The following is a 56,899-nucleotide window of genomic DNA, read 5'->3' as shown; positions in this document are numbered from 1 at the left end:
GGGAGCGGCTGCCTCGCCTGCTCGACCCGCTTCGGGAGCCGGCGCAGCCGGCCAATGTCGCGGCCACACTCCAGCCCGATGTCTGGATCCGGCCGGCGGTCGTAGTGGAGGTCGAGGCGCAGGAGTTTACCCGCTCGCCGATGCACACCGCCGCTGCCGAGGCACTCGGCGATGGGCGCGGCCTTGCCCTGCGTTTTCCCCGCTTCGTCCGCTACCGCGAAGACAAAGGGCCAACGGACGCGACGACGACCGAAGAGGCTCTGCGCTTGTTTCAGGCGTTGAGCGCAGTTCGGTAGCCCTCCGCGGCATCCGCTTGCTCTTTGCCCGCTGCCTCCGGCTACTCCGCGGAACGTCGGCAACCGAAGGGCGCGTGGCCGCTCGTTTGACGCTTCTCGCTGCGGCCGCGCTGATTTACAGTCTGGCAGCTCCCGCCTCCACCCTTGCCGGACGGCGAGGGGGAGGGGACACCTGGCCCGCGAGCCGCAGGGCAGGCGCCGTCCGGGACGTGCAATGGCGACGATCATTTGTCCGAGAAAACCTCGACCTCGCCGAGACGATCTGCCAGCAAACCGGCATGGCGCCGGAGCGGTACGCCGACACGGCCTCCGATGCCGTCGTGATCGCGGGACTAGCGGCAGAGGGGGCGGGCACTGCTGTTGAGCGCGCCGGCTCAGCGCCGCGATCCGCGAGGGTGCATCGTCCTGCTTCGGCGTTACGGGCCCAGGATCCTCGATGAGCAGGGCGACCGGATGGTGGGGCGGTATGAGTTCTGAGCCGCGGAAGCGCGCAGAGGCGACCTCGTTTGGACGATGGTCGCCCCTACGCCTTTGAGCCGGGCGCGCCCGGTGTCCTCGACCGCATCCGCCCCGCCGACGCCTGCGCCTGCCGGTCAACCCCCCCGTGCCGCCTAGTCCGGTGCGGTAGGGCTCCCTCCCGACTGCGAGATCCCGTTTTGCGCGGGCGCTCAGCGCGGCCGGAGCGTGAACAGGACGAAAATGATCCGCTGGTCGTGCTGCTGGATGTACAGCTCAGGCCGGATCTTGCGGTTGTGCGCCTCGGCAAAAGCAGCGAACTGCTGCCAGCGCGGGAAGACTGTGAAGCGCTCGTCGTGGAAGATGTAGAGCGTCCACGGGTCTTCTAGGTGGGGAAGCAGCCACTCTTCCCAGTTCGGAGGCGGGCTCGCGCCCGTGTAGCCGAACAGTTCCGGGGGGTTGACCTCCCCCTTGCTGAGATACTGCACCGACTTGGCGATGCCCCAATCCATCGCCACTGGCTTGTGTCCTTTCCATTCCAGGAGGTACTCGGTCAGGTCATAGATCGAATCCGAATGGGTAGCGACGCCCCCGGTGCGCGCAAGGATGGAGTGGTAGTCGCGGTCGGCGGCGAGATCGAAGGCGATCAGGACAGCGAGCGCGCCGGTCGTGAGGACGGCGGCGCCGACTGCGGCTGGCCGCCCCCATCGCGCTCCGGCGCGGACGGTCCAAACGGCAGCGAGAGCGAGAACCGCCTGGGGCAAGGGATAGAGGAGATAAAAATGGGTCGGGCCGAGACCTGAGACGGTCACCGTGCTCTGAACGAGGATGGCGCCGATCATAAGGAGCAAGAAGGCCGCCTGCCGCCAGCGCCGTCTTGCTGCGGGATCGACAAGCATCGCCCCGAGGAGCGCGCCGAGCGCTGCCACGAAGAGCGTCGGATAGGCGGGGTTGAGGAACTGCTGGCCGAAATACCAAAAATGCTCGCTTCGGAGGTAGACAAGGAAGGCATCGAGGCGGGTGAGAAGGTTTTGAAGAAAAGCGCGATTGTCGACGCCGTAGCTGGTGGTGACGGCGTTCTGCACGAGCACCTCGATAGTGCCCTGCGTCTGGATGTTGTAGAGGATGATGAAGCCGGCGCCGATGAGGAAGGCGGGAATGGCGAGCGTCGCCGCGGGAAGATCGCGCCAGCGGAGCAGCGGCTGGCGGCTGAGCAGAGGCGGACGGAGCACGAACGCGACAAGAGCGAGCGCCACCACGTACCACACGAACAGCAGCTTGATAGAGACCCCCAGCCCGAGAAGAAACGCCGCCGGGATAAGGCGCCAGCTGCCGCCGCCGCGCCACCAGCCAAGACCGAGCCACGTGGCTGCCACCGAGCAGACGGTCATCAACGACGAGACATGGACCCCTTGACGGGTCCAAAAGACGAATGAGGGATGGAGCGCCACCAGCCAGACGGCGATGACAGCAACGGTCCGCCCGAAAGCGGCGCGCAGCAACCCCCAAGAGAGCAGCAAGGTAACGGCGCCGCCGGCGATAGGAGCGGCACGCACCGCCTCCGGCGTTACGCCGAGCCAGAGGATCATCGGCACGATGGCGTATGTCGAAACGGCCCCCACATATTCCATCACCATGAGCGGCCAGACGCGTCCGAACAGTTCGATGCCCGCGCCGCGTGAGAGGTCGACGGGCTGCCCAAGCACGATCTGCATCGCGGGGACCGCGTCTGCCGCTTCGTCGTAGTACAGCCCCGGCAGGTGCAGCTGATGGGTTGCGAGAAGAAGAAAGGCGGTGAGAGCGCCGGCGACGAGCGCGATTTCGCCGAGAAGAAGCGCGCCTCGCCGAAGAGGAGAAGAGCGAGGATGCTCTTGCAGGTCAGAGGCGGAACGGCTGCTCCGAGGATCGGGGTCGGAAGGCGCGTCGGCGGGGAGGGCTGGGGGAGGGGTGACCGTCACTGCCGCGACCGCTGGAGAAATGAGCTGACAAGCCCCGCCAGACCGAGAAGGGCGAGCGCGATTTGAACGAAGAACGGCCACGTGCTGACGTGCGCTTGTCCGACTTCGATCGCGTCAAGCGCAACCTCTCCCGCTGACTCGCCCGTCCCGATCACCCGCAGCTGGAGCGTATGCGGTCCTGGGCCAAGTCCCGACGCGATCGGCACCGTCTCGTACTCTAGGGCCGAGGAACTGAAGTCCAGAACGGCACGTCGGCCCGGAGATGACCAGCCCGGCGGGTCGGCGCCGTTCAGCTTCACTTCGGCCAGTCCGCCCTGCGGGCTCCGGCGGACAATCAGGGACACCTCGCCGCCGTAGAACGAGAAGGTGAGAGAGCTCCCCGGGCGAGTTGAGACGATGTAGCCGCCCATGTCGGCGTCGAGGGCGCGCCGATACTGCCAGCTTCCGCGGACATCGACGCCGCTGCTGGTCTCTTGATGCCGGCCCGGAGGAGCGGTCAGCAGTCCGGCAGCGAGCTGCTTCAGTCCGTGATAGACCAACCGCGGTGTGAAGTCGACATCCACCACCCGGAAGTAGTAGTCCGCCCGCTCCGCTGGGGAGATGTCGCCGACTTGGCGAAAGTACCACAGATTGACGACGCCGGCCCAGTCCCAGCGGCGGGCGAGACGGATGGCTTCAACGATGTATTCCGCCTGCTTCTCCTCGGGGACCCGTCCCCAATGCAGACGCTCGCGGGGGAAGGTGTCGGGGGCAGCGTTCCACGCGACCTCGCTCAGCCAGACCGGCTTTTTGGCGTCGCCCCGCTCGACCATCTTCTCGCGCAGCAGGGTCACCCGTTGGAAGTTGAGCGCCTCGGGACGCGCCGGGTCGGTGGGCGGACGGTCGAAGCCGTAAGCGTTCGCGGAGAGGATATCGAACGCCGCCGCCGCGCCGGCGCGATACATCTCATCAAGGAAGTCGAGGTCGGGGATTGCGCGCTCGGAGCGTTCGGTCGTTTGGGCGAGGGGCGCGGTCAGGATTAGGGCATCGGGGTCGGCAGCGCGGATTGCGGCGGCGGCGGCCTTCAGCAGCTCGGTGTAGGCCGCCGCGTTAGGACGGAGCCCGCCCCACTCCGCGGCGAGATTCGGCTCGTTCCAGATTTGGTAATGCTGCACGCGCCCGCGATACCGTCTGGCGACCTCACCGACAAAGTTGGCGTAGTCGGCGATGGAGACAAGGGGCGTGCCGCGATCGCCGACTTGGCCGGGCGGCATCAGCGCCCACTCCGGCGGCTTATCAAGGCGGGCGATCAGCCGAAGGTTGTACCGCTCGAGCAGCGCGAGGATCTCGTCGTACTTCTCCCACGAACTTTTGCGGTACCGGTCGTCGTAGTAGCGTCCTTTGCGCGGTTCGATCTCCTGCCACGGGAACATCACCTTGGCCCAGCCCAGCCCCGCTTCCCGCGCCATCTTCACCGTCAGTTCGCGTTTCCACGCCTCGACCTCGCGCTCGAGGAAGAATGTCGCACCCAAAGGGTTGACATCGGTGCCCGGAATAGTCCGCAAGGGGGCAGAAGTGACAGGAGCAGCCGTCCACGGGCTTGGCGCCAGCATGATGCCGACGACGGCAGCAGCGGTCAGCCCAAGGCAGCTGAGACGGAAAAGCGCTCGGCGCGAAATGCGCACGCGTTGTTCCTACAGAGGCGTGAGGGTTGGCGGGTGCATTACCTGCAGCTTCGAGGCAGTATAGCAGCCGAGAGAACGGGGAACCATGTTCTCCAGAGCGCGCGGGGCGCTGACCGAAACGGCTGCCCGCAGCGAGAGGAGAGGGGCGGCGAGGCACGGAGGCGGAGCGGAGGGCATGAGGAGGATGACCGCTCCCCTGCGCAGACTGCATGAGGTATTCTCGCGGGCGTGCGAGTATTGCCGCACTGCGGGGAGGAGGAGACGCAATGCGCACACCGAATTGGGTCGGCCCAGCGGTCGAGATGCCCCAGAACGAGCGCGCTGTGCTCGATTTCATCCAAGAGATCAAGCGAACCGAAAGCAGTCACCGGGGAGCGCTGGTCTTGGAGGAGTATGCCGCGCGCGAAGCGCTCTGGGCAGCAGAGCGGGGCCGGAGGCCGGCGACGCTCGAGGAAGCAGGCGAGGTGATCGCGGGGTCAGTCGTCTGGAAGTTTGACCGCGCTCTCTGGAGATTTACCCAGGAATACATGTACAACCGCATCCGCGAGAACCTAGTCGAAAGGCAGGCGGAGCTTGCGGCGTTTCTCGACTCGCCCACGCCTGACGCGCCGGGCACGCTTCGCCTCGACCCCTCGCTCGAAATGCCGTGGTACTTCGCTGCCGATTTCCATGTCCAGCCGGGCGGGATGTGGAAGGACGCGTTGGTTCCCTTTGTCACTGTCATCAGCAACGACATCTTCTCGGGTGGACGCAACGTCAACTACGAGTTTCAGGCGAACGCTGCGCTCGCCATCCCCGAGGGCGAGTACGAGCGGATCCTCGATCTCGGCTGCGGCTTCAAGAGCACGTTCGCGCTGAAGGAGCGCTGGCCGGCGGCGGAGGTGCATGGGATCGACCTGTCGGCGCCGCTGCTGAAGTTTGCGCACAAGCTTGCCGCGAAGAAAGGGCTGGCGATCCATTTTTCCCAGCAGAACGCCGAGCAGACCACCTTCCCCGACGCCTTCTTCGATGTCGTCTACTCGACGATCCTGTTCCACGAACTCCCCGACGAGGCGGCGGTCAATGTCATTCGCGAAGCGTATCGGCTGCTCAAACCGGGCGGCTGGTTTGTGATGGATGACACCCCCACCTACGACCGCCTCGACCCATTCGCGGCGTATCTGAGCGATTGGAACACGGAGCACAACGTCGAGCCGTTCTGGCGGCAGGCGAGCCGGCGGGACTATCCGCGGCTGCTGCGGGAAGCTGGGTTCTCGTTTGTCTGGGACCCCCGAACGGGCAACGACGCCCCAGGGGCCCTCGGCCCGCGCATCAATAAGGCGCGCAAGTAGCCGCCTGCTCGCGCACCGCCGCGCGCTGCCACTGTATACTGTCCACATGGCATCTTCTTGTTCGGGCCTGCTGCCGCGATGAGCGCTAGTTCGCCCGGCCGGTGGCGCACCTTCGCGGCGCTCCGCGACCTCCGGTTCCGCTGGCTGCTCGTCGGCCTCGTCTGCTCCTTCCTCTCGCTGACGATGCAGAACCTAACGCGGGGCTATCTCGCCTACCAGCTGACCGGGTCGAGTGCGGCGATCGGGCTGGTGCTCGTGGCGTGGGGGATCCCCATGCTCGGCCTCGGCCTCGTCGCTGGTGTCGTCGCAGACCGCGTTCCGAAGCGGAACGTCCTCCTTGCCACGCAGTCCACCCTCGGGCTGAGTGCCCTGCTGACTGCGCTGCTCGTCCACGGCGGAGCGATCCAGTTCTGGCATCTTGTCCTTATCGGCGTTGTGCAGGGCGTCGCCTTCGGCTTCAACGTGCCGACGCGGCAGGCGATCGTCCCGGAAGTGGTCCCGAAAGAGCGGCTCGCCAATGCGGTCGCCCTCGTCAATGCTGCCTCAAGCCTTGCCAGCATCGCGGGCGCTCCGCTTGCCGGCGTGATCATCGCCATTCCCGCGCTCGGGGTGGCGGGGTCGCTCTACCTGAGCGCTGCCCTGTATCTCGTCGTGCTCCTGATGTACAGCCATCTCCCGGCACACTGGCCGACAAGCCGCTTCCGCAGTTCGATCGTGGGAGACCTCCTCTCGGGATTCCGGTATGTCGCGCGCTCGAGCCGGCTCCCGCTTCTGCTCGTCATGGGCTATGTGCCGTGGGTGGCGGCGCAGCCGTATCAGCAAGTGTTGCCGGCGTTCGCGGCAGGAGCGTTGGAAACCGGTTCGGAGGGGCTCGGATTGCTGATGGGGGCCACCGGCGTCGGCGCCCTCGTCGGCTCTCTCGTCGTGGCCACTGTCGCGACCTCTGCCAATAAGAGCCGCATCCAACTGGGCGCGGGGCTGCTGTTTGGGGTCGCCCTGCTCCTTTTTGGGCTGTCACCCTGGTTTTGGGTCTCGTTTGCGCTGCTCTTCATCACCGGCGGGGCTGCCAATGCCTATATGTCGCTCAACCAAACCCTGATTGCGGAACATACCGCTCCCGACTACTTCGGCCGCGTCCTCTCTGTCTCCAGTCTCTTCTCGGCGGTCGGGCCGATCGCTGTCCTGCCTTACGGCTGGCTGATGGACGTGATCGGAATGCGCCAGACCGTCGCCGGCAGCGGGATGGTCGTCCTGCTCTTTCTCCTTGCGGTCAGCGCGATCCATCCGGACTTGCGCCGCCACGAGCGCGGGGCGCTATCATCGACCGAACGAACGCCACGGCCGGCGGAGCTCCGCCGCTGACCGGGAAGGATGCCATGCCCTTTGGCCTGCTCAAACCCCGCCCCCCTACGCGCCGCAAAGTGACGTTCGCCGGCGGCGCCCAGCTCGCCGAGGGAGAGGCGCGCCGTGTCTATCTGGGCGGCCGGCTGCTGATCGTCGCCAAGGTGGGGGGACAGTTTTACGCCATTTCCGCCCTCTGCACCCACTGGCCCGAGATGATCGAGCCGCAGATTATCCGCGGCTGTGAGGTGCGCTGCCCTGTGCATTGGGCGACCTTTGATCTCCGAACCGGCAAAGCGACCGGCGGGCCGACCCGGAAAGGCGTTCCCGTCTTCCCCGTGACCGTAAGCGGCGACGACCTCCTGATTGAGCTTCCCGACTAGCACCCTCATCGCCCGGGGCGTTCTGCGGAAAACGCGCGGGGGTATTGGGCATGGTCGGCTGCGGACGCGCGCTTTGCTGCGGAAGGGAGGAATGATGGCAGACGACCTTTTGGTAGAGCGGAGAGCAGTCGAAGCTGGCGGCGAAACGATGATCATCACGCTCAACCGCCCGGAGCGCGTCAATGCCTTGACCGAGCGCATGCTGCAGGGGATCCATGCGGCGCTCGACGAGGCAGAGCACGATGACGCTGTCCGCGTCGTCGTCCTGCGCGGTGCGGGACCGAAAGGGTTCTGTTCCGGCCTTGACCGTGCCGAACTGGCGCGCCTTGCCGAAGCGGGGCGTCGGATGGATCTCTTCGTCGGACCTGCCGGGATCTATCCGACAGCAAAACGGGTCGACGCCTTTCCGAAGCCGGTCCTGTCGCTCATCCATGGGCACTGCATCGCCGCCGGCGTCCAGCTTGCGACCGCGGCCGACCTCATCATTGCCGCCGAAGGCGCCAAGCTCGTCGAGCCTGAGATGCGGATGACCGGCTTCAACGACGACAGCTGGGCGATGCGCCTCGGGCGAGTCCTAGGGCCTGTCCGCGCAAAACGGTATGTCCTCCTCGCCGAGCCGATCTCTGGGCGCGAGGCATACGAACTGGGGCTGGTCAGCCTTGTCGTTCCCGATGAGGAGCTGGCGGCGACTGGCGACCGGCTTGCGGCACAAATTGCGAGCTATCTGCCGCACGTTGTCTCGAAAACGCTCGCGCTTATTGACCGCGGCGCGGGCAGAGTCGAGTAGCCCCGCGGCCGCTCAACTGATGCGGCGGAAGGTGATCGTCACGATCTGCTTCGCTTGCGGCGACTCGCAGTCGTTATTCGTCTCGAAAGTGACGATATCGGAGACCCGGACGCCGCTGCCGTCGATCATCCAGGCGCGCCATCGGCCGATGACCATCCCGCGCCCGCTCAGGCTGGCATCGGTCCATCCCGGCTCGTAGCCGGCAGCTCCCGTCGGGTTGGTGATGATCATCGGCTGGTCGGGCAGGCGCCCGTCCCAATCGATCTGAATGCGTTCGCCGTTGATCGGCTGGCCGCCGGCGTCGACGACCGCGAGGCGAACGAGCGTGAAGCCGCACTGCGGCGCAAAGGCGATGCTGCTGCTGCGGTAGCGTTGTCCCGGCTCGAGCGGCTGCGCCGGCTCAAGCGCCAGTTCAACGCGCTCAATGGCGGGGTCGAGCAGCCCTGCCTGCGACTTGAAGTAGGTGACCCCCGGCGGGCAGCTGACGGGAACCCAGCTCGCGCTCCCGTCGCTCCACAGCGTGACATACTCCACGCACCCGTTGACGGTCAGCTGCGGGTAGCTCCGGCTGCTTCGGCTGAGTTCAACCGTAATCCCATCGCGAACGACGCGCTCGACGATCACGATCCCCGGCTCACAGCGGAAGGGCGTTGCCGAGTAGCTGCCGTCGGACCAGAGCGCGACATACCACTCGCACTGCGGCGTCAGCCGCTGAGGAAACCCGCGCACCCAGACGGCTTCACTCTGCGCCGCCGCGCTCGGCGGCGCCGCGGGGAAGAGGAGCGCCGCCAGCATGCTGAAGAGGATTGGCCATCGCATCAGCGAACACCTCATGGCAGAACAGTTGACCGGCGAGTCGTCGCCGGCCGCAAGAGCGTCTCCGCTCAAGCAGTATAACGAGCAAGCGCTCTTCTGGTCGCACGGCAGGAGCCGGGGCGCCGCCTCCTCCCGCGGCAGAAGAAATGTTGCATACCGGCATGGTGCGCGGCACAATGCGTTTCCAAGTGATGTGCCGCCATTCTGCCGCTATCACCGGCACGATTGGCCATCGCCGGCGGGGATACTGCGTTTTAGGGATGCGCCGACATCCTCGGGAGGGAGGCTGATGCGCGGTTCTTGTGGTCGTCTTCTCGCTCTTCCCCTGCTCCTTCTCACTGCGTGCGCCCCGGCGGCGCCGGTTTCACCTGCCACGGGCGGCACGACCGCGCCGGTGGAAGTCCGCGAAGAGAACCAGTCGCTGCGGGTGATTGCGGGTTCCTTGATCGGCAACCCGACGCCTCAGGCGTCGAACTCCAACGCCTACCAGTATTTCCCGCTCTACGACAGCCTCACCGTCTTCGGCGAAGACGCCAAGGTGCTGCCGTGGGTGGCGACGAAGTGGGAGTCCTCGCCCGACGGTTTGACGTGGACATTCACCATCCGCAACGACATGACGTTCTCGAACGGCGATAAGCTCACCGCCGAGGATGTGGCCTACACCATCCAGCAAGTCTTGACCAAGCGCTGGCCCCAGCTGACCTTTATTTCCACCGTCACGGAAGCCCGCGCGACCAGCCCCACGACGGTCGATCTCGTCACGCGCCAGATCGACGTCACCCTGCCGTCCGGCACGACCTATCTCTGGATTGTGCCGAAAGAGTACATGGAGCGGGTCGGATTTGAGGCGTTCGTTCAGAAGCCGGTCGGCTCTGGCCCCTATGAACTCGTCGATTTCCGTGTTGCCGACCGCATTCACTACCGGAAGCGTTCGACCCCTCACGCCTTCCGCAAGCCGATCCCCGACGAGATTCTCATCCGCGCCGTAGTCGATGGCAGCCAGCAGGTCAACGGTCTGCGGACCGGCGAGGCGCACATTGTTGCGGGCCCGACCTACCAAGCCGACGCAGCAGAGATCTTGAGGCGCGAGGGCTTCACCATCATCAACAAGCCGACTGGGATCAGCGCGATCCGGTTCGCGCAGAGTGTCTACGAAGCGAAGAACTCCCCCCTGAAGGATAAGCGCGTTCGGCAGGCGCTCAACTACGCCGTCGACCGGGTTACGCTGACCCGCGTGCTCTTTGGGAGCTATGGCCGGCCCGACAGCCAGTTCTCACTGCCAGGAAGCCAGTATTACGACCCGAGCGTCCCGATCTGGCCGTACGACGTTGCGAAAGCGAAGCAGCTGCTCGCCGAAGCGGGCTACCCGAACGGTTTTAAGGTCGAGATGGACTATTCGGTGTCGATGAGCAGCCCCACTTTGATCCAAGCCATTCAAGGCTATCTCCGCGAGATCGGCGTCGAGGTGAACGCCAATCCCTTTGAGCAGGGGGTGTTTGTCGATAAGGTGTATGCCCGCGCTGGGCAGACGATCAGCGAGATGAGCCCGGGCGGCAACGGCGATACGAACGGATTCAACTCGGGCACTCGCGTCTTCATCGGCTGCGGCCGGCCTTCGCCTCAGCAGTATTTCTACTGCAATCCCGAGTGGGACCGCTTGATGGACGCCGCCTATGCTGAGCGCGACGATGCCAAGCGTCGCCAGCTCTTTCTCGAAGCAAATCGGATCATGCGCGACGATGTGCCGATGATCTTTCTCTATACTGCCGACTCGCTGCTGAGCCACAGCCCGAAAGTGCGTGGCTGGCAGGTGCCGATGCCGCTCTCGTTCCGATTCGACGAGGTGTATCTCGTCAAATAATCCTCGGACGAGCGCAGGAGGAACGTGCGCGCGACCGACCTTGCCATCGATGCCTTCAGCCGCATTGAGGAAGATCTGACGCGGATTGTCGCCGGCCTGACGGTTGAGCAGCTGCGCTGGCAGCCCCGTCCGGACGCAAATCCCATCGGCTGGCTGGTCTGGCACCTGACGCGGGTGCAGGACGCCCAGATCTCTCACCTTGCCGGCCAAGAGCAAGCGTGGATCGCGGAGGGCTGGGCAGAGCGCTTCGGGCGCCCGCCCGCTCCGCGCGACCTTGGGTTCGGCGATACGCCGGAACAGGTTGCTGCATTCAACCCGGTCGATGGCGACACTTTGCTCGCCTACTACCGGGCGGTGTGGGCACGCACTCGCGCCTATCTCGAATCCTGCACCGATGAAGCGCTCGACCGGGTGCTGAACGAGCCGCGGTGGAACCCCATGCCGACGGTCGGCGTGCGCATCGTCAGCACGATCAACGACTGCACTCAGCACGTCGGTCAAGCAGCGTATGTGCGCGGCCTTCTCGAAGGGAGAGGGTGGCAGCGGTTTTGAGCCGGCCGCGAGCGCGAGGAAGCTGAAGAATGAGCGCGTGCGCCCCGTCGGCTGCGCTCGCTGCTGGCGCGCCGGCCTGACTGTCGCGGGCGGCCGTTCGCTTCACGCCTCGGCGTCGGGCGCATCGCTTCCCTCGCTCTCTGCGGAGAGCGCAGCAAGCGCTGCGGGGAGGTCGGTCAGCGCCCGCACCTCGGCGTGCGGGGGCGGCAGGTCGTCGGGAAATGGCGCCCCCTGGGGGTTGAACCAGACCGTCCAGAGCCCCACGCCCCGCGCAGCGGCGATATCGAGGAGAGGATGGTCTCCGACATACACCGCCTCGAGCGGAGAGAGGTCAGCGGCAGCGAGCGCAGCGGTAAAGATCCGCGGGTCAGGTTTCCGAGCGCCGGCTTGGTCGCTGCACATGACGATCTCCATGAAGCAGTCGAGACCAAGATGCCGCAGCTTGCCTCGCTGGAAGCGCTCCTCATCGTTTGAGATGATGCCGAGACGGTATCGTCGCGCCAGCCGGCGAACGGTGTCGCGCGCGCCAGGGGTGGGAACGATCGGCGCGTAGCAGGAGCGAAAGGTCTCGACGATTTCGGCGGCGAGCGCGGTGCCGGCAAGTCCGAGCCGAGCGAGCACGTGGTCGATGCCGCGGCGCGAGTGCTGCCCGTCCATTGCGGCGACGGCGTCGGCGACGAGCGCATCAAGGTCGAACCGCGGGTCGGCGCTGGCAAGGCGGGCGAGCGCGAAGCGGGCGCGGGCCGGCTGGCTGCCGACGGTATCGCAGAGCGTATCGTCTAGGTCGAAAAAGATCGCGCGGATCGACACCTCGCTATTGTCGCCGATCGTCTCGCGAGCAGGGTTGATTCCCGCGCGATGAGGGCCGAGAATCGGCGCGTGGATGATCGTGCCCGGCGGCTGCCGGCGTTCCTTGCGGCGCGGCCGAAGCCGTATCTGATGGCGCACCGCGGCGCCTCTGACCACGCTCCAGAAAACTCGCTTGCTGCCTTCCGGCTCGCTCTCGATGCCGGGGTCGAACTGATCGAAACCGATCTCTGGTTCACGGCGGACCGTCAGCTCGTCTGCCATCACGACGCCACGCTCGACCGGATGACAGGAACCGCCGGGCGAATTGACCAGCTGACGCTGGCCGAGATCCAGCGCCGGCCGATCCGCTCGCGCTTCGACGACCGCTTTCCGGACGAGCGTATCGTCTCCCTTGCCGAGCTGCTCGCCCTTGTTCCCCCCACGGTCATCCTCGTTCTCGAATTGAAGGACCCCCGGTTCGCCGACCCCGAGTGGGCCCGCCTCCTCACGCGTCAGCTCGACGACCGTCTCGCCGCGGCGAGTGTTATCGTCATCTCGTTCTCCTTGGAACGCGTCCTGACCGTGCGGTCCGTCGACGAGCGGACGCCCACCGGGCTGATCACCCTGCGCGACCCGCGGCCCGCTCAGCCGGTCGACGTTCTCGGGCCGTTTTGGCCGCTGCTCGTGATCAATCCGTTCTACGTGCGGCGAGCGCACGCGCTGGGAAAATGGGTCTGCCCGCTCGATCTGGCGCCGCAGCGCCGGCTCGGCTGGTATCGCCGTCTCGAGGTCGACGCGCTGCTGACGAACGATCCGGCGGCGCTGGCTCGGCTCCTTGGGCGGAACGAGCCGCCGGGATCCTCTCAGCCGCGAGGAGCGGCGGCGACGCCGAACTGAGCGAGCGCAGCTAGGCAGACGACGGGCACGGCGCCGCGCCAGAGCAGCACGCCGGCGGGTCAGGCGATCGCCGGCGGCTGATTGCCCGCCTCGCGGGCAGCGCGCCGGACATCGACGCGCGAGAGGATGAGAAGACCGAGCACAAAGAAGATGATCAGCGAGAGGATCGCTTGGCGGTAGCTCCCCGTGAACTGCAGGGTCAGACCGAAGAGGAGAGGGCCGATCCAGCTGGTGCCGCGCTCGCTCACTTCATAGATGCTGTAGTACTCTGCCTCCTGTCCGCGCGGGATCATCTGGGAGAACATCGATCGGCTGAGCGCTTGGCTCCCCCCGAGGATGAGACCGATCAGCACGGCCATCAGCCAGAACTCAAGTGTGGTCCGGAGAACCGCGTAGGCATAGACGACGACAAACGTCCAGAGAACGAGCGACCCCATCACGGTCCGCTTCGCGCCGAGACGGCTTGCGATCCAGCCCATGCCCATCGCCCCGAAGAAGGCGATGAACTGGAGCACGAGGATAACAGTTGTCAAAGTGGAGAGCGGGATCCCGAGCTCTTCTTGGCCGAACTGGGAAGAGAGGGCGATCACCGTCTGAATCCCGTCGTTGTAGAGCAGATAGCCGATAAGAAAAACGACCGTCTGCGGATAGCGCGGCAATTTGGAGGCGGTCTGCCACAGCTGCTTCAGGCCGACGCTCACCGGGTTCTCCCCGGGCGGGAGGTGCTTGATCGGCTGCCGCTGGCGGAGCGCGAGCAAGGGGATGACGGAGAAGATCGCCCACCAAATGCCCGCCGACCCGAGACTGATGCGCGCTGCGTCGCCTTGGCTGAGCCCAAGGGCACTGGCTTGGGAAAACAGCAGGAGATTGAGCGCGAGCAGGGTGCCGCCGCCGAGGTAGCCGAACGCCCAGCCTTGGGAGGAAACGCGGTCGCGCTCATCCGGGGTGGCGATCTCGGGGAGGAAGGCATTGTAGAAGACAATGGAAGCGCCGAAAGCGAGGTTGGCCACGAGAAAGAGCGCTCCGCCGAGCAGGTAGTTCGTTCCTTGGACGAAGTAGAGACCGGCCGTTGCGAGCGCCCCGAGGTAGGCGAAGACCCCCAGCATCAGCTTCTTGCGCCGCGAGTAGTCGGCGATTGCTCCCAGCATCGGCAGCACAAGAACTTGGAGAAGCACTGAGGCCGAAGTAAGGTAGGCGAAGAAGGAGCCGGCGAAGACAGGGATGCCGAAGGGGTAGACAAAGCCGCCGCTATCTGCGGCCGCTCGCGTCACCGTGGTCAGATAGGGGCCGAGAAAGACGGTCGTGACGGTGGTTGAAAAGGCGGAGTTCGCCCAGTCGTAGAAATACCAGCCGACCTGCTCCCGCCGCTGGACAGCCGCTTCTTGTTGGACCATCGCCGCGCCCCTTCTTTCGCCGGAGGCCAGTGTAGCAGGCGTCCGCGGCGAGCCGCCGGCCGCCGGTGCCGGTTTTCCCGTACGCTACTCTCATGCGGCTCGGGGTGCTTGGCGGGACATTTGATCCTGTCCATCTTGGCCACCTGATTGTGGCGGAGAGCGCGCGCGAGGCTGCGCAGCTTGACCGGGTGCTGTTCGTCCCCGCGGGGCAGCCGTGGCACCGGGGAGAGCGGCCCCACGCCAGTGCTGCCGACCGGCTGGCGATGGTCGAGCGCGCGATCGCGGGCAATCCCGCCTTTGCTGTCTCCCGCGTCGATATCGACCGCCCGGGGCCAACCTACACTGTCGACACCCTCGAGGCGCTGCGCCGGCAGTATCCGGACGCCGCGCTCATCCTACTGCTCGGCCAAGATGCCCTCGCGCAGTTCGCTAGCTGGCGTGAGCCCGCCCGGATTGCGCAGCTCGGGGAGATCGTGGCATTCGCGCGGCCGGGCGCTCCGCCGATCGACCTTGCCGCTCTCCATCCGGCTATTCCCGATGCTCCTCTCCGCGTCCGCTTCCTCGATTCGCCGCAGATCGGGATCAGCGCGACGATGATCCGGGCGCGCGTGCAGGCCGGACATTCCATCCGCTATCTCACTCCAGACCCCGTGGTCGCATACATCGCCCAGCGGCGCCTCTACCGTCGGGGCCAGTCGTGAGGAGCAGCGGCGGCACCCGGGCGCCGGTGCCCGGGGCCTCTCGCGGGAATGCGCTACGGAAGCGGCGAGGTCACTGCGCGCCAGCCGGGGGGCTTTGGCACGCTCTCACGCTCGAGGCGAGCGCAGGATGCTCTTGCGGCCGGCGGTGCGCTCCGCCTGCTGGTTCGCCTGCGCGATCGCATCCTCCGCCGACGGCGCAGGGTCCTCGAGGTGCCCGAGCACCTCACCGCGCTCGGAAAGGCGTCGGCGAACGAGGCCAGACGGTGAACCGGGCCGCTTTTAAACCGGCCTCCACTTCTATCGCCCCATCTCCGGACAGGCGAAGATGACCGCATCGCCGTTGCGAGGTTGCTGTGGATTCCTGCGCCGGTCGCTCGTCCCTGTCGGCGCTGACGAAGCGGGGGCGGAGAGGGCGCTCTGCTCGCCAGCGTCGACCGGCCGTGAAGAAGAGGCGGCCATCCGAGGAGTACCGCCTCAAGACGATGGCGGGATACTCGTCGACCCCCGCAAGCCGCGCGCCCGCTTCCCCGCAAGAAACTTAGCGGTCGCATCGGCGCTCACCGCGACGCTCACGCCTCATGCAGCCGCTCCGCTTCTTGGGGCTGCGTTGGCGCTCTGGCGGCAGGCGGGCGGGGCAGCAGCTGTCCGCGGGAGGCTGCCTGTTACTGGAGCCGTCTCAGCGCGGCAATGCGCCGGTAGAGCGCTCGCTCGGCCGGGCCAAGGCGGACACCGCGTCGGCTCATGGCGATCTCTGCCGTCTGGAGGAAGCGCTCAACCTCATACTCCTCCATCCCGGTTGCTCCTCCCCATGAAAACGGCGGAACCGCCTTTGGCAAGAGCCCCCCGCCGAAAAGATTGACCGCCGGCCCGACCACCGCTCCCGAGGTTAGGAGCGACCCGATCCCGAGCCGGACGTGGTCGCCGAGGAAGCAGCCGATCTTGCGTTCACCCGTGTCGCGTTCGCCGTCAGGGAGCGCAACCCGAACGGTGCCGTACGTATTCTTCAGGTCGCTCGTTGTCGTCAGCGCCCCCAGATTGCACCAAGCGCCGATGGCCGAGTGTCCGATGAAGCCGTCGTGGTATTTGTTGGTCCAACTGTGAAAGAGCGAGTGTTCGACCTCGCCGCCGACGCGGCAGCCGGGCCCGAGGCTGGTCCCCGCGCGCACGCGGGCGCCGGGCATCACTTCGGCTGACGGCCCGATCGCCGCTGGCCCTTGGACATAAGCGAGCGGATGGATAACGGCCCCTTCGCCGACGAGAACCGGGCCCTCGCGCGCGTCCAGCACTGCGCCGGCTTCCACCTTCGCCCCTGCCTCAATCCGGATGTTCTCTGGGCGGTAGAACGAGGCAGCCGAGGAGATCACGCCCGCTCGCTTCTGTCCCCCCAGCCGCTCCCAATCGGCGGCGATTTCGGCCGCATTCAGTTGGACGAGATCCCACGGCTGCTCGACCCACGTCCCCTCTTCTTCGCCGACGGGGATCCCCTCGATCGCCTCGAGCGGAGAGCGGCCTGCCCGGATCAGGCTGCCGAAGCGGCGAGCGCGCTCTTCCCCCAACAGGGCGACCATCACGCGGTCGCCGTCGCGCACGGCGTATTCGTCGTGCGCTGGCAGCTCGACAAGGTTTTCGACGACGCTCCGCCAAAATCGCGCTGCGTAGAGCGTGCGGCCATTGAGAAACCAGGTTGGGCCTTCGGCGAGCGGCTCGTTGACGGGAGGGGTGTCGCCTCGTTCTGCGACGACCGGCGCGAGGGCGTCGCTGACAAGAAGACCGATCCGGCCAGGCGCGATGACGGCGATCTTTTCCCAGAGGCGGAGCGCTCCCAGCCGCAGGTCGATGGCAGGGCGGGTGAGGGTGAAGGGGTAGATCGATTGGCTGTCGTCGAAAACCCGCAGCCGGCTCGGCGACATCATGCGCGCGCTTCCGCTGCGAGGCGGGTGAAGATCGCCCCAACTTTTGCAGCGTCGTGGCGGATCGTGTCTTCCTTCTGCCAAAGCGCTCGGGGCGGAGCGTCGTGTTCAACGAGATCGGCGGCGATGACGCGCACGCCCCGCCGCTCAAGCTCCTCGCGCTCCGCCGGCGAGAGCGAAAGGAGATGCCGACCAGCCGCCGCGTGCCGGGCGATGAGCGGGGCAGCGGGACGCCCCTCGTTCACGAGCACCGCGTCAATCGCGCCGCGGGCGGCCGCGATGACCCGCTCAATCTGGGCGACCAAGGGCATGCCGTCGCTTTGTCCCGGCTGAGTGGTGGTGTTCGCGATGTACATGCGGCGGGCCCGACTGGCGACCAGCGCCTCAACGATGCCGTCGACTGCTAGACAGGCAAGGACCGAGGTGAACAGGCTGCCTGGTCCGATGGTGATCAGATCGGCCTCGCGTATCGCTTGGAGCGCCGCTTCCGTTGCGGGCGCTGGCGGCATAACGAACAGGCGCCGGATGGGCGCCTTGCCCGGCCGGCGCACTTCAACTTCTCCCTGCACGAGAGCGCCATCCTCCAGTTCAGCGCAGAGCTCGGCGTTGGCGGTGGTGACCGGGATCACGCGGATGGGCACACCGCCCAGCCGTCCCGCGACGGCAACGGCCGTTTCGAGCGAGCCGGTCGTTTTGGTGAGCACCGCGAGGACAAGATTGCCGAAAGCGACCCCGCGCAGTTCGGCCAGTTCCGGCAGGTCGAGGCGGTAGTCGAACAGCTCGCGGAGGGCGGGCTCCGAGGCGAAGCTGGCGAGGACATTGCGGAGGTCGCCGGGCGCCGGCATGTTGAACCAACGGCGGACGCGCCCGGTGCTGCGGCCGTTGTCGGTCGTGGCAATCACTGTTGTCACGCGCATTCCTGCATCAAACAGCGCGCGCGCGATGAGGGCAACGCCGGTGCCTCCGCCGAGGCAGACGGCGTGAAACGGAAGGGTCGAGGAGGCCATCGGGCGCAAGGATATCAGACACTGCCCGCTGCTGGAGCCCTACAATAGCGTTGCCAAGGGAGATGCAGATGCCTTCTCGCTACTTTACGGTCGAGCAGGCGAACCGGCTGCTCCCCCAGTTGGTGCCGCTGCTCGAAGAATTGCGCGCTCTCAAGCGCCAGCTTGATCGCGTGGGGGGTGAGCACCTTCGCCTGCAAGAGAAGGCGCGCACCAACGGGTATAACCGCGCGGCCGAAATTGCCGATGTGGGGGGACAGCTCGAGCGGCTCATCAATGAGACGAATGACCGGATTGCTCGCCTCAACGCGCTTGGGGTGGAACTGAAGGATATTGAGATGGGCTTAGTCGACTTTCCCAGTCTGCGGCACAACCGGCGTATCTACCTGTGCTGGAAGCTCGGCGAACCTTCCGTGCAATACTGGCATACCGTCGAGGAGGGGTATGCCGGCCGCCAGCCGATCCCCGGGACAGAGACGTGAGCGGGAATGTGGCGGGGGAAGGCGAGCCGCGTGCCTGCCGAAGAGCGGCAGGCGCGGCTGTGAAAGCGCAAGATTGAGGCGTCAGCTCTCCGTGATGGTGACCCATTTTGTGGTCGTCGGAGGGCGGTAGGCCTGCATTTGGCGCAGCAGGCCAGCTATCGAAGAGTCCTCGAGGACAAGCTGCCGGTGCTCCGGCGCGATGAACCCGTGCTCGACCGCAGCGTCGAGGAACCGGATCAACGGGTCGTAGTAGCCGGCCACGTTCAACAGCCCGCAGGGCTTGCGGTGGATGCCGAGCTGCCCCCAGGTTACCACTTCGAAGAACTCTTCGAGCGTCCCGAAGCCGCCGGGGAGAGCGATAAACCCATCGGACAGTTCCATCATGAGCGCTTTGCGCTCGTGCATCGAACTGACGAGATGCAGTTCGGTCAATCCGGCGTGAGCCACTTCCTTGATCGCCAGCGGTTCGGGGATCACGCCGATCACTCGGCCGCCGCGCGCGAGGGCGGCGTCGGCAACGACGCCCATCAGCCCAATCTGGCCGCCCCCGTAGACGAGCGTGATGCCGAGGTCGGCGAGAGTGCTGCCCACCTCTTCGGCGGCAGCCCGATACGCCATGGCGTTTCCGACATTCGAGCCGCAAAAAACGCAGACAGCGTGCATGATGGCGCAACTCCACGGAGTGTCACCTTCAATGATCGCTGTCGAGGCGGCATGTCCGCCATTTACGCACTCAGGTAGTCGCGCAAGCCCGGAAGCTGCCGCTGCTGGCGCAGTTTGGCGAGCGCTTGCCCTTCGATCTGGCGGATCCGCTCGCGCGTCAGGCCGACTTCCCGCGCCACTTCTTCGAGGGTGCGCGAGCGATCATCGTCAAGCCCGAAGCGGAGGCGAAGGATGCGCTGCTCACGCTCTGTCAGCTGCGCCAGCATCGCGCTCACTTCAGCTCGGAGGATGTGATGAGAAGCAGCTTCCGCCGGCGAGACCGCGCTCTTATCCTCGACGAGCTCAAACAAGCGGCCGTCGTCTTCGTCGCCGATCCGCGCCTCGAGCGAGAGAGGACGCTGGGACGCTTTGATGATTTGGTGCACCTTGGCGACCGAGATCCCAAGTTCGCGCGCCAGCTCTTCCGGCAGCGCCTCGCGGCCGGTCTCCTGCTGGATTCGCCGCGCGACGCGCATCATCTTGTTGATCGCCTCGATCATGTGCACGGGTATCCGGATTGTGCGCGCTTGGTCGGCGATTGCGCGCAGGATCGACTGTCGAATCCACCACGTGGCGTAGGTCGAAAACTTGAAGCCGCGCTTGTAGTCGAACTTTTCGACCGCGCGCATCAGCCCAAGGTTCCCCTCTTGGATAAGGTCATCGAGGGACAGTCCGCGATTCAGAAATTTCTTCGCTTCGTTGACGACCAAGCGCAGATTCGCTTCGGTCAGGCGCCGTCGAGCTTCCTCCCCCACAGCAATGAGCGCCTCGGCCTCCGCGATCTCGATTGGATCGAGGTCGCCTTTCTGCAGCTCCGCTTTGGCGAGCTCGCCCTCTTCGATCGCTTTCGCAAGCGACTGTTCTTCCTCTTTCGTTAGCAGCTTTACTGGCCGAATATCGCGCAGATAGATCCCGATCGTGTTTGTGACTTCTTCCTCCTCGCTGGCGGGAGGATACAGGTCGGATTCCTCGGCCTCATCCTCCTCGTCGACGAGGTATTCCGCCGGCTCTGGCAGAAGGATCGTCTCCTCATCGAGGGGAAGGTCATCGGCAGGGACGCCGAAACTGAGTGGAACGACATCATCGTAGTGGGAGATGCCTCGGCCCATATCGTCTCTCACCTTGCGCGAAGTGCGGCAGGATGTCCGCTCAGGCATACATACGCAGGCGCAAAGAGCGCCGTTTCAGCGGCGCCGCACGCGCAAGACGCGGTCGTGCCCGGCAAGATCACGAACGATATCGACCGACGCTGTCGGGAACGCCCGCTGCGCGAGCGCGGCAGCGCGCTCCCCTTGGTCGTGCGCGATCTCGCAGAGCAGCGTTCCGCTTGGGGCAAGCCGCGAGACAGCCTGACTGACGAGCCGGGCGATGAGGCGCAGCCCGCCCGGGCCCCCGTCGAGCGCAAGGCGCGGCTCCCAGTCGCGCACTGACGGCGGCAGCGCGGCCCACTGGGAGGTGTCGATGTAGGGAAGATTGGCGACAATCAGGCCGATGGGGCCGCGGACACCGCGCAGCAGGTCAGCAAGCACGAGGTCGACCGCGAGCCCAAGGCGCTCTCGATTATGACGAGCAACGCGAAGCGCAGGCAGCGAGCAGTCGGTGGCGGCAATCCGCCAGCCCGGCGCTTCGTCGGCGAGCGCGAGGGCGATCGCCCCTGCGCCGGTGCCGACGTCGATGACGAGCGGCGGTTCTGGCCGCGTCTCGAGCGCGAGATCGACGATCAGTTCAGTCTCAGGCCGCGGGATCAGGACATCCGGGGTGACGACAAGGTCAAGACGACGGAACGGCTGCCTGCCGGTGAGGTAGGCGACTGGCTCGCCTGCTGCCCGGCGAGCGAGGAGAGCACGATAGGCATGATGCTGCTCTGGGGAGACGTGCGTCCGCGCCGCGGTGAGAAGTCCCGCTCGGGAGAGGCCGAGGACATGCATCAGCAATCGCTCCGCGGCGGGCGCCGCTTCTGGGTCGTGGGCTGCGGCGAGGGTCGCCGCCCCGTCGCGCAGCGCTTCCCAGACGGTGAGGCAGCGGTCAGGCGACGACGTGGGCCTCCAGCTTCCGGGTCCGGTCCGCGAGAGCAAGCGCGTCGATAACGGGGTCAAGCCCGCCGTCGAGGATCTCGGCCAGACCGTGAATGGTGAGGCCGATGCGATGGTCAGTCAGGCGATCTTGCGGGAAGTTGTAGGTCCGAATTTTCTCAGACCGCTCACCGCCTCCGACTTGCGCGCGCCGGTCGGCGGCGATCGCCTCTTCCCGCTTTCGCTGTTCCCGTTCGTACAGCCGGGCGCGGAGAACGGCCATCGCCTTCAGCCGGTTTTTCAATTGTGACCGTTCATCCTGACAGGTGACCACAATCCCGGTCGGTTTGTGAAGGAGGCGGACCGCGGTCGACACTTTGTTGACATTCTGGCCGCCCGCTCCTCCAGAGCGGTAGAACTCCATCTCGATATCCTCTTCGCGGATGTCGAAGTCGACCTCTTCGACTTCGGGAAGGACGGCGACCGTTGCGGTTGAGGTGTGGATCCGCCCCTGGGCTTCCGTGGCAGGCACCCGCTGAACGCGGTGAACGCCGCTCTCCCATTTCAGGCGGCTGTAGGCGCCCTTGCCCTGAACCTGGAAGACAATCTCCTTGAACCCCCCGGCCTCTGCTTCGCTCACATCGACGACCTCGACCTTCCAGCGGTGCCGCTCGGCGTAGCGGGCGTACATCCGGAAGAGATCGGCAGCAAACAGGGCGGCCTCTTCCCCGCCGACCCCGGCGCGGATCTCCATAAAGACGTTCTTGTCGTCGTTCGGGTCGCGCGGCAGGAGCGCCAGCTTCAGCTGTTCCTCGAGTTCGCGCAGGCTCGGCTCGAGGCGGGCCAGTTCGTCTTTCGCCATCGCGACCAGCTCCGGGTCGCTCTCTTCCTCGAGGATCTGCCGCGCCTCGCGGATCTGATCTTCTGTCTTGCGATATTCACGGTAGAGCTCGACGACAGGCTCGATCTCAGCGCGTTCGCGGTTCAGCTGGATCAGCCGCTCGTAGTCGCGTAGGGTCGCCGGGTCGGCGAGCTCGCTTGTCAGGGCTTCGTAACGACGCACGACGGCGTCGAGGCGGTGGTACATATTCGGGCACCTCGTGGGCGATGGGCAGTGGATGGCGCTAGGTGTCAGCGAGGAGAGCGTCGGCGACGTCCTCCAGCCGGAGAAGGCGGGGCTCGCCCCCGTGCAGCGGCTTGACTTGAGCCTCGCCCGCTGCCAGTTCATCGGGACCGAGAATGATGGCGTATCGCGCCCCAGAGGCGTTGGCGTGCCGCATCTGCCCTTTGAGGCCGCGCCCCCCCACCGGGCCTGCCGTCGCAATCCCGCGCCGCCGCAGCGCCGCCGCAAGAGCGACCGCTTCTGTGAGGGCCTCCTCATTGACCGCGACGAGATAGGCGCGCGGGGGCTCGGGCGGCGGCGCCTCCATGCCGGCCTTCTTCTGGTTGAGCACGATCCGCTCGAGCCCCGTCGCAAAACCGACCCCCGGGGTCGGCCGGCCACCAAGCTGCGCGATCAGCCCATCGTAGCGGCCTCCTCCGCCAATCGCGCTCTGGGCGCCGGCATCGGCCGGCTGGTACTCAAAGACCGTGCGCGTGTAGTAGTCGAGGCCGCGAACGAGCCGATGGTCGATCTGCCATCGCCGCCCGAGCCGATCGAGGTAGCGTGTCAGCGTCGCGAAATGGACGGCGCAAGCATCGCACAGCCAGTCGACGCTGCGGGGAGCGTCATCGCCGATCTGGCGGCAGGCGGGATGTTTGCAATCCAGCACCCGCAGCGGGTTCCGCCCCAATCGGCCGCGGCAGTCGGAGCACAGTTCGTCGAGATGCTGGCCGAAGAAGTCGCGCAGCGCCACGATATACCGCGGCCGGCAGGCGTCATCGCCAATGCTGTTGACGAGGAGATGCAGGCCTGACAGCCCCACTTCCTCATACAGCAGGCCGGCCATATCGATCACTTCCGCGTCGAGCGTCGGGTCTCCCTCGCCAATCGCCTCGACGTTGAATTGATGGAACTGGCGGTAGCGGCCTGCTTGCGGGCGGTCATAGCGGAAGAGGGGCCCGATGCTGTACAGCCGGACTGGCTGGGGCCAGGAGGCCATTCCATGCTCAAGGTAAGCACGGCAGATGGCGGCAGTAAACTCGGGACGAAGCGTCAGGGAGTTTGCCCCTTTGTCGAGAAAGGTGTACATCTCCTTCTCGACAACATCTGTCGTCTCGCCGACACCGCGCAGGAACACCTCGGTCGACTCGACGATCGGCGTATCGATCCGTCGATAGCCGTATCGTTGTGCAATGTCGACGCATCGTTCAATCAGCTGTTGCCAATAGGGCTGGTCATCGGGGAGGATGTCTTGCATGCCCCGCGGCGCGCGGTACACGGCTCGACCTCGCTTTCTTTGCCAGGATAGCTGATGGTGAAATCGCCCCGCAACCGCCTCACTTGCCGCAGCAGTGGATGGGTCATAGAATGATTGCGATGCCCGCCAGGAATGAGAAGGGGCCAACGTGATCAATCCATTCCGCCGCCAACCGCTCGACGACTCGATCAAGCAGCGGATCCCGCCAGGTCAGGTGCTGACCGAGAAATGGCCGGTGCTCCATTACGGGCCGGTGCCGAACATCGACCTCGCGACGTGGACGTTCCGCATTTGGGGCCGGGTAGCGCGTCCCGTTGAACTGAACTGGGAGCAGTTCATGCAGCTGCCCCAGATCGAGTCGACGTCCGATATCCACTGCGTGACGCGCTGGAGCCGGCTGAACAACCGCTGGAAAGGGGTGGCGGCGAAGGAAGTGCTGGCGCTCGCGCAGCCCCTGCCCGACGCGCGATTTGTCCTCATTCATGCCGAATACGGCTACACGGCGAACCTGCCGCTCGAGGCGCTCTACGACGATGACGTGCTCTTCGCATTCGAGCATGACGGCAAGCCGCTCACCCCAGAACACGGCTACCCGCTCCGGCTGGTTGTCCCGAAGCGGTACTTCTGGAAGAGCGCGAAGTGGGTGCGCGGTGTCGAAGTGCTGAAAGAAGACCGCCTCGGCTTCTGGGAGCAGCTGGGATACCACAACGACGCCGACCCGTGGCAGGAGCAGCGCTTCTGGGGCGATTAGCGCCTGTCCGCGGCTGAAGCCCAGTAAGAAGGAGGCGCACCGGCGTCGTTGGGCAGCCACGCCGGAGCGTGCCCCTGGAGCGCTCAGCTGCTCGCCGCCGTTTCGTACCCAGGCGGGGCAGTCCCCCGTCCTGCCAGCTCGTCCGCGATCTTCTCAGCAAGAGCGAGCACCGGCAGGTGGACAGCGGCCCGAGGAATGACCGGAATTAAGGAGGCGTCGGCGAGATAGAGATTGCGGAACCCGCGGACGCGGCCGTCAGCCTCCGCAACGGCGAGAGGATCGCTTGCCGGCCCGAGTTTGGCGGTTCCGCAGGCGTGATGGTACAGGTCGAGGTGGTCGGCCACCCACGCCCGGAGGGCGCTCTCGTCGAGGCGGGCGCCGGGCTCGGCTTCCTCTCCGATCCAAGAGCGAAGAGACTCCTCCCCGATGATCGCGCGCAGCCGCCTGACCCCCTGCGCGATTCGGGCGATATCTTCAGGATGGCCGATCCCGCCGCGGATGCGCGGCGGCGCAAGGGGGTCGCTCGAGGCGATCAGCACCTCGCCGCTTTCCGCCGGCACAAGCATCCAGAGCTGAGCGCCGAAGAAGCGCCCTTCACCCGGGATGGCAAGGTGGCTGTGGAAGACATGGAGGTCAAACCAGTCAAGCGCGGGGTCGCTTTTCAGCTTGACGACGAGAGCGGCAAAGGGCGTTCCGTCTGCCATCAGCCGCTCTCTCGCGCCGGGCGCAGGCTCCCAGCGGAGGAAAATACCAGGCTGCTCCCAGAGATTGCGGCCCACTCCGGGGAGATGATGAAGGGGGGCTCCTTCCTCAAGGAGAGGACGGAGTCGGTCGGCAGGCCCGATGCCGGAGCGCTGCAGGATCGCCGGCGTGCCGAAGCTGCCTGCGCAGAGCACGATCCGCTCGCCGGCGAGCCGGCTCCGCTGTCCGTCGCGGATGACCTCAACGGCGTCGGCGCGGTCGCCGCGCCAGACAATCCGGTCCGCGATGGTTTCGGAGAGAATGGTCAGGTTGGGGCGGTCGCGCGCTGGGTCGAGATACGCCTCGGCGAGATGGACTCGCCTCGCGCCGAGGACGTTTCGCGTCTCTCGGCCAAACCCTTCTCGCGCTTCCGGGTCGTTGAAGTCGGCGAGCCGGGGAACCCCGTGCCGCTCGTAGGCGCCGGCTAAATCGGCGATCAGCGCGGAGGAAGAGGTGCCGGTCGTGACGGGCAGCAGTCCATCGCGCCCATGGCCGGGCCATGCCCCATCGCGGTCGCGTTCAACGCGCTGCAAATAAGGAAGAAGCCCCGCCCACCCCCAGCCGGGATTGCCGAGCGCTTCCCACCGCTCGAGGTCCGCTCGCGTTGGCCACGTGATCCCTGCCGCATTGATCGTGGACGAGCCGCCGACCACCTTTCCGCGCCATTGGCGATAGGTGCGGCCGCGCGCCACCATCTGGTAGCCCCAGTCGTGCGACCCCGGCTGATAGCGCGCCGAGAGAAGCGGTTCCGGCCAGCGACCGGCTCCGACCGGACCGTAATCTGGTCCCGCCTCGACGAGGACAACGCGATGGTGACGATCCTCGCTCAGCCGGCTTGCGATAACACAGCCTGCCGAGCCGGCGCCAATCACGATCGTGTCGACGTTCTCCACAGTACCCTCCCCTGCCAGCAGGCGCGATGAGCATACCACGGCGCCGCCGAAAAGACGGCCCGAGCTGATGTGCTCCTCAAGCGGCACCCGAGGCGAGCGCCTCTGCTGCGCTGGGGAAGTGCGTCGTCGCCTCGTCCACTGGGCGAAGGGAGCCGCCAACCCGGAATGCGCCCTACGGACCAGTCCGCGGCCTGCAGGCAGTCCGCGGATCGAGCTGCCGCGGACGAACCCCGGCGGCGCACTGCGATCTGAGGGCACTCTCAGCACGAGAGAAAACTTGTCATAAATATTTGACAGTTTCTCGGAGCTGCTCGTATAGTTGGTTGCAGAGTGCGGTGGCTACTGGCAGGGCGGCGAGTCCGGACACGTGGCTGTCGATTGGGGAGAAAGGAGTCGTCCGATGACGGACATGACCGTAAAGGAAGCCGGCAAGAAGGGGGGCAAGACCGTCAAGGAGCGCTACGGACCGGCGTTCTTCTCCAGCATTGGGAAGAAGGGCGGACGCGTCGTGGCGACCGAGCGCGGCCCGGAGTTCTACGCTGAGATTGGTAAAAAGGGCGGCGAGGCGGTGAAGGAGAAGCACGGGACCGACTATTACGCGCGCATCGGGCGAAAGGGCGGCTATGCCGTCAAGGAGCGCCACGGTCCCGACTACTACTCGACCATCGGCAAGAAGGGCGGCGAGACCCTCAAGCGCAGCCGAGCGACGAAGCCGGCAGAGTCATAACGCCACGCCGCGGAGAGGAACGAGGGCGCGGCCTAGACGCGCCCTCGTCGTTTTTCCCGCGCAATACCTGCCCTGCTTCTCTTCAGGGCAACAAGCGGCTCGGCACAGCGCGCGCTCTGGGCCGATCGGAGACGGCCGAGAGGAGCAGTGCCCTGCCCTGCGCGTGGAGCGAGAATGCTGCTGAGAAGCGGTGCGACGGACGCCGCGGCTGACGCACGGGCGGGGTCGGCTTTTGGTCAGGGCGCTATCGCGAACTGCTGCCCCGTCGCTGGTCGAAGTCGCCAAGGTCGAGGCTGTTGATGAACTCTGCGAAGGGCCGCAGCTTCTCGAGCTCTTGCTGATCGATCGTCTCTGAGCGTTCGCTGGGCTTCGTCTGCTGGCCTTCCTCTTCGAGATAGATCCCCGCTTTTTCGAGGACAGTCTCCTCCGCGTAGATCGGCGCCTTCGCCCGGACTGCGAGCGCCAAGGCGTCGCTCGGTCGAGAGTCGAGCTCAACTTGGCGGCCGTCGACATCGAGGAGGATGCGCGCATAGAAGGTGTCGTTGTTCAGGTCGCTCACGACGATAGAGAGGACGCGCCCGCCCAGTTCGCCGATCGTCGCAAGCAGCAGGTCGTGCGTGAGCGGTCGAGCGACCGAGACGTCCTGCAGCTTGATGGCAATGGCGTCGGCCTCCGCCGGCCCGATCCAGATAGGCAGGTAGCGGTCCGACTCTTTTTCCTTCAGGATCACCACTCGTTGGTAGTTGAGCAGGCTCACCCGGATGCTCTCGATCACCATTTCGATCATCGCTCCGGCCTCCCGCGTCGGCATCCCTCGGCGGCTGCTCGGCAGCCCGCTCGCTGAATGCCGTGCAACTTCTAGGTCATTGTACGCCGATTAAATGAGGCGATCAACCGAGTCGGCCCGCCGAGCCAGCCGCTTCGCCTCATGATATACTGCGGACGACAGTTCGGCGTCCCCTCCCACGATCGCTTTCAAGGGACTGCGTGCAAGGTCACCCGGGCTCACTGCTCCAAACGGCGGTGGTCGCCGCCCTCCTGCACGATATCGGCGTGCTCGCTCAGCGCGCCGCTGATGCATCAGGGCCGACGACGGGCCATGCGCCGTTAGCGGCCGCTTTCGTTGCGGAGCGCGCTCCCGCTCCGTTTCGCGCCGCTTCGACCGCGATCCTCGCCCATCACCGGCCGGACGATCGCTTAAGCCGCCTTGTCGCCGCTGCGGACCGCCTCGCGGCCGGCGGGCCTGACGATGAGGAGAGCGGGCGGCCTCTCCTGCAGCGCCGTTCTCCTTTCCCCCTTCTTCCCCTCGGCCTTCCGGAGAACGCTCCCGCTCGCCCGCCGACCTTCTTCCCCGTCGGGCCGCTTCCGCACGACCTCGAGGGGCTGACCCCCCGCCCTGCTCCTATGGAGCGGGACGAGGTACGCCGCCGTCTCCTTGCCCTTGCGGAGATGGTCGCCACCGAGCATACCGTCGCTTCCAGTCCCGACTTCGCTGCCTATCTCAGCGGATTGCTCGACCTGATCTGGCGCACCTGCATCCTCGTGCCGGCGCCTGCGCGAGAACCGGCAAACGATATCTCGCTCGCCGCGCACCTTCACGTCACTGCCGCCCTCGCCGCCTGCCTCGCTGCGGATGAGGCTGCCGATGAGCGCCTTGAAGCACTGGCATCCGGCTCGAGCGCAGCGCTCGACGCCCCGGTCGCGCTCGCACTCGGGGTGCGGCTTCGCCGCTGCCTCAGCCATCCGAATGCGGGACTGACGTTCCGTGCCCTTCAGGCCCGCTCGCTGCTTGAGGCGGTTTTGACCGATGTTCTCGCCGATTGGCTGATCGAGTCGTTTCATGCCTCTCCAGTCGCGCGGCTTACGGTCGACCCCGGGCGTCTGCTCCTCCTCCTTCCGCTCTCGGCACAGGAACGCCTGCCGGCGGTCGCGCGGGAGCTCGACCGCCGCTTGCTCGACGGCGGCGCCGCGTTCATCGCCAGCATCGCCGCGACCCCCATCACGGGACGCGAAGTTGGCGGCGCTATCGGTGTCGCGATGGAGCGCTTGGAAGGCCTGCTCCAGCAAGCGGCAGCGCGCCCCTACGGCGCTCTCGGCGCTGTCGAACTGAACCGATTGTTCTCGGCGCGCGACCCCGATGAGGACGAGGAGGCCGCCAGTCTCGCCCACCTCGGCGATCAGCTCGAGAATGCTGCCTTTCTCCTTATTGAAGCGCTTCCCGATCCCGATGGCGTGCCGGCTTCTCCCGCCCAGCGGGCGCTGGCCGCATTCGGCCGGCGGCTCACGCTTCTTGCCGAGCCGCCGAGCGAAGACCTCGCGGAGCATGTCCGGTGGGCGCGGCTCGAGCGGCTCGGCGTCGTTGGTCCGCATGACCCAGCCGTCCGCGCGTGGGCAGTCCGCCAGCGGGCGCCGATCGCGATCGTCTCTCGTCCTCCTCTCCGCCCGAGCAACGGCACGGCCGACGTCGCCCTGCTGGAGATCGATCTCGATTTTTCGCGCCAGCTGCGGACGACGGGTCACGCTGCAGCGCCGCTCGCTCGCCTCGTTGATGGCGGCCGGCTCCTCCGCTATTTTCTCGATGCGGTCGGCGTGGAAGCTGCCGGTCGCTACGCCGCGAGCTCGGTCACGATCGTTCACTGGTCGGCCGACGGGATCACCTGTCTCGGGCGGCCGGATGAACTGCCGCGCATCGGCTTTGCGCTCGCCCAAGGGTTAAGTGCGCTGACGGGCGATCACCCGGCCATCCGCCTGTCGGCAGCGGTCGGCGACGGTCTCGGGAGCGCCGACACCCAGCACCGTGCCGTTGCCGCGGCGCTGGCGCGCGGCGCAAAGCGCCGCCAACGCGGCGGGGGCCCTGCGCGGGTCGGTCGGGATAAGAACGCGCTCACCTTCTTCGGCGCAACGCTCGGCTGGGACGAGTTTCGTCCGGTGTGGGAGCGGTTTAACCGCTTGACGGACCTTATCGTGAAGCGCGGGGTCTCCCCACGCCTCCTCCGCGTGGTGCGCGCAGGAGAAGGCGCACCCGGCCGCGGCCGCTGGACGTGGCGCGCCACTGCTGCGTTACGTCAATTTGCCGATCAGGGGCAGCTTCCGGAGGTCGATTTCGTGAATCTCACCAATGATGTCGCGCGGCCGGAGAGCGCCGCGCGGCTCGCGCTCGCCGCCCGCTGGGCGGAAGAGGCGCTGCGCAGGACGCAGGCGGAGGCACGCCATGACTGAAGCGCCCGAACGACGGAGCGGTCCCCCCCGCGGCGGGCCGCGGCCAAGCGCAGCTCCGCGCGGCGAAGGACGCCGTCCTGCCGAGCCGCTGCGCCCGATCGACCCGGCCGACCTCCGCGCCATCATTGTTGACGGCAATGCTGGGGTCATTGTTCAGGAGGCGCAGCGGGTCGCGCGCGTTCTTGCCGGTGAGCGGCTGGAGGCGCGCCAGGCCACAAGCGGCGCGCTGCGCGTTCTTTGGGGCGAGCTGCGGCGGATCGAGCTTGACTGGCCGACAGACGAAGGACGCGCGCTCCCTTTGGTGAAGCCGCGGCTCGCCTATCTCGCCGGGCGGGCGGCGGGTGTCGGGCGCGGCGTCACCGACCTCTACCAAACGCTGGCGCCGGCGGTCGACCTTGTCGGCAACGACCGCGACCGCTTCGACCATCTGGTCCACTTCGTGGAAGCGTTGATGGCATATTTCTATGCTGGCCCGCAATTCAGCGGGCGCTAGCCTAGGAGGAAGGTCATGGCCGACGGAGCGGTAACGACGCTCTACGGGCGCATCCTCGTTCGCGCGGCCGTTCAGCTCGAGAGCGGGCTCCATATCGGCGCAGGCACGAATGGGGCGATCCCTGGCCTCGAGTTCACGGTGGTGCGTGACCCGCTCTCAGGCCAGCCCTATCTCCCTGGCTCATCCCTGCGCGGGAAGATGCGCGCCGAAACGGAGCGGCTGCTCGGTCTGCTGCCCAACACTTCCGGCCGGGGCGGCGTGCAGGTCTATGTGCCGATGAGCCGCGAAGAGTATGACGCCAACCCCATCGGTCGGCTTTATGGCGTGCCCGGGACGCGCGCCTTCGCAGTTGACGGCGCTGCTCGCCTGATCGTGCGCGATGTCTTTCTTGCCCCAGAAAGCGCCGCAGCGCTGAAACGAGCTCGCACCGACCTCCCGTACACTGAAGTGAAGTCCGAGGCATCGGTCGACCGCGTGACAGCAGAGCCGGCCCCGCGCCAGATCGAGCGGCTGCCCGCCGGCGCCCGCCTTGCGCCGCTTGAGCTGGTGTACAGCGTCTACTCTGCGCGTGACCTCGCCGACTTCGGCTGGGTGGTCCGCGGTCTGCAGCTCGTCGAAGACAGCTATCTCGGCGGGCACGGCTCGCGCGGCAGCGGCAAGGTGCGGTTCGTCGACTTCGACATCACGGTTCGCTCGCGGGCCAGTTACCGCGGAGAGGTAGGCGCGGGCTTCTCGCCCCGCCGCTATCCTGATGTTGCTGCGCTCCTCGACAACCTCGAAGAACTGACCGACGCCATCCGGTCAGCCTTGGCGCTCCCGGCGTGAACGCAACGCTGTTTCGTCTCATTCCGCGCGGCCCGTTCCACTTCGGCCCCGATGCCAGCGGCGAGCCGTCTCCTGTCGTCGCCTCGGACACCCTCTTCAGCGCGCTCTGTCTCTCCCTGCGCGAATTGTTCGGGCCGGCGCGGCTTGCGAGCTTCCTCCGCATCATCCGGAGCGCGGGCGACGCTCCGCCGCTCCGCTTCTCGAGCGCGCTGCCCTTTGTCGGCGATACTCTCTTTTTCCCCGCGCCGGGGGGAACGGGCTGGGTGTCGCAGCGGCTGTTCGAGGCCATGGCGGCGGGAGAAGAGGGGGGCGAAATCCGCGAGCTTCAAGAGGGACGCTTGCGCGCCAGCAAGACCGAGCCGCTGCCGGAGGGGCCGGTCTGGGCGGTTGAAGAGGTCCGCCGCGCCCGCCTCGGCGCGGGAGGGGTCGAGCCCTTCGCCGACCGTCTCGTCCGCTTTGCCCCTGGCTGCGGTTTGGCGGTGATCGCGCAGATCGATGCGGGCTGGCGCGATGATGTCATCGCGGCGCTGCGCTCTCTCGGCGATACTGGTCTCGGCGGCCGGCGCAGCTGGGGAGCAGGCCAGTTTGACCTCGACGTCCGCTCAATCGAAATTCGTGAGCCATCCCAGCCGGCGCGCTACTGCACTCTTTCGCTCTATCTTCCCTCGGTCCGCGAGCTGGAGGGCGGCGTCCTTAATCCGCCGGCCCAGTATCAGCTTGAGGATCGAAGCGGCTGGACGGCGAGCGCGGCGGGAACGGTTCGTCATCGCACAGTCCGCATGATAGCAGCGGGAAGTGTCCTCGCCCCGGTAGACGGCCGTCCTCCCGTGGGGCGCATGGCTGATGTGACCCCCGCGGGCTTCCGGGAGCATGAAGTTCTCCGCGCTGGCTGGGCGCTTCCGATCGGCATGGCGGGGGCAGCGTGACCGGTCAGGCGCGCTCCTTTCGGGTTGTTGTTGACGTCGTCGCCCCGCTTGCTGTCGGCAGCGGGAGCCTTCCGCTGCTGCCGGAGTTGGATTATGTCGTTCATGACGGCGCGCTGCTCGTCTATGGCCCCGAGAGCGGACCGCGCGATGGCGCTGGGCGGCTGCTCGGCATGCCGGAGCCGCTCTATCGCCTCCCGTTCGGCGGAACAACCCCGCCCGGCCCGGTGCGCCCCGTCGCCAAGGATGCCTTCGGACAGCCGCTGCTGCCGGGCAGCGCGCTGAAGGGAGCCTTCCATACGCTGATTGCCGCCGCCCTGCTCGAGCGGGAGCGGGTGGCGGGGCGGCTGATCAAAAAGGACGAGCTTGCGCCGGCCGCCCGATTTGCTGCCCAGCCGCTTGAGCGGCGCCTGTTTGGGGCACAGCCGCGCGCGAGCGGGTTCCGCGCTCTCCGCGTTGCTGACGCGCGGCCGAGCGACGAAACCCGCCTGACGCTCGCAGCCGTTCGGACCTATGGGCTCGAGGCGCGAGCGCTGGTGCCGCTCTCGGACCGGCTTGCTGTCGAAGCGGTCGCCCCCGGGGGCCGCTTCGTCGGCTCCCTCGTCATCGACGAGGCTTGGCTCGCTCTTGAGCATCCGCGGCTCGAGTCTCCCCCAAACCGCGAGGCGATCGTCGAGGCAATCGCGTTAGCGCGCGAAGAAGGGGTGCGGCGCGCTCGCGCGGAGCGGGAGTATGCCGCCGCGGCGGGCGCAGGCGCGCTGGTCGCCTTCTACGACGCCCTCCTCGCCGCTGCCGAGAATGCTTCCGACCTCGTGATTCTCCTCCACCTCGGCTGGGGAGCAGGCTGGAACTCGAAGTCGCTTGGTCTCGCCTTGACCGCTAGCCCCGATTGGGCGCAAATCCGAGCCGACTATTTCGGAGAGCGCGACGATCGCCGGCGGCCAACCGAGCGCTCCCGCCCTGACCAGCGGGGGCAAGGGCGGGGACGCACCCAGCAGAGCGTCTTTCCGGCGACGCGCAAGCTGGTCGAGCGGCGGGGCGGTCCGGCGCTGCCGCTGGGGTGGACGCTCGTCACCCTCAGCCCGCTGGAAGCGCCGCTCCCGACCTCGAGGGCGATTGCGGTCGACTGGGAGGATGACGCCTTTGCCGTCGTCGAGCGTCCACCGGTGGCGGCCGCGGCGCCCCCGCGGGAACCGGCCCGCCCGGAGCCGGCAACGCCCTTTGCCGCGCTGCAGGCATTGCTCCGTCCCCCCTCTGCTGCCGCGCCGGAGCAGGCTGCTGCGCCTCCTCCGCCGATCCCGCGGCTGGCCGACCGCGCCATCAAAGTAGGGATGATCCTCGACGCGGAGATCATCGCGATCGAGCCGACGCGCTTAGTGGTGGATGTCGGCCGGAGCGAGCCGGCAGTGCTCGACGCCGCTACAGTCGGCGGCGGCAACCTCGCGGTCCGCTTTACCGTCGGCCAGCGCCTCCGCGTCCGGGTGCTGACGCTGCCGCCCTTCTTCCGCATCCGCCTTGCCTGATCACCGCGCCGCGCATCGTGGTACGCTTGACACACGCGATCACGACAGTGTTCTGGAGTGGCCATGCGCGAAGCACCGACGCTCGAGGTCCCGCTCTCCCCTGAGCAGCTGGCGGCGCTCGAATCGATCCAGCGCCGAGTGCTCTGGCTCGCGACCAATATCGTCCATCACGCCAATGCCGTCCGTCCCTCCTCGGACGGCACCAAAGTCGGGGGGCATCAGGCGTCTTCCGCCTCGATGGTGTCGATCCTCACTGCGCTCTACTTCGCGTTTCTTCGCGCCGGCGATCGCGTCTCCGTCAAGCCTCATGCCTCGCCAGCATTTCACGCGGTCCAATATCTTCTTGGCAACCTTGACCGCCGCTACCTGACGACGCTGCGGAGTTTCGGCGGACTGCAGGCCTATCCGAGCCGAACGAAGGACCCCGACCCGGTCGACTTCTCGACTGGGTCGGTCGGCCTCGGAGCGGCGGCGCCGGCCTTCGCGGCGCTCACCGACCGCTATGTCCAGCTGCATTTCGGCGGCCCTGCTGATCGGCGGTACATCGCGCTCGTCGGCGACGCCGAACTGGACGAGGGGAACGTGTGGGAAGCGGTGACGGAGGAGCATCTTCGCGATGTCGGCACGATCCTGTGGATTGTCGACCTGAATCGCCAGAGCCTCGATCGCGTGGTGCCGGGGATCCGCGCGCGCCAGCTCAAGGCGATCTTCCGCGACAGCGAATGGCATGTCGTTGAGGCGAAGTATGGGCGGCGGCTTCAAGCAGTGTTTGCTGGTCCAGGGGGCGCCGCGCTCCGCCAGCGGATCGACGACATGAGCAACGAAGAGTATCAGGCGGCGATCCGGCTGCCGGGAGCGATCTGCCGTGAGCGTTTCATTGTCGGCGCGGATGACCCAGCGGGCGTTGAGCGCGCGCTCTCGCCTTTTCCTGACGAGGAGATCCCTGCTCTCGTGAGCGATCTTGGCGGCCACGACATTGCCGAACTGCTGCGCGCTTTTCAGGAAGCGGCGGCAGTGCGCGACCGGCCGAGCGTGGTGTTCGCCTACACCATCAAGGGGTGGGGCCTCCCGATCGCCGGCCATCCCCTCAACCACTCGGCCCTTCTCACCGCCAAACAGATGCAAGAGTTGGCGGCGCGTCTCGGCATCCCGCCGGAGGACGAATGGGCCCGCTTTCCTCCTGGCAGCCCCGAGGCCGAGATCTGCCGCTTGGCGGCCGAGCGTCTCCGTGGGCCGGCGCTGCCCAGCCGTCCGCCTGCGCTTGCGCCGACGGATATCCCGCCAAGCATCGGCCATCAGCCGCTTGCGACCACGTCGACCCAAGAGACACTCGGCCGGCTGCTCGTTGAACTGTCGCGCGTGCCCGCCATCAGCCAGCGGATCGTGACGGTCGCCCCGGATGTCGCCGTCTCGACGAACCTCGGCGGCTGGATTAACCGGGTTGGGGTGTTCAGCGCTACTGCCGCCGACCGGTTTGAGCCTGCTCCCCAGCCCGTCCGTTGGCAACCTGGGCCTCAAGGGCAGCATATCGAACTCGGGATCTCCGAGATGAATCTCTTTCTCCTGCTGGGGCAGCTCGGCCTCTCGCAGGAGATGCAAGGGGAACTGCTGCTGCCGATCGGCACCGTCTATGACCCCTTCGTTCTTCGCGGGCTGGATGCGTTCATCTACGGTCTCTACTCTGAGTCGAAGTTCATCGTCGTCGGCACTCCATCCGGCATCTCGCTCAGCCCAGAGGGCGGGGCGCATCAGTCGACGGTCACCCCGTCGCTGGGGATCGAACTGCCGAACCTGATCAGCTACGAGCCGGCGTTTGCCCGCGAGGTCGAATGGATTTTGCTCGAGGGGCTCCGCCAGTGCACCGACCGCCGGAACGGCCGCGCAATGTATCTCCGATTGTCGACCAAGCCGGTGGACCAGCGGCTGCTTGAGCCGGCCCTCCAGCGGCTTGGCGCAGAGACGCTGCGGCAGCAGGTGTTGGCGGGCGGCTATCGGCTGCTCGAGGCGCGGGAAGAACTCGGCGAGGTCGACCCGAAGACAGTGGTCCAAATTGCGGTCGCGGGGGCGATGGTGCCCGAAGCGGTTGAGGCGGCGCGCCGGCTCCATCGGGAAGGGGTGGCTGCCAATCTCGTGGTCATCACCAGCGCCGACCGCCTCTCCGCCGAGTTGACCGATCAGCGCCGGCGGCAACGCGCCGGCGAGCGTGCTCGCTTTGGTCAGCTTGCAGCGCTCTTTCCTCCTGCCGAGCGGCGCGCCCCGATCGTGACCGTTGTCGACGGCGCTTCCCACGCGCTGACCTTCCTCGGGGGGGTGTTCGGTGCGCCGGTGGTCCCGCTCGGTGTCGATGCGTTTGGACAGTCGGGCTCGCGGGCCGATCTCTACCGCTACTACGGGATCGACGCCGACGCGATCGTCGCCGCCGCGTTCGCGGCGCTTGACCTCGTGGAGTGAACGCGCGGACCGGCCTGCGGGTGCAGCGGCTTCAGATCCAGCTGCAGGCAAGAGACGACGTCGATCTCGGCCGGAACCCGGGCTCAACGCTGCGGGGTGCGCTCGCCGCTGGGCTTTTCGCCCGCTGGTGCCATGGTGGACCGAGCAGCGCGCCCTGCCACTGGCGACACTGCCCAGCCTGTTTTTTGCTGCTGGCAGCGGACCCCCATCGGCATCGCGGCCAAGCGGTGCCCCGGCCGTACGCTCTTGAGCCGGGGCCGGCGCGGGTTGAAGCAGGCGCGCTCTGGTCGTTCAGCCTCACGCTGATCGGCCCCGCGATCGAACTGGGGGAAGCGGTGGTCGACGCGATCGCGTGGGCTGCCGGGCGCGGCTTCGGACGGGGACGGGGGCGATCAACGCTGCTCGCCTCGCGCCGAATACCGCCAATCAGCGGGGCAGCAGTCGGCGTTCTTGATGACGATGCAGTCAGTGCCTCGTGCGCGCCCGCGGCGAGGCTGACGGTCACATTCCGAACACCGCTCCGCCTCGTCCATCGCGGAGCGCTGGTGAAACGGCCGGACCTCGTAGTGTTGACCCACCGGCTCCTCGAGCGCTTGGAAGCGTTGAGCGCCTGCTACAGTGTCGCACCGCCGCTAGCATCGGTTTGGCGCGAGCGGCGCGCTGAAATCGCAGCAGTCGCGCGGGCCGCTCAGCTCGTTGAGGAGCGCACCCGCTGGGTTGAGGCGTGGAGCGGCTCGCGGCGGACCGGCACGCGCACCCCAACGGGAGGGATAGTCGGAGCGGCCGTCTGGCAGGGCGAACTCACGCCGCTTGTGCCGTGGCTGCGCTGGGGAGAAGCGGTCCATGTCGGCAAGAATGCCGTTAAGGGGGACGGCTGGATGGTGGTCCAGACCGCCTGATCGCTGCGGCGCGCTGCTCCTGTCGCTGCTCCGCTGGCTGCTGCGGCTGGCCGGTCGAGCGGCGGGCGCCGTCTGTGCTGTCAGCGCGAGCTTGCCGCTCGGGCGCAAAAAGCCCGACGCCTCCCGAGAAGGGAGGCGTCGGCGTGGTGGAGACGGGGGAGAATCGAACTCCCCGTCCAGAGCAGTTCAGCGCGCGATATGCTACGGGCGTAGTCGGCGTATTGGCGCTTCACCCAGCGGACTCCCACCGACGGGATTCCTTTGGGCTAGTCGAGTAGGCTTAGCGCCGTCCCCCTCGACCTGAGACGGCGAGCATCCCGGCTGCATGGCGCCTACTCCCCTCCCGCCGGGACGAGGCGAGGGTAGACGTCGCTGCTACTTAGGCAGCGAGAGCGTAAGCAGTGTTGCCAGTTATGGCGTGCCGAATCGTTTACGAGTGGATCGGCATCCTCGGCCCGCAATCGCGTCACCTCCCCCCCTGTCGAACCCTTGCGTCCCCAAAGGTGTTGAGGCGAGGAAGGTCTCGCCGCTGTTGCCGCGGTTACCGCGCTTTGAGTGCCCGCTCGATTTCGCGCCGGGCTTCTCGCTCCGCGATCGCTTCCCGCTTGTCGTGCTGCTTTTTGCCGCGCGCCAAGCCGATGGCGACCTTGGCAACATCGTTTTTGATATAGACCCGCAGCGGAACGATCGTCAACCCCTTCTCCTTCACCTTGGAGGTCAAGTAGTCGATCTCGCGCCGGTGAAGGAGCAGCTTGCGCGGTCGCCGCGGGTCATGGTTGTAAATGTTCCCCTGCTCATAGGGCGCAATGTGCACCCCGAGCAGCCACATCTCGCCGCCCTCAGGCCGAACATACCCATCGCGGAGGTTGATGTTCCCCTTGCGGACGGACTTGATTTCGGTGCCGCTGAGCGCTATTCCCGCTTCGAACGTCTCATCGATAAAATAGTCATGAAACGCCTTGCGGTTAACAGCGAGCGGCTCTGTCGGTTCCTTTGACACAGTACAGTATACCATGGCCAAGCAGCCTCCGCTGCCGCCGCTGCGGTACACTTGAAACGCTATGTTCTTCTTCCTTGCGGCCGGCCTCGCTATCGTCCCGCTCCACGATGGGCAGATTGGGCCGGATGAACTGCTCAGCTATGCCGTCGGGACTGCGGCCGCGCTCGGGTTCGCCTACCTCCTCTCGAAGTTCCTCGACCGGATTGGCGGGAGGAATGTCAAGAGACGGTAGGGGTTCTGTGGACGCCGCCGCGGCATTCTGCTAGCGTTCTGGCCGCCATTCCTCCATCATGCATTCCCGCCGGGCGCGGCAGCTTGCGCCCGAAATCCGAGACCGAGTCGCTCAATGATCGAACTGGCGCGTTCCATTCGCATTGCCACTCCTCCCGAGGAAGTCTTCCAGTACGTTGCCGACTATCGGAATGTTCTCCGCTTCATGCCTTATCTGACCGACTTTCGGCCTCAGTCGCGCCGGCCGTATGGTCTCGGCAGCCGCTTCACGTGGGAAGCGAACGTCCGCGGTTTTCCGCTGTGCGCCAGCTTCGAGGTCACCGAATTCGACCCCCCGCGCACCATGGCAGCACGCACCATCGATGGCCCTGAAAGCGCCTGCCGCTGGACGTTCGCGCCCTGTCCGGAAGGCGCGCTCGTCACGCTGGAAACGACGCTGGTCCTCCCCTCCCTGCCGCTCGTTCGCCTCATCGGGCGTCCCTTCTTCGAACGCGAAATCGCGGCGACGATGGAGAGGGCGCTGCGCGCGCTCCGCGAGTGTCTCGCGCCCGCCGCCGCGCTCTTGTCGCGCTGACCCCCCGGATGCATACTCCCGTGCGGCGCGCCGAGATGCTGGAGCTTCCAGAAAGAGAGCGGATGCGGACGCGACAAAAGACCCCGCTGGTCAGTGTCATTCTCGCCGTCGATCGGCAGCGCGAGCGCGGCGCACGAGCGCTTGCCAGCGTCCTTGCTCAGCCGCGGATAGACGAATGTGAAGTGCTCCTCTTCGACTTCGGTCGGGATCGTCATCCTCCGCTGCCGGGGAGCGACCATCCGGCCGTCGTTGCCGTCCCGCTGCGGCGCGGCTGGCCACTTGGCGCTTTCCGCGCCTATGCCGTCTCGCTTGCCGCTGCTCCCATTGTTGCCTTCCTGGAGGAACACGCCCGGGCCGGGGAGGGATGGCTCGACGCCTTGCAGCACAAATTTCCTCCGTTCGCCGTCGCGCTCGGCTCGTTCCCCGACTGCGCGAGCCCGCCGACCGAGAAGAGCGAGTTCATGCACCTTACGTCGTTTGCCAGTCTTCGGCTTCCCTCTGCGCCTAGCCTCGTCCCGCTTCTTCCCGGGCATAACACTGCCTTCCGGCGAGAGGCGCTCGTGGCGCTCGAGCCGAGGTTGCCTCACTTGCTCGCCGATGAAGCTCTGCTGCACCGAGCGCTTCGTGACCGTGGCGGAGGTCTCTTCGCCGAGCCATCGTTTCGATGGAGCCATCTGTCTGATAACCGGTATGCTGCCCGCATTCGGGCTCTATGGTGCCTCAATCGCTCGGCAGGCGACGCATTTCGCAAGTCGTTTCCGCTTTCGCCGCTCCGGCGCGCGTTGTGGCTCGGCCGACTGCCGCTGCAGCCCTTCGTGCGGACAGTGCGTCTGCTCATCGCGGTGTGGCCCAGCTCCCGTCAGCGGATGATTGTCCTGAGGCGGCTCCCGATCGTTCTCTGTTCCAACTGCCTGAACGCAATGGCGCAGTTCATTGGCTACTGTTTCGGAGCGGGGACCGCGGGGCAGCGATTCGCCGATTTCGAGATGAATGCTGAGCGTCTGGAGTAATTCCAGCGGGGAGGAATCGAGACCGCGAGTATCGATCGTCATCTCTGCCTATCTTTCGCACGCAACGATCGGAAGCACCCTCTCGGCGCTGCGGGCGCAAACGTTTTGCGATTTCGAGACGATCGTCGTCGACAGCAGCCCGGACGACCGAACGCGCCGGATTGCCGCCGCCTATCCCGGGGTGAAGGTGGTCGCATCCCCGACGCGGCTGACCCCGTGCTCGGCGCGCAATCGCGGCATCGCGCTCGCTCGCGGCGACCTCATCGTCTGCACCGACCCCGACGCTTACCCTGAGCCAACGTGGCTGTCGCGTCTCGTTGCCGAGCACGAACGAACTGGAGGGATCGTTGCGGGTGCCTGCCGCTGCTTCGGGGACCGCTGGCTCGATCACGGGATCCATTTCGTGAAATTTGCGGCCCTGCTTCCGCGTCGGTCGCGGCGCGCCGCCGTTGCAGGGACGGTGAACTGCCTCCTGCCGCGCTGGGTCTTTGAGGCGCTCGGCCCGTTCTCGGAGGAGGTTGCGCCGGCAGATGCGCTCTTCAGCTGGCGGGCAGCGCAGGCCGGTCTGTCGATCACGTTCGCTCCCGACGCCGTGGTATATCACCACCATCTTGACCATCTTCGCGCAATCGTCCAGAACCGCCTCCGCTGGGGGAACGACCTTGCGCGAGCGCGAACGGCGCACTTTAGGTGGAGCCGAGGACGAAGTCTTCTCTGGGCACTGCTCTCGTTCTTTCCCGTTCGCCTGATGTGGAGCGTTCTGCGCGACGCGCGGCGGGCTGCGGAGGCACGGCTCTTGCGTCGCTATCTTGTCACGCTTCCCGTCTATCTTGCAGGAACGTATGCCACGCTCGTGGGCGAGGCATGCAGCTACTTTCGGCACGCGGTCCGGCTGTGATGCGCATCGCGATGCTGTGTTCGCAGATCGCGGGAGAAACAGGGGAGTTTGCGCGCGCTGCTGCTCTGGCCAAGCATCTCGGCCGGCGCGGCCATGAGGTAACAGTCGTCGCCGCGAGCACGACGCGGCACGTTGGGGGGCGTCACGTTCTGCGCGAGGGGGTTTCTTGCTGGGAAGCCGGCGGTCTTGGGCCGCGCAAGCTGCGCCAAACCGGCGTTGACCCGACGGAGATCGCCACCCGTCTGCTCGTGTCCGACCGCGCGTTTGACGTTGTCCACGCTTTCTCGCCTCGCCCAACCGCCGCTTGGCATGCGGCGCGGCTGCGCCGGAGCGGAGTTCCGCTCGTTTATGACTGGGCTGACCTCCTCGGGTTCGGCGGCTTCGCCAGCCAGCGGCGAGGAGTGATTGGCTACGTGATCGGCTTGATCGACACGCGCCTTGAGGAGGCCATTGTCACCTCTGCCGACAGCGTCACCGCGATCTCGACGTTCTTAGCCAGACGCGCTCTTCGCCTGCGAGCCCCGCGCGGAGGGGTGTGGCTGCTCCCTCCCGGCGCGGACAGTGAGGCGATCTTCCCCGTCGACCAGCGGGCGGCGCGCCGCGCCCTCGGGATACCGCAAGGGTGCCTTCTCGTCGGGTTTGCGGGCTTCCATCGGTTGGATGTTGATCTCCTTGCTGCTGTTCTCGCGCGGCTTTCCCCCCGCTATCCGGCCCTGCGCCTTGCGGTTGCGGGGCCGTCGGGAGCGTTTCTCCAGCGGCAGCTTGACCCGCGCTGGCGCGATCGGCTGATCCGGTTCCCCTCTCTTTCCGGGGAACGGTACCGCAACTTTCTCGGCTGTGCGGACGTGCTTCTCCTTCCGTACCCGGGGCGCCGCTATAACCTCGCGCGCTATCCCCACAAAATCGGTGAGTATCTCGCGAGCGGACGGGCAATTGTCACCAATCCGACTGGCGACATGGGCGCGCTCCTTGCCCGCCACTCAGCGGCGCTGCTCGTGGAGGAGACCGCAGCCGGGCTTGCCGAAGGAGTTGCTCGCTGTCTTGAGGATGAGCGCCTGCGGCAGGAGCTCGGCCGGCGCGCTCGGGCGCTTGCGGAGACAGAGTTTCGGTGGGAGCGCGTGGCGGCGCGGCTGGAGGAAGCCTACATTGCAACGGCCGCTGCCTCGGGGCAGCGGCCGGTCAGCGTGGAGAAGGGGTGGTAGGGACTGGATTCGAACCAGTGTAGAGCTTTCGCCCGACGGTTTTACAGACCGTTGCCATTAACCACTCGGCCACCCTACCAAAGCACTCCGCCGCTCGGAGCCGACGATGGGATTCGAACCCGCAACCCGCGGTTTACAAAACCGCTGCTCTACCGTTGAGCTACGTCGGCAGCAGGGAGAACGTTTTCCCTCGAGCGACGGAGCAGTTAAACTATAGGCCTCCTTTGGGGCCGCGATCAAGACCGCCGGCGATGCGCTTTTGCTTGATCTCTCGATGGAGAGGAGATACCGTTAGCCTGTGAGCTACAGCTATCGACCATCGCGCTTCGGAGGCCGGGAGAGCGGCCGGGACTGGCGGGAGAACGACTGGCGCCTTCCGGCCGATGACCCGCGCCTGCCGGCGGCGGAGAATGCGATCAGCTGGCTTCTCGACCGAGGGATCTTTGAGACTGTCGGCCTCGCTCCGGATGGAGAGCTGCTGATGCGGCTGTCGGAGCGCGCTGTTGCCGAGAGCGAGCGCCCTGCCCAGAACGACACTGCGCCGGCTCCTTCCCCTTCCCGGTCACGGCCCCGCCAGCGGCGCCGTTCAGCAAGCGCGCAAAAAGAACCTCCCGCGGATACTGACTAGCCCGTGCGGCGTCTCGGCATCTCCGTCGTCGGCAATAGCGCGCGCGACAAGATCGATCTCGCCAAGCGTGCCGAGGCGGCGGGGTTTGCGATGGTGTTCACGAGCGACGATCCCGGCCAAGATACTTTCGTTGCTCTCGCCGCTATCGCCTGCAATACCTCGACCATCACGATCGGCGCGGGGATCTGCCGTTCGTTCATCCGCCATCCTGTCGTCACGGCGTCGGCCGCAGCTGATGTCGACGAACTGTCCAATGGCCGCCTGATCCTCGGGCTTGCTACCGGGACGAAGCGTCAAAACCTGTATCAGTACGGGATCACCGTCGACCGGCCTGCCGCTCAGCTGCGCGAAGTGATCCAGATCATGCGCGGGGTGTGGCGGCACCGCACCGAGGCGCCGTTCTCGTTCAGCGGGCGGTTTTACACGATCCCGCAGCTCCGCTATCACGACCCGTGGCAGCCGCGCGATCAGATCCCAATCTACCTTGGGGCGGTCAACCGGCGGATGGCGCAGCTGGCGGGCGAACTGTGCGAGGGAATGGCGGGCCATCCTTGCTACACGCGGCGCTATATTGAGGGAGTTATCGAGCCGAACGTCGCGCTCGGCCTTGCCCGGGCGGGGCGCAGCCGCGCCTCCTTCGACCTCGCCCGCTGGATCTGCACCGTGGTCGACGACGACCCCGAGCGGGCCCGCTTTGCCTGCAAGATGGGGCTCGGCAACTATCTTGCTACGCGCAGCTATGGGTCGCTCCTCGATTTTCATGGGTGGACCGCTCAGAAAGAAGCGATCCAGCACGCCTTCTTCCAGCAGCGGGATATGACCGCTGTTGCGCGTGCCGTCACCGACGACATCCTCCAGGAGATGGGGATTGCAGGAACGCCGGCGCAAGCGCGCGAGCAGCTACTCGCGCACTGGGACAGTTGTGACATCCCCGTGCTGATCCCGAGCGGGCGCTTCTCGAGCGCCGAGGAGCGCTACCGCAGCACGCGTCTTCTGATCGATACCTTTGCCCCACTTCTCACCTGAATGCGGAGCGAACAGCATGCCCCTCGACCTTGGTCTTACCGCGAAAGTCGCCGTCGTCACCGGCGGCAGCGCCGGGATTGGCCGCGCCACCGCCCGCCGTCTGGCACGTGAAGGGGCCCGCGTCGCCATCTGTGCGCGCGACCCCCACCGCCTCGCGGAAGCAGCGCGCGCTCTCGCCGAAGAGACGGGGGTGCCGGTGCTTGGGGTTCCAGCCGATGTCCGTCGGCCCGAGGATGTTGACCGGCTGTTCGCCACGGTCCGCGCTCAGCTCGGGCCCGTCGCGATCCTCGTCAACAATGCGGGCACGGCGAACGCAAATCCGTTTGACGGCGTTGATGACGCGACGTGGCAGGAGGACCTCGATCTGAAGCTGTTCGGCGCAATCCGGTGCATTCGCTGCGCGCTCCCGGATATGCGTGCCGCCCGCTGGGGGCGGATCGTCAACCTGACGGCGATTAGCGGGAAGACCCCTGGGCCGAGCACACTGCCAACATCGGTCAGCCGAGCCGCCGGCATCGCCCTCACGAAGGCGCTCTCGAAGGAGGTTGCCGGGGACGGGATTACAGTGAACACCGTCTGCATTGGGCTCGTGCGCAGCGCCCAGATCGATCGCGCGACGCAGGCGATGTATCCCCACCTTAGTCTCGAGGCCGCCTACGCCGAGCGGGCGAAAAGTGTTCCCGTCGGCTACATCCCCACCGCCGACGAAGCTGCCGATCTGATCGCCTTCCTCGTCTCGGCGCGTGCCGGCTACCTGACAGGAACCGCGATCAATTTCGATGGGGGCGCGTCGCCTGCCGTCTAGGGTCTCACTGAAGGAAGGCGAGGCCGGCGACTGCGGCGCGGATCGGTTCCAGCAGGAGCCACGGCGCTGCCCCCAGCACTGCCGAGGCGGCGATAAGAAGAGACAGCCAGAGCGTGGCGCGCTCCGAGCCGCGCGGAACTACCTCGGCTGACGGTCGGCCGAGGAAGAGGGCGCGAAAGGCCCGCCAATAGGCAAGGAGCAGCATCAGGTTGGCGAGCAGCAGAAGCAGCGTCAGGCCGGCGGCAGCGTCGGCGCCGACCCGAAATACGATCCAGCGTCCGGGAAAGGAAGCGAAGAGCGGGACCCCTCCTGCTGTGAGGGCTGCTCCCAAGAACGCAAGCGCGGTGCCCGGCAGCTGGGTGATCAGCCCGCGCATTGCGCCGAATTCTGTGCTGCCCACGTGCCGCTCAATCTGAGCGATCAGACCCCAGAAAAGGAGGACGGCGATCACATTGGCGACAAGCAGCGAGGTCGCCGCGGCGACGCTTGTTGGCGAACCGAGGCTGATGCCGAACAGGACGAACCCAAGCTCTGCCGACGCCCCGTACGCGACCAGCCGTCGTCCGTCCCGGGCGTTGAGCGCAAGGAGCGCGCCTCCGAGCGCGCCCAGCGCAGCCAACGCGGCGATCACCTGCCGGTTCCGCTCGGGAAGCACTAACCACGGCGCCTCCGAGAGTGTCGAGAGGAGGAGCACGATGGTCGCGACATTGACAACACTTGCCGCCAAGGTCACGGCGGGCGGCGGGGCGATCCCTGCGAAGTCCGGCAGCCAGAGATGGAAGGGAAAGGCGGCGAGGCGCAGCCAGATGCCGACGACGAGGAGGGCCAGCACGACTTGGCCGACCGTGCGCGTCTCCCCCGCAATGCGGGTCGTCTCAAGAAGCGCGAAGCCCGAGAGGAGCGCAAGCGCGGAGACCACCGTGAGAGCGAGATATTTCGCGCCGGCAACTGCCTCGCGGGAGAGGAAGATCGGGAGCGGCGTTCGCGCCGGCAGCAGAAAGAGCACGCCGACGGCGGCCAGTTCGAGGAACAGGCTGGCGAGAAACGGGCTCGAAACCAGCGCCACCCCCACCGCCGCCCCATTCACCAGCAGCCCGACGGGGGCAACGGCCCGGGAGTCCCGCTCGCCGAGTAGGCAGACGACGACGAAGGCGGCCACGATCACGGGCACGATGACGCGGTCGAGCGGCTGAAGGACCAGCACCACTCCGCCCGCTTGGAAGAGGTCATCGTCGCTCGACAGGCTCGTCAGGAGCAGTTGCGCCAACGCGGTGACGATGGCGATCCCCAGCCCAGGCCGCCGGCCGAGCACGAGCGCTACCGGCGCGGCTGCCCACGGGAGAAGCACGAGGCTGAGGAGATGCCATGCCATTTAGGCGAGCTCCCCTTCGCGCTCGATGTAGAGCAGGTAGGCAACGGCGACCGCGATCGCGAGCTGGACAATCCCTGCCAACAGCAGCCGGGCCAAGCCCGGGCCTTCGCTGAACAGCGAGAGAAAGACCGAAGCGACCTCTTCGAGGAGAAAAATCGCGTAGGCGGTGGTCAGCACCCGTCGCGCGAGGACGAGCGTGATCAAGCCGACGGCCGCGAGCCAGTAGACGCCGAAGTTCAGCGCCGGCGACGCCTCCGCCACGGGGTATGTCGAGGCAAGGCTGTAAGCGACGGATACGGCGAAGACGCCGGTCGCAATTCGGTACGGCAGTCCGAAGGCGTACTGGACAGTGGCGGGGGCGCTTTGCGGCAAGATCCGGAGCGCCGAAAAAAGTACCCCGCCGGTGAACATGCCGACGAGAAGCTGCACCGCGCCGATGGCCGGATTGGTCTCAATGCCGACGAGCACGGCCATCACGCCGTAGGTCAGCAGAAGCGAGGGGAGCGAAACCCGCCACGACTCGGTGAGAATGAGCAGCGAGACAGCTCCCACCAACATCCCGAGAAGGAGCGTGGTCTCGGTCACGAGCTACCCAAGGAAGATGATCAGCGCCCAAAGGCTGATGACGAGCACTGCCGCCATGTAGTACCGTCCCTCGAGGACGGCAAGCCCCTGCGCAAACAGCCAGAGCGAAAACTGCACGAACTGCGCAGCGCGGTCGAGCAGCGGGCGCGCGTTGGGCCGCTGCTCTGTTCCTTCCGTCACTTCGCGCGTTCCGCTCGCTGGGGGGGGAGCAGGCACCTCCATGCTGGGACGGGGCCGGGGCGGCGGCGCAAGGCGGTGGCGACGCGCAGCGAGCGCCAGTCCAAGCGCCGTCGCGGCGGAGAGGCTGACGATTGCCGCCGCCGTCCCGTACCACGGGAGAGCGAGGAGTTCGCCGCCGGTCGGACGAGGACGGAGGCCGAAGACCGCGATCGCGGCGTGGGCTGCGGGGTCCCACGCCGTGAAGGCGAGCACACCGGTCGCGGCCGCGCTCGCCAGCGGGAGCGCAGCGGCGACGAGCCCGACTGGCTGCTCAGGCAGGGGTCGCCGTTCCGCTGGGCGGGCAAAAAGCATCATCGCCAGCCGGCCGAGGCCGACTGAAGCGCCGCTCAGCCCTGCAAGCGCGAGGATGACAAGGACGACCCTTCCATCGCTCCAAGCGCCGGCGAGCGCGAGCGCACTGCCGAGCGGCGCGCCGCCGAGGAGTGGAAGCGGAAAGAGGGTGAGCGCGCCGCCGAGCAGGAGAAGCGCTGACGCCGGCCGAGTGAAGGCAATGCCTCGGGCTCCCTCGAACGCGGTCGTGCCGGCGCTCACGGCGAGCCGGTCGGCGGTGAGCGCCGTCCCCGCGAGAGCAAGCACGCTCGCGATGCCGATCAAGATCGCGGCCGGCTGGGTGGGGGAAATACCCTGCCCAAGCGCCAGCAAGCTCGATCCGGCGTAGAGGGGAGCGAGCGCGGCGAGAAGCTGCGGGATGGTCGCTGCCTGGGCGGCGGCGAGCCCCGCCCAGGCCATCGTCGAACTGCCGAACACGGAGAGCAACTGAAGCTGCCACGCGGCGGCGCCGTCGCAGCCGAACCGAATGACGATCGCCAAGCCCGGCAGAAGCACGGTCGCGAGATTGGCGGAGAACGCTCCCGGAAGCCCGCCGAGCGCGCGCTCGGCAAGGCTCGTGAAGGGAAGCTGAAAGAGGAGGAACAGTGTCGCTGCGAGCAGCGCCACGAAGCCGAAGAAGCTGGCGGGCCCGAAGCTGGCAGCAGCGAGAATGCCCATCCCCGCGCCGAACATGCCGCCGAGGAGAGCAAAGCGGGCATCGTCGTCGAAGCGGCGGGTCACGCCTTCGGCGAGGGGCAAGAGCAGAACGGCGCTGGCCGCAACAGCGATGTCCGCTGCCGCAATGATCAGCAGGGCGATCCCGAAGGCGAGGTGCCGGCCGACGACGAACCGCCATGGAGGGGAGGTTATCGTGTCGGAGAGAGCGACCCCAAGCGCGATGATGGCGACGGCAAGCGCGAAGGTGCGGGTCAGGGCGTCGACATGGAGGGTAAGCGCCAGGGCGACATCGGGGGTTCCCGAAATCCAAGGGAGCCGAAGGTCAGCGCCCGGCCACAGCGGCAGGACGAGCGCAAGCGCTGTCAGCGCCGAGAGAAGCCAGACTGCCTTGACCGCCGGCGGGAAGCGGCGCAGCAGCAGCACCAGAGCGGCTCCGATGAAGAGCGCAAGCGGAGCGCCGACGACTGCGATAGCGATAGAACCCTCGATCAGCTGGACCGCTCGCGAGCAACGGCGGTCGCGCCACCACCTCGGAGACGCAGCGGGAAGTATAGCGACCGCCGGCTGCGCTCGCGCTCGTTGCGGCGCTCCACCGCGTTGAGGGTGTACGATCACGCAGGCCGGCGAAAATTGTCTCCTGCACGGCCAGCCGCTCCCTCCCTCTTTTCAGCGAGAAGAAGAGGGCAGAAAATCCTCACGGTTTGCGGCCGTGAAGTGAGGCGAGTGGTGACGCCGAGAGGAGCGCGCCTTCGCGTGCGGGTTTGCCTTACTCTGCTCTTTCGCCGAGCGCGCCGCCCTCGCGGCGCGGTCGGCGCGCCGAGGAGTGCCCGGAACGATGGCCGGCCTTTCGCGCGGCAGTCGGCTGGAGGCGCGGCGGCCGCGCGGCTCTGCCGCCGACAGCGCTGGCCGAACCAGCGAAGGTCGGAGCTGCGTGCGAAGAAGACGAAAAGCGCGGGCGGTGCTGACTGATGTTCGCTTCCCCCCTTCCTGCGACGATCACCTACATGGCGATTTTTGTCGTCTCGCTGCTCCTCACCCTTCTCGGCACGCCGCTCGCTCGTCACCTCGCGATCCAGCTGGGGCTTGTCGACCAGCCGGCGGCGCGCAAGATCCATCGCGTTCCGGTGCCCTTGATGGGGGGGGTCGCGATTTGGCTGGGGCTGATTGTCGCCCTGATGCTGTTCACCGACCGCTTCAACCTCCCCCAGCTCGGAGCGATCCTGCTCGGAGCGACTATCGTCGCCATCGCCGGCCTTATTGACGACCGAGTGGGGCTGTCGCCCTACCTCAAGCTTGGCGTGCAGTTTCTGGCGACTTGGCCGCTTCTCGCCGCAGGCGTTCGCGTCGAGTCGGCGACCCCGTGGCAGGAAGTGAACCTGATCCTGACCGTGCTCTGGGTTGTCGGCGTGACGAACGCCTTCAATCTGCTCGACAACATGGATGGTCTCGCGGCGAGCGTGGCGGCGATCGCGAGCGGGTTTTTCCTCGTCCTTGCGGCGGGAAGTGGACAGTTCCTCGTTGCCAGCTTATCCGCCGCCGTCGCTGGCGCCAGCCTCGGCTTCCTCCGCTTCAACTTCTTGGCTCCGGCGAAGATCTTCATGGGAGATGCGGGAAGCCTCTTGCTCGGCTTTTTACTGGCCGCGATCGGGATCAAGCTCCGGTTCGACAACGACCCGACCGTAACGCTGCTCATTCCCATCCTCGTCCTCGGCGTGCCGATTTTCGACACCGCGCTTGTCACCATCTCGCGGCTGCGTCGCGGCCGCAATCCGCTCACCGCCGCTGGCCGTGACCATCTCTCTCATCGCCTGACGATGCTCGGGCTGACGCAGCGAGAGGCCGTGATGGTGATCGCGATGCTGAGCGGGATCCTCGGTCTCGCTGCAGTCTTTCTCAGCAGCGCCGGCCAGATCGAAGCGTTCGCTATCGCGGCGACCGTCGTCCTTGCGGCGCTCTACGGCGTCGTCCAACTCGAGCGTGTCTACCAGCGCGCAACGATGCCGGCGCCGCCGGTGCTGCCGGCAGCCCCGCCGCCGCCCGATGGGGCGAGGGCGCAGCCGCTCACCGCCGAGCGCGAACCACTCGACAACAGCCGGCGCTGAGAGTATCCTCCTGCCGATTGGATACTCCATGCTTTATCCGAGACGAGGAGGCTGACTGCCCCGGCTGGCACCTGTGCGTGATCTGCTTCCTGCGCCGCTTCGCGATGTCCGCTCGCGACCTCAAAGATCGCGAGCTTCGCCCGCATATGTGCGTGATCTGCTTCCTGCGCCGCTTCGCGATGTCCGGGTGCTCGACCTCGCCGGTCCTCTCGCGTGGTACGGCACGAAACTGCTTGCCGATCTTGGGGCGGATGTCATCCGTCTCGAGCCCCCGGGGGGCGACCCTGCCCGTCGGCGGCCGCCGTTTGTGCGGGCCGGTCCGGCCCAGGGGGAAAGTCTCGCCTTCTGGTATTTCAATACCTCAAAGCGGTCGGAACTCATCGACCTCACGCAGGAAGAGGGCTGCCGCCGCCTGCGCGCCCTCGCCCGCGATGCCGACGTTGTCGTCGATACCGCTCTTCCCGCCGAGCGCGCGCTGCTCGGGATTGACTATGCCGCGCTTGCCCGCCGCAACCCGAGACTGGTGTATGTTCTGGCGACCCCCTTTGGAACGACCGGCCCCTACCAGCGCTGGCAGGCGTCTGACCTCATTCTCCAAGCCCTGGGCGGGTTGATGTTTCTGGCGGGCCTGCCGACCAGGCCGCCGAGCCAATTGGGCGGCAATCAAGCCGAATATCAGACGGGGGTCCTTGCGGCCTGCGGCGCGCTGCTCGGGCTGGCTGCCCGCGACCACTCGGGGCGGGGCCAGCTTGTTGAGGTCATCGGTCAAGTTGCCGTCGCGATCGACGCCGAGAATGCCCTCCCCTACTGGGATTTCGAGCGGTGGGTGCGCCCTCGCCTCGGCGTCGAGAACTACCTCCGCATGCGCCAGCTCTTCCGTTGCCGGGACGGCTGGGTGGTCGTTTCGATCGGCAACCGCTGGCAGTCGTTTCGTCGCCTGCTCGAGCGTGCCGGGCTTCTTTCGGAGGAGCTTGCCGACCCGGCCTGGAACTCCGCTGACTACCGGGCGGCTCATGCTCAGACAATAGAACGCGCATGCGAAGCGCTGTGCGCTGCGATGACCCGGGATGAAATTTGGCGGCTTGGTCAAGAGGCGCGGGTGGGCGTCGCTCCGGTTCAGCGCATCGATGAGCTGTTCGCCGACCCGCAGCTGGCGGCGCGCGCTTTTTGGCAGCGTGTCCCTCATCCTGAGATCGAGCGCGACATCACTTATCCCGGCCCGCCGTTCCGTCTTAGCGCCACGCCGTGGCGGATTTTCCGCCGCCCTCCTTTGGCGGGCGAGCACAGCGGCGAGGGCTGGCTCCCGCGGCCGCGTGCTCCCCGTTCGGCGCCGCCGGCGCGCCGCGACCGGCTGCCGCTTGAAGGAGTTCGGGTGATCGATCTCTCTTGGGTTGCGGCTGCGCCCTTAGCGACCCGCCTCATGGCGCTCTTCGGAGCAGAGGTGCTCCGGATCGAGAGCGCAACGCGCCCAGACAGCTCCCGCCGCCTGCCGACGGCGCGGCCGCCCGGCAACGATAGCCTGAACGCCTCCGGCATGTGGAACAATCTCAATCCCGGGAAGGCGTCGGTCGTCCTCGACCTGACGCACCCGGAGGCAGTCCGGCTGCTCGAGCGGTTCATTCAGACCGCCGACGTCCTCGTCGATAACTTCGGCGTCGATCCCTATCCCAAATGGGGGTTGACCCTCGCCCGGCTGCGCGCGCTTCGTCCCGACCTGATCATCGCCCGCGCCTCGACGATGGGGCGCACCGGACCGCGCCAGCATTTCATCGGCCTTGGCTACACTATCGGCGCAGCTGCCGGCCATCACGCCATTACCGGCTTTCCCGACGACCCCCCGGCTGGGGCTGGCATCGCGCATCCAGACTACTCCTGCAACCCGTACCACCTCGCGGTCGCCGTCCTTGCCGCTTTGCACTATCGTCGGAGGACCGGCGTCGGGCAGACGATAGATCTCGCGCAGCATGAGAGCACGGTCTGCTGGGTCGGCGTCGAGGCGATGGACTACGCCGTCAACGGCGTCGTTGCTGGCCCCTGCGCCAACCGCTCGCCCGATGCAGCGCCCCATGGCGCTTACCCCGCGCTCGGCGATGATGCTTGGATTGCCATTGCGTGCCAAAGCGACGCGCAGTTTGCCGCTCTCGCGGCGGCGATGGAGCAGCCCCACCTCGCGACCGACCCGCGCTTTTCCTCTCTTGCCGCGCGCAAAGCGAATGAGGATGCGCTCGATCAGATCGTCGCGCGCTGGACGCGCCGCCAGCCAGCGCGTGCCGCCGCCGCGCGCCTGCAGCAGCTCGGCATCCCGGCGGGGCCGGTTCAGAGTCATCGCGATCTTGTCGAGGAAGACCCGCAGATGCGCTCCATCGGCCACTATGTCCGCATTGAGCACCACGAAGTGGGTGTCCATCTCGCCGATGGACCGCCCGTCCGGTTGACGTCGACGCCGGGTCGGGTCTCCCGCCCGGCTCCCCTCCTCGGGGAAGATACCGAGCGCCTCCTACGCGAACTGCTGGGGCTCGACGAAGAAGAGATTGTGGCGGGCTATCTGAACGGCTGGCTGCGCTAGCGCTGTCCCGCCGGCGACCCGGCGGGACGGTGGTGGCCGAAGGCGGCAAGCGCTATCGTTGGAAGCGAGGGAGCAAGAGGATGGCACTGGCTGTCGACCGGCCCAAGCCGGACGGTGCGCGCGACCGCTGCGTGACGAGAAGCGTGCCTATCTTGATGTATCACAGCATCGACCGGTCGAGTTCGCCAGCCTTCCGGTCGTTCGTCGTCTCGCCGGACCGGTTCAATGAGCAGATGGCGGTCATCTCGTCGCAGGGCTATCAGGCGGTCACCGTGTCGGACCTCGTCCGCTCGCGGCGGGGAGGGCGCGCGCTGCCTCCCAAACCAGTAGTCATTACGTTCGACGATGGCTTTGCCGACTTCTCTCGGTACGCGCTGCCGGTCCTCTCTCGCTACGGGCTGACGGCGACGCTCTATCTCGTCACCGGTGCCATCGGCGGTCAGGCGCGGTGGCTTGCTCCGGAGGGCGAGGCTGACCGCCGGATGCTCAGCTGGGCGGAGGTGCGCGAGATCGCCCAAGCCGGCATCGAATGTGGCGCGCACACTGTCACTCATCCGAGGCTCGATGCGCTGCCGCGCACGCAGGCGGCTGCCGAAATTCGCTGGAGCAAAGCGACGATCGAAGACCGACTCGGGAAGGAATGCGCGACCTTCGCCTACCCCTATGGATTGTATGACCCGAGCCTGCGCAGGCTTGTCCGTCGCGCCGGCTTCACCTCTGCCTGCGCGGTCCGATACGGCGTCAGCGGACTGGCCGACGACCTGTTTGCCCTCCGCCGGCTGAAGGTCGGACCCGACACTGGCGGCGCAGCGCTTGCGCGTCTGCTCGAGGCTTCTGAGCACGCCCACTGGCGCAGTGTCGACTTCTGGCGGTCGCTTCTCTATCGTCACTTCCGACGCGTTATCATGCCGGTAGTGCGGCGGACGAAGCAGAAAGGACATGCATGACCTCTCCTGCACTTCCCGTCTCCGTTCTCCTTTGCGTCTATACCGAGGCCCGCTGGAACGACATGCTCGCGGCCATCGACTCCGTGCGGCGACAGACGCTGGCGCCTCAGGAGATCGTCGTTATCGTCGACCACAATCCTGCCCTTGCGGAACGGCTCCGCGCGGCGGTTTCTGACGTTCGAGTGATTGAGAATGAAGAAGCGGCAGGGCTTTCCGGTGCGCGCAATACCGGCGTTCGGGCGGCGCGCTCTGACCTCGTCGCATTTTTGGATGATGACGCCACCGCAGCTCCCGATTGGCTGGAGCAGATGAGCCGCCACCTCACCGACCCGCGCGTGCTCGGGGTCGGGAGCCGGGTTGAGCCCCGGTGGAGTGCTGCGCCGCCGCAGTGGTTTCCGGAAGAGTTCTTCTGGGTCGTTGGGTGCAGCTACCGCGGCCTGCCCGAACAGACTGCCGTCGTGCGCAATCCCTTCGGCGGAGCGATGTGCATCCGCAAGGAGGCGGTCTTCGAAACGGGCGGCTTCCGGACCGGGATCGGCCGCAACTCCCAACGTCCGATGGGCTGTGAGGAGACCGAATTCGCTATCCGCGCGACCCAACGCTGGCCGGACCGCGTCTTTCTCTACGAGCCTCGTGCGGTCATCTTCCATACGGTGCCGCCGCAGCGCACGCGCTTCCGCTACTTTCTTGCGCGCTGCTACTTCGAGGGAGTCTCGAAGGCGTCGATGATGAGCGAAGTTGGCGCGGCTGCCGGGCTGTCGGAGGAACGGAGCTACACGTTGCGCGTGCTGCCGGCTGGCGTCCTCCGCGGGCTGGCCGACGGCGCGCGGACGCGCTCACTTGCGGGGCCGGCGAAAGCCGCCGCCATCATCGCAGGCTTTGCCGCGACGGTGGCCGGCTTTCTCGTCGAAAGCGCTCGCCAACGCTGGGAAGCGCTGCGCGCGCGGCTGCGGCCGAGTTTTGCCTAGCGTGAGCGCGAAGAGCTGAAGAGGGAAGCGCAGGCCAGAGGCGAAGTCGGCCTACGGTGGGGCCGTCAGTCCCGCGAGGCGGTATACTTCTCTGCGCGGGCCGGTAGCTCAGTGGTAGAGTCGCGGACTTTTAATCCGTTGGTCGTGGGTTCGAATCCCACCCGGCTCACCCCCTTTTCCTCCTCCGAGTGGATGATCCTCCCCCATTAAATTGACCTCTTGCTCGATAAGTGATACGTAATATATCGTACTGGTAGCTGTGGCCGGATCAGCTGCTGGATGAGCGATAGTGAGGGGGCCTGTGCACGAGAACAACGCTATTCCTCCAGGCGCACAGGCGGCGCATCGAATCAATAACCGGCTGACGGTGATCGTCGGCGCGCTCGAGTTGATCGCGGAAAGCGAGACGCTCTCTCCGGACCTCCGCCCGGTGATCGCGGCTGCTCTTCAGGCGGCCGATGATCTCGCCCATCTCGCTGAGGAGATGAAGGGCGAATCTGCGGCGGGCGCGCTCCCGGAAGAGATCCCATCGGAGAGCCCAACAATCGCCGCTCGCTAAGGGCCGCGACTGCGCGCTAGCGCGCTGAGCATTTGTTCGGTGGCAGCGATCGCCTGGCGCTGCTGCTCGTCCCTGCTGATGAGCGCGGGCCGGTCGCGGAACTGTTCCCCATACCACCCAAACTGGGCGTGATTGCCTCCCCGAATTTCGACGAACTGCGTTGTCGGCGGCAGCTGCGCCTGTGAGGCACGGACACGCTCCGGAGCGCTGAGCGGGTCGAGCTCTCCATACACCGAGACCACTTCGAGCGGAAGCCGGGAGAGATCATCGGATTGATTGGGATACGATGCCCACAGCACCAGTCCCGCCACGCGGTCGGGATTGCGCAAGGTGAAGGCAGACGCTGCGACGCCGCCGAGGGAATGGCCGCCGACAGCCCATGCCGGAACGGCGGGGTTGGCGGCGATGACGGCGGCAGCGCGGTCGACGCCGAGGAGCGGGATACCGAGCGGCATTGGCACGAGCGCGACGAAGTAGCCCCGCTCGGCAAGGGCGCGGGCTGCCGGCGCATAGGCGACGGGGTCAACGAAGGCGCCGGGATAGAAGATGAGACCTGCCCGCGGGTTCCCCGCCGCCGGCTGGAATTCCCACCAGCTTTTCCGGAGAACGAGCACGCGCTCATCGGAGCGGGTCGCTGCGGTCGCCTCCGGCATCGGGCCGGGGGGCAGAACGAAGCGAAGCGCGAGCCCCACTCCGCCGCAGAGGAGGGTCGCCGTGCCCAGAACGATGATGACCCGTCGCTGCATCCTCTTCGTCCGCCTCAGATGATGAAGCGCTGGGGAGCGCGCCGATGGCACCTTCCGTCGCTCGGGAACCGGGCGGGGACGCGCTCTCCGCAACTGCGGCAATCGACCGCGGCCTCCTCCGGCACGGCGCAGGAGTTTCCTAGAGCCAGCCTCGCTCATCGGTCTTCGGACGATGGACGATGCGCGCGAACTGAACTCCGCTCCGGGAAGGAGATCGCCGCTCTAGGATGGCGTGGGCCTGTACCGCCCGTCAAGTACGGCAGCATGGCGAGAGCGTCCGCGCGCAAGCGGGGTGCTGGTTGAGGAAGGAGGTCACCAAGTCGCGCGCTCGCGCAGGCGGTGAGCGCGGCGACGGCGCGGCTGTACCCGAGGCGGTCACTGAAGCGCCCGGCTCAGGCAGGCACCGCTCTCTCCGCTGCCGCCAGCAGGGAGCCGCGCCTCCCATACCCGAGCATGCCGCAGGCGGGTGAGGGCGGAACGTCATCAGCCGCAGGGCGGATGCGCGTGGCGCACCGAGCGACTTCTGCCTCGCCTCTGCTCGCGCCGACAGGCCCCCTGCTTGAGCGGCGTGCGTGGAGCCCTAGTGTTGTGCCCACGAGGAACGCCGCCATCGTCCTGCCGGAGCGCCCGAGTTCTGCGCAGTGCGGCGTGACGCGCTCCGTCCGGCCGGCAAGGAGCTGACATGACGATCTTCGGCGAGGCCCCGCAGCGGCGCCTCACTCGCAGTTCAGAACGTCGGTGGGAATATCTGGCTGCGGAAAGATCGTTCGGGCGTCGGCGGCGTGGGACCAGATGTTGCTCCGACTGTCGACGCCGTCAACTGTCACGCGGAAGTAGACCGGGATCGACGGATTTCGTGCTGGGCTGACATCGATATCATTGAATACCCAGACCGGAAACGTCACCCCGCCGGCCTGCTGCGTCGTGCGAATGCCGGTCGCCACTGCCTCGAAAGACGCGGAGCCGACTGCTCGCCACAGCCGGACGGTCGGGCTCCAGTCCAGCCCAACCGACATCCCAGTGCCGCGATGGAAGAGATAGGCCGCAATGTTCGCTTTCGTCGCCGCGGCGACGGGGGCGTTGCCGTGCGGCCAGACGATCTGGATCTTGGCGTCGACCGCCGACGGTATCCCCTCGGCGCCGGTCGGCACGTCGGGCTGGGGAAAAATCGTCCGCGCGTCTGCGCCATGGCTCCAGACATTGCTCGACGCTGCCGTGCCATCGACCGAAACTCGGAAGAAGATCTTCGTCGCGGGGTCGCGCGCAGGGCTGACGTCGATGTCATTGAACGCCCAGCTGGGGAAGAGCATCT

The 56,899-nt window shown here is 66.7% G+C and carries 51 protein-coding genes, 3 tRNA genes and 1 other RNA gene (2 of these 55 running past the window's edge); 32 read left to right on the top strand and 23 right to left on the bottom strand.

Annotated features, from left to right (window positions below):
• On the top strand, window positions 1-296 hold the final stretch of the coding sequence (locus NZ773_02045; protein MCS6800707.1) for an ATP-dependent DNA ligase. It extends 1,426 nt beyond the left edge of the window; 296 of the gene's 1,722 nt are visible here — the last part of the coding sequence; the start codon falls outside the window, past its left edge; its stop codon occupies window positions 294-296.
• Between the two features lie 668 nt (window positions 297-964).
• Here NZ773_02045 and NZ773_02040 read toward each other — a convergent pair.
• Entirely contained in the window at window positions 965-2,710 is a 1,746-nt protein-coding gene (locus NZ773_02040) for a glycosyltransferase family 39 protein (protein ID MCS6800706.1), read from the bottom strand.
• On the bottom strand, window positions 2,707-4,374 hold the full coding sequence (locus tag NZ773_02035; protein ID MCS6800705.1) for a hypothetical protein: 1,668 nt from the start codon (window positions 4,372-4,374) through the stop codon (window positions 2,707-2,709). Before NZ773_02035 ends, NZ773_02040 begins: the two co-directional genes overlap by 4 nt.
• Window positions 4,375-4,640: 266 nt before the next feature.
• Between NZ773_02035 and NZ773_02030 the strand changes: the two genes are divergently transcribed.
• The 4 genes from NZ773_02030 to NZ773_02015 all read left to right on the top strand — a co-directional run bounded on the left by NZ773_02030 (window position 4,641) and on the right by NZ773_02015 (window position 8,216).
• On the top strand, window positions 4,641-5,705 hold the full coding sequence (locus tag NZ773_02030) for a class I SAM-dependent methyltransferase (GenBank protein ID MCS6800704.1): 1,065 nt from the start codon (window positions 4,641-4,643) through the stop codon (window positions 5,703-5,705).
• A gap of 78 nt (window positions 5,706-5,783) precedes the next feature.
• Window positions 5,784-7,067 (top strand): MFS transporter, encoded by a 1,284-nt coding sequence (locus tag NZ773_02025; GenBank protein MCS6800703.1) that lies wholly within the window; start codon window positions 5,784-5,786, stop codon window positions 7,065-7,067.
• Between the two features lie 14 nt (window positions 7,068-7,081).
• Complete coding sequence (locus NZ773_02020; protein MCS6800702.1) at window positions 7,082-7,429, top strand: Rieske 2Fe-2S domain-containing protein; 348 nt, start codon at window positions 7,082-7,084, stop codon at window positions 7,427-7,429.
• A gap of 94 nt (window positions 7,430-7,523) precedes the next feature.
• Window positions 7,524-8,216, top strand: coding sequence for an enoyl-CoA hydratase/isomerase family protein (locus tag NZ773_02015; protein MCS6800701.1), 693 nt, complete (start codon window positions 7,524-7,526; stop codon window positions 8,214-8,216).
• A gap of 12 nt (window positions 8,217-8,228) precedes the next feature.
• On the opposite strand, the gene NZ773_02010 is transcribed toward NZ773_02015, so the two are convergent.
• Entirely contained in the window at window positions 8,229-9,035 is an 807-nt protein-coding gene (locus NZ773_02010) for a hypothetical protein (GenBank protein MCS6800700.1), read from the bottom strand.
• Between the two features lie 286 nt (window positions 9,036-9,321).
• Here NZ773_02010 and NZ773_02005 point away from each other — a divergent pair, with 286 nt between their 5' ends.
• Window positions 9,322-10,893 carry an ABC transporter substrate-binding protein gene (locus NZ773_02005; protein MCS6800699.1) on the top strand — a complete coding sequence of 524 codons (1,572 nt, stop codon included), beginning with the start codon at window positions 9,322-9,324 and terminating at the stop codon, window positions 10,891-10,893.
• Between the two features lie 24 nt (window positions 10,894-10,917).
• Window positions 10,918-11,445 carry a DinB family protein gene (locus NZ773_02000; protein MCS6800698.1) on the top strand — a complete coding sequence of 176 codons (528 nt, stop codon included), beginning with the start codon at window positions 10,918-10,920 and terminating at the stop codon, window positions 11,443-11,445.
• A gap of 102 nt (window positions 11,446-11,547) precedes the next feature.
• Here NZ773_02000 and NZ773_01995 read toward each other — a convergent pair whose 3' ends face one another.
• Window positions 11,548-12,255: an HAD family hydrolase gene (locus tag NZ773_01995; protein ID MCS6800697.1), complete on the bottom strand. Its 708-nt coding sequence runs from the start codon at window positions 12,253-12,255 to the stop codon at window positions 11,548-11,550.
• 69 nt (window positions 12,256-12,324) lie between these two features.
• On the opposite strand from NZ773_01995, the gene NZ773_01990 reads away from it, so the two are divergent.
• Window positions 12,325-13,131, top strand: a complete 807-nt coding sequence (locus tag NZ773_01990; protein MCS6800696.1) for a hypothetical protein — start codon at window positions 12,325-12,327, stop codon at window positions 13,129-13,131.
• Window positions 13,132-13,190: 59 nt separating this feature from the next.
• Here NZ773_01990 and NZ773_01985 read toward each other — a convergent pair whose 3' ends face one another.
• A complete protein-coding gene (locus NZ773_01985; protein ID MCS6800695.1) occupies window positions 13,191-14,525 on the bottom strand; it encodes an MFS transporter in 1,335 nt (444 codons plus the stop codon).
• Window positions 14,526-14,617: 92 nt separating this feature from the next.
• Here NZ773_01985 and nadD point away from each other — a divergent pair, with 92 nt between their 5' ends.
• Entirely contained in the window at window positions 14,618-15,226 is a 609-nt protein-coding gene (gene nadD, locus NZ773_01980; GenBank protein ID MCS6800694.1) for a nicotinate-nucleotide adenylyltransferase, read from the top strand.
• A gap of 662 nt (window positions 15,227-15,888) precedes the next feature.
• Here nadD and NZ773_01975 read toward each other — a convergent pair.
• Entirely contained in the window at window positions 15,889-17,139 is a 1,251-nt protein-coding gene (locus tag NZ773_01975) for a putative sugar nucleotidyl transferase (GenBank protein ID MCS6800693.1), read from the bottom strand.
• The gene (locus tag NZ773_01970) at window positions 17,136-18,143 is read right to left on the bottom strand and encodes a YvcK family protein (GenBank protein MCS6800692.1); all 1,008 of its coding nucleotides are present in this window, start codon (window positions 18,141-18,143) and stop codon (window positions 17,136-17,138) included. The genes NZ773_01975 and NZ773_01970 overlap by 4 nt, the downstream gene beginning before the upstream one ends.
• Before the next feature lie 68 nt (window positions 18,144-18,211).
• Here NZ773_01970 and NZ773_01965 point away from each other — a divergent pair, with 68 nt between their 5' ends.
• Window positions 18,212-18,622 (top strand): DUF2203 domain-containing protein, encoded by a 411-nt coding sequence (locus NZ773_01965; protein ID MCS6800691.1) that lies wholly within the window; start codon window positions 18,212-18,214, stop codon window positions 18,620-18,622.
• Window positions 18,623-18,703: 81 nt separating this feature from the next.
• On the opposite strand, the gene NZ773_01960 is transcribed toward NZ773_01965, so the two are convergent.
• The 5 genes from NZ773_01960 to hisS form a co-directional block, all read right to left on the bottom strand.
• Window positions 18,704-19,285, bottom strand: a complete 582-nt coding sequence (locus NZ773_01960; protein ID MCS6800690.1) for a TIGR00730 family Rossman fold protein — start codon at window positions 19,283-19,285, stop codon at window positions 18,704-18,706.
• A 62-nt stretch (window positions 19,286-19,347) separates the two neighbouring features.
• The gene (locus tag NZ773_01955; GenBank protein MCS6800689.1) at window positions 19,348-20,433 is read right to left on the bottom strand and encodes a sigma-70 family RNA polymerase sigma factor; all 1,086 of its coding nucleotides are present in this window, start codon (window positions 20,431-20,433) and stop codon (window positions 19,348-19,350) included.
• A gap of 75 nt (window positions 20,434-20,508) precedes the next feature.
• A complete protein-coding gene (gene prmC, locus NZ773_01950; GenBank protein MCS6800688.1) occupies window positions 20,509-21,399 on the bottom strand; it encodes a peptide chain release factor N(5)-glutamine methyltransferase in 891 nt (296 codons plus the stop codon).
• A complete protein-coding gene (gene prfA / locus NZ773_01945; protein ID MCS6800687.1) occupies window positions 21,350-22,423 on the bottom strand; it encodes a peptide chain release factor 1 in 1,074 nt (357 codons plus the stop codon). Before prfA ends, prmC begins: the two co-directional genes overlap by 50 nt.
• Window positions 22,424-22,460: 37 nt before the next feature.
• The gene (gene hisS, locus NZ773_01940; GenBank protein ID MCS6800686.1) at window positions 22,461-23,717 is read right to left on the bottom strand and encodes a histidine--tRNA ligase; all 1,257 of its coding nucleotides are present in this window, start codon (window positions 23,715-23,717) and stop codon (window positions 22,461-22,463) included.
• A gap of 127 nt (window positions 23,718-23,844) precedes the next feature.
• On the opposite strand from hisS, the gene NZ773_01935 reads away from it, so the two are divergent.
• Complete coding sequence (locus tag NZ773_01935) at window positions 23,845-24,447, top strand: sulfite oxidase-like oxidoreductase (GenBank protein MCS6800685.1); 603 nt, start codon at window positions 23,845-23,847, stop codon at window positions 24,445-24,447.
• A gap of 83 nt (window positions 24,448-24,530) precedes the next feature.
• On the opposite strand, the gene NZ773_01930 is transcribed toward NZ773_01935, so the two are convergent.
• Complete coding sequence (locus NZ773_01930; GenBank protein ID MCS6800684.1) at window positions 24,531-26,081, bottom strand: GMC family oxidoreductase N-terminal domain-containing protein; 1,551 nt, start codon at window positions 26,079-26,081, stop codon at window positions 24,531-24,533.
• Window positions 26,082-26,481: 400 nt separating this feature from the next.
• On the opposite strand from NZ773_01930, the gene NZ773_01925 reads away from it, so the two are divergent.
• The gene (locus NZ773_01925; GenBank protein MCS6800683.1) at window positions 26,482-26,808 is read left to right on the top strand and encodes a general stress protein; all 327 of its coding nucleotides are present in this window, start codon (window positions 26,482-26,484) and stop codon (window positions 26,806-26,808) included.
• A gap of 244 nt (window positions 26,809-27,052) precedes the next feature.
• On the opposite strand, the gene NZ773_01920 is transcribed toward NZ773_01925, so the two are convergent.
• A complete protein-coding gene (locus NZ773_01920; protein MCS6800682.1) occupies window positions 27,053-27,595 on the bottom strand; it encodes a bifunctional nuclease family protein in 543 nt (180 codons plus the stop codon).
• Window positions 27,596-27,795: 200 nt separating this feature from the next.
• Here NZ773_01920 and NZ773_01915 point away from each other — a divergent pair, with 200 nt between their 5' ends.
• The 7 genes from NZ773_01915 (at window position 27,796) to cas6 (ending at window position 37,141) form a co-directional block, all read left to right on the top strand.
• Window positions 27,796-30,027 carry an HD domain-containing protein gene (locus NZ773_01915; GenBank protein MCS6800681.1) on the top strand — a complete coding sequence of 744 codons (2,232 nt, stop codon included), beginning with the start codon at window positions 27,796-27,798 and terminating at the stop codon, window positions 30,025-30,027.
• Window positions 30,020-30,520: a type III-A CRISPR-associated protein Csm2 gene (csm2, locus tag NZ773_01910; GenBank protein ID MCS6800680.1), complete on the top strand. Its 501-nt coding sequence runs from the start codon at window positions 30,020-30,022 to the stop codon at window positions 30,518-30,520. The genes NZ773_01915 and csm2 overlap by 8 nt, the downstream gene beginning before the upstream one ends.
• A 15-nt stretch (window positions 30,521-30,535) precedes the next feature.
• The gene (csm3, locus tag NZ773_01905; GenBank protein MCS6800679.1) at window positions 30,536-31,345 is read left to right on the top strand and encodes a type III-A CRISPR-associated RAMP protein Csm3; all 810 of its coding nucleotides are present in this window, start codon (window positions 30,536-30,538) and stop codon (window positions 31,343-31,345) included.
• Window positions 31,342-32,271, top strand: coding sequence for a hypothetical protein (locus NZ773_01900; protein ID MCS6800678.1), 930 nt, complete (start codon window positions 31,342-31,344; stop codon window positions 32,269-32,271). Before csm3 ends, NZ773_01900 begins: the two co-directional genes overlap by 4 nt.
• The gene (gene csm5 / locus NZ773_01895; GenBank protein MCS6800677.1) at window positions 32,268-33,791 is read left to right on the top strand and encodes a type III-A CRISPR-associated RAMP protein Csm5; all 1,524 of its coding nucleotides are present in this window, start codon (window positions 32,268-32,270) and stop codon (window positions 33,789-33,791) included. Before NZ773_01900 ends, csm5 begins: the two co-directional genes overlap by 4 nt.
• Window positions 33,792-33,854: 63 nt before the next feature.
• The gene (locus NZ773_01890) at window positions 33,855-36,242 is read left to right on the top strand and encodes a pyruvate dehydrogenase (GenBank protein ID MCS6800676.1); all 2,388 of its coding nucleotides are present in this window, start codon (window positions 33,855-33,857) and stop codon (window positions 36,240-36,242) included.
• Complete coding sequence (gene cas6 / locus NZ773_01885; GenBank protein MCS6800675.1) at window positions 36,239-37,141, top strand: CRISPR system precrRNA processing endoribonuclease RAMP protein Cas6; 903 nt, start codon at window positions 36,239-36,241, stop codon at window positions 37,139-37,141. Before NZ773_01890 ends, cas6 begins: the two co-directional genes overlap by 4 nt.
• A 144-nt stretch (window positions 37,142-37,285) precedes the next feature.
• Here cas6 and ssrA read toward each other — a convergent pair.
• Window positions 37,286-37,640: a transfer-messenger RNA gene (gene ssrA / locus NZ773_01880) on the bottom strand.
• A gap of 42 nt (window positions 37,641-37,682) precedes the next feature.
• A complete protein-coding gene (gene smpB / locus NZ773_01875) occupies window positions 37,683-38,141 on the bottom strand; it encodes an SsrA-binding protein SmpB (protein ID MCS6800674.1) in 459 nt (152 codons plus the stop codon).
• A gap of 61 nt (window positions 38,142-38,202) precedes the next feature.
• Between smpB and NZ773_01870 the strand changes: the two genes are divergently transcribed.
• The 5 genes from NZ773_01870 to NZ773_01850 all read left to right on the top strand — a co-directional run bounded on the left by NZ773_01870 (window position 38,203) and on the right by NZ773_01850 (window position 42,056).
• Entirely contained in the window at window positions 38,203-38,373 is a 171-nt protein-coding gene (locus NZ773_01870; GenBank protein MCS6800673.1) for a hypothetical protein, read from the top strand.
• A 114-nt stretch (window positions 38,374-38,487) separates the two neighbouring features.
• Window positions 38,488-38,946: an SRPBCC family protein gene (locus NZ773_01865; GenBank protein MCS6800672.1), complete on the top strand. Its 459-nt coding sequence runs from the start codon at window positions 38,488-38,490 to the stop codon at window positions 38,944-38,946.
• 62 nt (window positions 38,947-39,008) lie between these two features.
• Window positions 39,009-39,956 carry a hypothetical protein gene (locus NZ773_01860; GenBank protein MCS6800671.1) on the top strand — a complete coding sequence of 316 codons (948 nt, stop codon included), beginning with the start codon at window positions 39,009-39,011 and terminating at the stop codon, window positions 39,954-39,956.
• Complete coding sequence (locus NZ773_01855) at window positions 39,937-40,854, top strand: glycosyltransferase (protein ID MCS6800670.1); 918 nt, start codon at window positions 39,937-39,939, stop codon at window positions 40,852-40,854. Before NZ773_01860 ends, NZ773_01855 begins: the two co-directional genes overlap by 20 nt.
• Before the next feature lie 11 nt (window positions 40,855-40,865).
• Window positions 40,866-42,056 (top strand): glycosyltransferase, encoded by a 1,191-nt coding sequence (locus NZ773_01850; protein MCS6800669.1) that lies wholly within the window; start codon window positions 40,866-40,868, stop codon window positions 42,054-42,056.
• On the opposite strand, the gene NZ773_01845 is transcribed toward NZ773_01850, so the two are convergent.
• Together NZ773_01845 and NZ773_01840 are read right to left on the bottom strand one after the other, a co-directional pair.
• Window positions 42,051-42,135 (bottom strand) — tRNA-Tyr (locus tag NZ773_01845). The genes NZ773_01850 and NZ773_01845 overlap by 6 nt on opposite strands.
• Before the next feature lie 19 nt (window positions 42,136-42,154).
• Window positions 42,155-42,226: transfer RNA gene (locus tag NZ773_01840), tRNA-Thr, on the bottom strand.
• Window positions 42,227-42,687: 461 nt separating this feature from the next.
• Here NZ773_01840 and NZ773_01835 point away from each other — a divergent pair.
• Window positions 42,688-43,710, top strand: coding sequence for an LLM class flavin-dependent oxidoreductase (locus tag NZ773_01835; protein MCS6800668.1), 1,023 nt, complete (start codon window positions 42,688-42,690; stop codon window positions 43,708-43,710).
• A 16-nt stretch (window positions 43,711-43,726) separates the two neighbouring features.
• Entirely contained in the window at window positions 43,727-44,515 is a 789-nt protein-coding gene (locus NZ773_01830; protein ID MCS6800667.1) for an SDR family oxidoreductase, read from the top strand.
• A gap of 4 nt (window positions 44,516-44,519) precedes the next feature.
• Here NZ773_01830 and NZ773_01825 read toward each other — a convergent pair whose 3' ends face one another.
• From NZ773_01825 to NZ773_01815, 3 genes are read right to left on the bottom strand one after another with little or no spacing between them, the layout of a single operon-like run.
• The gene (locus tag NZ773_01825; GenBank protein MCS6800666.1) at window positions 44,520-45,887 is read right to left on the bottom strand and encodes a hypothetical protein; all 1,368 of its coding nucleotides are present in this window, start codon (window positions 45,885-45,887) and stop codon (window positions 44,520-44,522) included.
• The gene (locus NZ773_01820; GenBank protein MCS6800665.1) at window positions 45,888-46,472 is read right to left on the bottom strand and encodes a hypothetical protein; all 585 of its coding nucleotides are present in this window, start codon (window positions 46,470-46,472) and stop codon (window positions 45,888-45,890) included. It lies immediately after the preceding gene.
• A gap of 3 nt (window positions 46,473-46,475) precedes the next feature.
• Complete coding sequence (locus NZ773_01815; GenBank protein ID MCS6800664.1) at window positions 46,476-48,122, bottom strand: hypothetical protein; 1,647 nt, start codon at window positions 48,120-48,122, stop codon at window positions 46,476-46,478.
• Between the two features lie 545 nt (window positions 48,123-48,667).
• On the opposite strand from NZ773_01815, the gene NZ773_01810 reads away from it, so the two are divergent.
• The 6 genes from NZ773_01810 (at window position 48,668) to NZ773_01785 (ending at window position 54,841) form a co-directional block, all read left to right on the top strand.
• A complete protein-coding gene (locus NZ773_01810; GenBank protein ID MCS6800663.1) occupies window positions 48,668-49,801 on the top strand; it encodes an undecaprenyl/decaprenyl-phosphate alpha-N-acetylglucosaminyl 1-phosphate transferase in 1,134 nt (377 codons plus the stop codon).
• A 148-nt stretch (window positions 49,802-49,949) separates the two neighbouring features.
• The gene (locus tag NZ773_01805) at window positions 49,950-52,367 is read left to right on the top strand and encodes a CoA transferase (protein ID MCS6800662.1); all 2,418 of its coding nucleotides are present in this window, start codon (window positions 49,950-49,952) and stop codon (window positions 52,365-52,367) included.
• Window positions 52,368-52,447: 80 nt separating this feature from the next.
• Entirely contained in the window at window positions 52,448-53,314 is an 867-nt protein-coding gene (locus NZ773_01800) for a polysaccharide deacetylase family protein (protein MCS6800661.1), read from the top strand.
• Window positions 53,311-54,282: a glycosyltransferase gene (locus tag NZ773_01795; GenBank protein ID MCS6800660.1), complete on the top strand. Its 972-nt coding sequence runs from the start codon at window positions 53,311-53,313 to the stop codon at window positions 54,280-54,282. Before NZ773_01800 ends, NZ773_01795 begins: the two co-directional genes overlap by 4 nt.
• A gap of 97 nt (window positions 54,283-54,379) precedes the next feature.
• Window positions 54,380-54,451 (top strand) — tRNA-Lys (locus NZ773_01790).
• A 120-nt stretch (window positions 54,452-54,571) separates the two neighbouring features.
• Window positions 54,572-54,841, top strand: a complete 270-nt coding sequence (locus NZ773_01785) for a hypothetical protein (GenBank protein ID MCS6800659.1) — start codon at window positions 54,572-54,574, stop codon at window positions 54,839-54,841.
• Here NZ773_01785 and NZ773_01780 read toward each other — a convergent pair.
• Both NZ773_01780 and NZ773_01775 read right to left on the bottom strand, forming a co-directional pair.
• Window positions 54,838-55,587 (bottom strand): alpha/beta hydrolase, encoded by a 750-nt coding sequence (locus NZ773_01780; protein MCS6800658.1) that lies wholly within the window; start codon window positions 55,585-55,587, stop codon window positions 54,838-54,840. The two genes, NZ773_01785 and NZ773_01780, sit on opposite strands and share 4 nt — an antisense overlap.
• A gap of 716 nt (window positions 55,588-56,303) precedes the next feature.
• On the bottom strand, window positions 56,304-56,899 hold the end of the coding sequence (locus NZ773_01775; protein ID MCS6800657.1) for a cellulase family glycosylhydrolase. It continues 1,882 nt past the right edge of the window; 596 of the gene's 2,478 nt are visible here — the last part of the coding sequence; the start codon falls outside the window, past its right edge; the stop codon is at window positions 56,304-56,306.

Source organism: Dehalococcoidia bacterium, from assembly GCA_025054935.1.
Lineage (GTDB): Bacteria > Chloroflexota > Dehalococcoidia > SpSt-223 > SpSt-223 > JANWZD01.
This window is presented reverse-complemented; position numbering and strand designations above follow the sequence as displayed.

What these genes read in the sequence shown, in the direction of transcription:
- NZ773_02030 (MCS6800704.1), top strand. Translation starts at nt 4,641, where the DNA reads ATGCGCACACCGAATTGGGTCGGCCCAGCGGTCGAGATGCCCCAGAAC.
- NZ773_02025 (MCS6800703.1), top strand. Translation starts at nt 5,784, where the DNA reads ATGAGCGCTAGTTCGCCCGGCCGGTGGCGCACCTTCGCGGCGCTCCGC.
- NZ773_02020 (MCS6800702.1), top strand. Translation starts at nt 7,082, where the DNA reads ATGCCCTTTGGCCTGCTCAAACCCCGCCCCCCTACGCGCCGCAAAGTG.
- NZ773_02015 (MCS6800701.1), top strand. Translation starts at nt 7,524, where the DNA reads ATGGCAGACGACCTTTTGGTAGAGCGGAGAGCAGTCGAAGCTGGCGGC.
- NZ773_02010 (MCS6800700.1), bottom strand. Translation starts at nt 9,035, where the DNA reads ATGCGATGGCCAATCCTCTTCAGCATGCTGGCGGCGCTCCTCTTCCCC.
- NZ773_02005 (MCS6800699.1), top strand. Translation starts at nt 9,322, where the DNA reads ATGCGCGGTTCTTGTGGTCGTCTTCTCGCTCTTCCCCTGCTCCTTCTC.
- NZ773_01985 (MCS6800695.1), bottom strand. Translation starts at nt 14,525, where the DNA reads ATGGTCCAACAAGAAGCGGCTGTCCAGCGGCGGGAGCAGGTCGGCTGG.
- nadD (MCS6800694.1), top strand. Translation starts at nt 14,618, where the DNA reads ATGCGGCTCGGGGTGCTTGGCGGGACATTTGATCCTGTCCATCTTGGC.
- NZ773_01975 (MCS6800693.1), bottom strand. Translation starts at nt 17,139, where the DNA reads ATGATGTCGCCGAGCCGGCTGCGGGTTTTCGACGACAGCCAATCGATC.
- NZ773_01970 (MCS6800692.1), bottom strand. Translation starts at nt 18,143, where the DNA reads ATGGCCTCCTCGACCCTTCCGTTTCACGCCGTCTGCCTCGGCGGAGGC.
- NZ773_01965 (MCS6800691.1), top strand. Translation starts at nt 18,212, where the DNA reads ATGCCTTCTCGCTACTTTACGGTCGAGCAGGCGAACCGGCTGCTCCCC.
- NZ773_01960 (MCS6800690.1), bottom strand. Translation starts at nt 19,285, where the DNA reads ATGCACGCTGTCTGCGTTTTTTGCGGCTCGAATGTCGGAAACGCCATG.
- NZ773_01955 (MCS6800689.1), bottom strand. Translation starts at nt 20,433, where the DNA reads ATGGGCCGAGGCATCTCCCACTACGATGATGTCGTTCCACTCAGTTTC.
- prfA (MCS6800687.1), bottom strand. Translation starts at nt 22,423, where the DNA reads ATGTACCACCGCCTCGACGCCGTCGTGCGTCGTTACGAAGCCCTGACA.
- NZ773_01925 (MCS6800683.1), top strand. Translation starts at nt 26,482, where the DNA reads ATGACGGACATGACCGTAAAGGAAGCCGGCAAGAAGGGGGGCAAGACC.
- NZ773_01920 (MCS6800682.1), bottom strand. Translation starts at nt 27,595, where the DNA reads ATGATCGAAATGGTGATCGAGAGCATCCGGGTGAGCCTGCTCAACTAC.
- csm2 (MCS6800680.1), top strand. Translation starts at nt 30,020, where the DNA reads ATGACTGAAGCGCCCGAACGACGGAGCGGTCCCCCCCGCGGCGGGCCG.
- csm3 (MCS6800679.1), top strand. Translation starts at nt 30,536, where the DNA reads ATGGCCGACGGAGCGGTAACGACGCTCTACGGGCGCATCCTCGTTCGC.
- NZ773_01890 (MCS6800676.1), top strand. Translation starts at nt 33,855, where the DNA reads ATGCGCGAAGCACCGACGCTCGAGGTCCCGCTCTCCCCTGAGCAGCTG.
- NZ773_01870 (MCS6800673.1), top strand. Translation starts at nt 38,203, where the DNA reads ATGTTCTTCTTCCTTGCGGCCGGCCTCGCTATCGTCCCGCTCCACGAT.
- NZ773_01865 (MCS6800672.1), top strand. Translation starts at nt 38,488, where the DNA reads ATGATCGAACTGGCGCGTTCCATTCGCATTGCCACTCCTCCCGAGGAA.
- NZ773_01860 (MCS6800671.1), top strand. Translation starts at nt 39,009, where the DNA reads ATGCGGACGCGACAAAAGACCCCGCTGGTCAGTGTCATTCTCGCCGTC.
- NZ773_01855 (MCS6800670.1), top strand. Translation starts at nt 39,937, where the DNA reads ATGCTGAGCGTCTGGAGTAATTCCAGCGGGGAGGAATCGAGACCGCGA.
- NZ773_01850 (MCS6800669.1), top strand. Translation starts at nt 40,866, where the DNA reads ATGCTGTGTTCGCAGATCGCGGGAGAAACAGGGGAGTTTGCGCGCGCT.
- NZ773_01830 (MCS6800667.1), top strand. Translation starts at nt 43,727, where the DNA reads ATGCCCCTCGACCTTGGTCTTACCGCGAAAGTCGCCGTCGTCACCGGC.
- NZ773_01825 (MCS6800666.1), bottom strand. Translation starts at nt 45,887, where the DNA reads ATGGCATGGCATCTCCTCAGCCTCGTGCTTCTCCCGTGGGCAGCCGCG.
- NZ773_01810 (MCS6800663.1), top strand. Translation starts at nt 48,668, where the DNA reads ATGTTCGCTTCCCCCCTTCCTGCGACGATCACCTACATGGCGATTTTT.
- NZ773_01800 (MCS6800661.1), top strand. Translation starts at nt 52,448, where the DNA reads ATGGCACTGGCTGTCGACCGGCCCAAGCCGGACGGTGCGCGCGACCGC.
- NZ773_01795 (MCS6800660.1), top strand. Translation starts at nt 53,311, where the DNA reads ATGACCTCTCCTGCACTTCCCGTCTCCGTTCTCCTTTGCGTCTATACC.
- NZ773_01780 (MCS6800658.1), bottom strand. Translation starts at nt 55,587, where the DNA reads ATGCAGCGACGGGTCATCATCGTTCTGGGCACGGCGACCCTCCTCTGC.